This window comes from Chitinophaga silvisoli, assembly GCF_003412465.1.
Taxonomy (GTDB): Bacteria; Bacteroidota; Bacteroidia; order Chitinophagales; family Chitinophagaceae; genus Chitinophaga; species Chitinophaga silvisoli.
This window is the reverse complement of record NZ_QTJV01000003.1, coordinates 115,343-173,013: the sequence shown is the minus strand read 5'-3', so window position 1 is coordinate 173,013 and position 57,671 is coordinate 115,343. Positions and strand designations below refer to the sequence as shown.

Here is a 57,671-nt window from a genome sequence, read left to right as displayed (position 1 = left end):
CAAAGCCACCGATCAGGTCAGCATTTACAGCTGTTTCCAGTTCGATTTTCTTGTCGGAACCTGCTTCTGCTTTCTGTTTGATCACATCCAGCACTTTTGCATCTACCGGTACTGCAGTGGTGATTTTCACCTTGCTGATACCTTTCAATACATTGTACTGACGCAGATATTCAACTGCGATCTCAGGCAGATTGCCTTCCCTGCCTTTGGCTACCAGCAACTTCACGAAAGCGGAAGTGAGGGCGCTCACACGGCTGTCCAGGATGGCAGCGAGGATCTGCTGTTTTTTCTCAGGCTTGATGATGGGGCTTTTCAGCACATTCACCACATCTGGATTAGTTTTAGAAAGCTGCTGCAGGAAGAGCATATCTGCCTGTACAGCCTCCAACTGTCCTTTTTCAGAGGACAGATCTATTAAAGATTTTGCATACCTGGATGCTAAACGGGGATTCCGCATATGTATAGCGATTAGCTCTTAGTTTAATTTAATTTCTCCTGCCAGTTGCTTGATGTAGCCTTCCTGTGCACTCTTGTCAGCCAGTTCCTTACGCAGCACTTTCTCAGCTACTTCAATTACCAGTTTACCAACCTGATTCTTAACGTCAGTCAGGGCAGCCATTTTCTGGTTGTCGATTGCAGTATAGGCTTCGCTGATGATCTTCTTCGCTTCAGCCTGAGCTTGTGTCTTAGCTTCTGCAATGATGTGATCCTTCGCGTCTTTAGCTTCTTTCAGGATTTTGCTCCTTTCAGCTTTAGCTTCAGCCAGTACATGCTCGTGTTCTGCTTTCATCTGAGCCATTTCCTCTTTCACTCTTTCAGCAGCTGCGATAGAGTCAGCGATAGAGGTTTCTCTTTCCTTCAGGGTAGAGAGGATTGGTTTCCATGCAAACTTTTTCAGGATAACGAAAAGAATGAGGAATATAATTAATGAGAAGGTAAACAAGCCTAACGCGGGCTGCAACAGATCCATGATTATTAGAATTTATTTGGTTCGCATTATTTTTTCTTTGCTGATGATGCCAGTGTACCAATGCAATACACAAACATTTTTACCGGTATACTGCCAGATCAGCGAACTTTCTTCCGTGGAGAAGAGATTACTGCATCCATTGCCCTGTGCGCCGGATGCAGTAATAAGTTTTGGCCTTACAGCACTACTGCCAGCAGACCTGCGATAACGCCGAACAGGGCAACACCCTCTACCAGCGCCGCAGCCAGGATCATGTTAGCACGGATGTCATTTGCAGCTTCAGGCTGACGAGCGATAGATTCCAGCGCGCTCTTACCGATGTTACCTACACCAATACCAGCTGCGATAGCAGCGATACCAGCACCAACAGCACCACCAGCTTTAGCCAGACCAGCAGCAGAAGCAGCTGCTTCAGCGCCAGCTTGCAATAAAACAGTTAAAATAGCCATGATAAATGTGTATTTATTGTTTAATACGAATTTTGAATCTTAGTGATGTTTTGCCTCATGGTGATGATCATCATGACCACCTTCCATCGCCTGACCAATGAATACTGCAGTCAGGTTAGCAAAGATGAACGCCTGGATAAAGGCTACCAGCAATTCCAGCATCATCATTACGATATTGAAAATGATCGTAATCGGCGCAAAACCAAAACCAGCAATTGGCTGCAGTGAACCGAAGATGAATACCAGAGAAATAATGCTGAGAATGATGATGTGACCCGCCAGGATGTTCGCAAAAAGACGAATCATCAGGGATACCGGCTTTGTGAAGATACCGATGATTTCCACAGGCACCAGGATCGGCTTTACCCAACCCGGAACTGGAGGATTCAGGGTGTGTGCCCAGAAATGCTTGTTAGAACTGAACATGGTAGCCAGGAAGCTAATCAATGCCAGCGCAGCTGTTACTGCCAGGTTACCGGTTACGTTCGCACCACCTGGTAACAGACCTAACAGGTTGTTGATCAAAATAAAGAAGAAGATAGTGAGAATGAAAGGAGTATATCTTTCATATGCACCAGGAATATTTGGCTTAGCTACTTCGTCACGCATGAAGATGATCACAGGCTCCAGCAGGCTTTGCATACCCTTTGGCGCTTGTTTGGAACCTCTTACCTGGTAAGCTTTCGCTACACTTGTCATAATCCAGATCAGCAGGATAGCACCAATCAGCATAGAAGTCAGGTTCTTGGTCACAGACCAGTCATAGATCTCTTCGTTTGTAGGATTGTCTGCTGCATCTACTGCAATGACCTTACCCGGTACGTACTTGTTAGCATCCAGACCCTTTTCTTCCAGGTAGTGCTCAGTCACCAGACGATAACCATCGTGCGAAGCATGACCATGGTGGAATTGCGAGCTCGAGAAAGTGGAGAGCCCTCTTTCCTTGCTATAAATGATAACAGGTAAAGGGATCGTTACAGGAGTGCCTGCAATATCCAACAGGTGCCAATCATGAGCATCCTTAACGTGGCCAAGGATCACCTCTTTGGCATTAAACCCTTTCTTTTCATGAGGTTCGCCCTCAGTCGGGTTTGCAAACGTACTATACCCACTCATGCAGAAAACTGCAATAAGTGCTACCAGCTTAAGTTTAAACAGTTTGGAGGAAATCACCGCTTTCTGAAATTTTGCGCAAAGATAGGCAGAAATATAATTAAACAAAGAGGACGATGAAAAAAGCAAAGTGGGACAAACGATGTTATATTACAGATTATTGCAATAATACATTGTTTATCCCACTTTGGTCATACCGTTTATCCTATTTAAAGGAAATATATTTTTGTTCTGCGTTGACTATCAAGTTGAAAAAATCTTTCATCTGACCAACCTCCGATGCCGGAATGTCGTCGATGATATTCGTCAGGAAGCGCCTGTTTATGATCAGTTTGCCCGGTGCTACCCGCTGATACGTGAGCTCATACTTCATATCCCTGAAGCTCGCTTTTACATCTGATGGCACCTGGTCAAACACTTTTCCCGCCGGCAGCTCCATTTCTATCTGACTCGTATAGTGATCCGTATTCTCGTATAACCAGTACGTAAACGGATACTGCCTCGGCTCATTACTGAATACATCGCTGGTAGCTATCACATCCATATAAGGCGGCTTGATCATGTTGATGTCCCCTACCCCTATTACCTCATTCTTAACACTATACGCCGTACCGATCGAAACTGAGTCATCCAGGTTGTCTAAATTGGCCACATCAAAACTATCCAGGCTCACCGGGTTTTTAAAATGACTAGCCGCACTCTGCTGCAGCGCCTGCCTCATCTCCTCCTCATCCTTGTCCGCAAACCGGGACCTCATTCCGGAAGCCAACTCCCCGGTAACCGTCAAAATCGTTTTTACCTTCAGGTCCGTAGCCCCCACCTGGACCTTCGTCTGCCTGTTCAGACTCACATCATTCTTATTCGCCGGCTTCAGCAAACTAATGCTTTCCTTCGTATCATAGTTGAATGGAATATTCAGGATTTGCGCCCCTACATCATTCTGAGGCAATGCATTATAAGGCAGCTGATTGTCCGTCAGCTCCAGGTAGCGGTAGTTGTCCCCATCCCTGAACCGGGCTATACAGTGGTTAAACTCCATAGACGGCAATACCATACTCTGCTGCCCGTTCCGGCGGGTACTTACCAATACCAGGTTAGCATCCAAACCCACCTTGCGGGCCAGGGATACAAAGAGCGTACTCACATCCTTACAATCACCCAAACGGGTATTCAGGGTCTTACTCGCACGCTGGGGAATGTATGCCCCCTGCCTGAATGCCACTGAACTATAACTGATATTCTGCTCTATGAAATTGTAGATCTTCTTTGCCTTCTCATCATTACTCAGCTTATTCGCCTCCCCGTTAGGGAAGATCTGTTGCAACGTCTTTAGCACATCGAAGTTCTCCTTGGATTGCTGACGGGTCACATCACTATACCATTCAGCTATCACATCCCAGGATTTCACTGTTGACACATGCAATACCTTTCCGATGTCGCCCAGCGAAGGACTATAAGGTTCATCCTTGAACGCCGGTACGTTTTTCATTTCCCAGGTATACATATGGAAGTCTTCGTGGTCACTTTCCACAGGTTTTACATCATCTGCATTCTTCATCACATAGTTGATGCTGAGCGGAGCTGCTACCATCAGACTATAACGCGCCAGTTTGGATGGCACCGATGCCTGGAAGTAAAACTTATCCCAGTACTCTCGACCTAAACGGCCAATGCCATAATTGCTCACCTTGTAATTGTAGTAAATCACATCCCCCGGTTCCAGACGGGTAAACACAATATCATTGTCATATGTTTCTGCTGAGATCTTGGTACCATTCGCTTTCACTACTTCTGCTTTGATAATGGTCAGATCAGAATACGTACTGTTGTAAGGAATAGAAATCTCTTTCCACTGCTCGATTGCATCCTTCTTATTGATGTAAATCGCTGTATTCGTCACCTGCTCACTGGCACCCTCTGCATAGAGTACCACATTCTCATCATCGAAGATGTAATAGTAGCTCTTCGCCGTATCCTGTGGTGCTTTCAGATCTTTGTTGATGGCCGCGTAATAATCCATTTTAGGGAAGTAACTGAATACATCCGGTTTATTTTCCAGCTCCCGGATTTTCTCCCTGTAAGTAGTTCCGCCTGCATAGAGGGCCAGCGCCTGTTTGTAATAATCCAGGGCCTTTGCCTTATCTCCCTTCTGCAGGTAGCAGGTCGCTATCGTACCCAGCGGACTTGAATTGTATGGACTGATCGAATGCTCAATTTCCAGGTAATGAATAGCAGAATCATACTGCTGCGATGCAAAGAAATGAGAGATAAGCGGTGAATATACATACAGCTCATAAGGTGCCGTCTGAATGATATTGTGCAGTGCTGCCAGGCCTTTCTCAGGCTCATTCTGCTGGAAGTAATCTTCCGCCAGCTGTTCCTGTATTTTAGTGTTGTTATGCCCTGCTGCATACTTCTCCAGTATTCTCATCGCCTCTGCAGGATTTCTCACCATCTTCTGGTTGTATGCATACATACCCATTACAATGTCGAGTTCATCGGGGTATACCTCATATGCTTTCTTCAGCAGGGTCACCATGCTATCTACGTGTTGCAGGTTTGCATGCAGGAACATCTTTTTGGAGATCGTCCATACACTCTGCCCTTCGCGGGCTTCCAGCCTGTTCACCAGTTCCAGCGCATCTGCCCATTTCTTTTCATCTTCCAGTTCTGACTCATGTCCCTGCATCACCAGCGTATTGTCAGGATCCGTTTGTTTCAGCAATTCAACCAGTGCAGAAATATCTGTTCTGTCGTACCTGGAAGACAGGCATTCGAGGTATTGATAAGCCAGCAGCGGATCGCCGGGGTTCTTTTCAAAGAATTTGAAGAGTGCATCTTTCGATTTATCAAACTGCTGGTTGCGGTTGTATACCTTAGCCAGCAGTATAGCATAGATCGGATCGTTGGGATATTTCTCTGCCTGTTTTTTGAAGTAGGCTTCTGCAAAGTGTGGCAGCAACTCAGGCGTATCTGTGCTATTATCTACAGCATAAGTTTCTACCTTACCTGAGGTTGATATCCCTTTCAGGGGTTCGTATTTATCATCCGTCAGGCGAACAATGAAGTTCGATCCCGGATTCGTAAAACCAATCTGGATCAGCACGCGGTTATAACCTTTCTTCAGGTGTACACGTACATTGAATTTATCCAGCTCCGTCGCTAATTCATCTTCCTGTGCAATCAGCAGTTTATCGTTCACCCAGGCCTTCAGACTACCATTGCCACCCAGACACAGGATCGCATCCTGCTCTACAGGAGAATTCACAAATGTCTGCGCATAGCCCACTGAACTTGCTGCGGGAAACAAAGTACCGACGAACATCCAGCCGGCGTTGTCAGTAATGGATGGTGTGAACCAGTCGATCCTTGTGTTATTATAAGAAGTAAAGCCTTTCCCTTTATTCGGTTCTTTCAGTGGACCATAGTCTTTATTGAAACCACTGCCGCTGATATTGTCAAACGAGCCAACGAACTGCCAGTTGTTCAGTGCTCCAATCTGGCTGTAAAGACCGGCAGATGCTGTATACTGCCCGGCCCTCAGGTAATGGAGTCCTTTGTAATACTTAGCTGCAGCATGCAGTGAACCATTGAAACGTGGATCTGTAAGCACCGTGTTCAGGTTTTCCAGTTCCTTGCCCTCCTTAATGCCATAAGGGCCTAACATACCATCAGTGAACCATAAAGCGTAGGTATACGGGTTAAGGTCGGTGATTACCGAAAATGGAGACGGGTACTTGCCGAGGAAAGCATCTCCATGCCCATCGTAGCTTTCCAGCAGAACCAGGGCGGCGTAAGCGTTTTGCTTGTGGGCCGGGTCACTCTTCAGTACTTTCCGGAACAATTCATAAGCATGTACTTTGTCGTTTTTGTGCAGTGCTTCCCACGCTTTTTCGTAATCGCCTGCATGGGTTGGAGTGGTGACAGCTACGAACGCAATACAGCATAATAGCACTCTCATAGTACTTCTTCTCATAAATAGGTAGGGGAGTTTTTGTATATTAAAAATAACAAAAAAACGGGGTCAAATATTCATTCATTTAAAGCCTGCCGCGGGCAAGAGCTATTTTCACAACGGGGGCAAAAGGCATAGCGGCCAGCTAAAAATTACAATGCTTTTAAATAGTATCCGGCTGTTTAAACTGCATACTATGCAGCTTATAATAGAACCCTTCCAGCTTCAGCAACTCTTCATGCGACCCCATTTCTTTCACCACTCCCTTGTCCAGCACAATGATCTTATCTGCCTTGCTGATAGTAGACAAACGGTGTGCTATCACGATAGAGGTGCGGTCGGCTATCAACTTGTCAATCGCTCTCTGGATCAGCATTTCAGACTCTGTATCCACCGAGGAGGTTGCCTCATCCAGGATCAGAATAGCAGGGTCATATAATAAAGCTCTTACAAATGATATCAGCTGACGTTGTCCCAGCGAAAGGGTACTTCCCCTTTCCATCACCTGATAATCGTATCCTCCCGGCAACTGCATAATGAAGTCATGCATACCGATGAGACGGGCAGCCTGTTCTACCTGCTCCCTGGATATTTCGGGGTTACGAAGCGTAATATTTTCATAAATAGAACCTGCAAAGAGAAATACATCCTGCAGTACCACCCCAATCTTGCTGCGCAATGACTGCAAGGTATATTCCCGGATGTCTTTTCCGTCTATACGGATACTACCCTGCTGAATCTCGTACAGCCTGTTCAATATACTAATTATTGTCGTCTTTCCGGAACCTGTATGACCTACTATTGCAATGGTTTCCCCCGGTTCGCCATGGAAGTTGATATCCTTCAGTACATATTCCTGTTCCTTATAGGCAAAATAGACATGATCGAAAGTAATTGCACCGCGCATTTTTGCGGCGCTCTCTGTGCCATTATCAGCAATATAATCCTCACTGTCCATGATCTTGAACACCCGCTCGCTGGCCACCATGCCCATCTGCAGGGTATTGAATTTATCGGCCAGCATACGAAGTGGACGGAACAGCATATTCAGGTACATGATAAACGCAATCATTACCCCCTGCGTCACTTCGTAATTCAGTACCTTATTAGCTCCCCACCAAACCATCAGGCCCAGTGAAATGGCCAGGATTATTTCTACCACAGGGAAGAAAACAGAATACGCAAAAATCGCATCTATGTTCGCCTGCCTGTGCTCCTTATTGATTTGTTTAAAACGGGCGAATTCCCTTTTTTCGGCAGAGAATGCCTGTACTATCACAATACCCGTCAGGTGCTCCTGCACATAGGCATTCAAAGCTGCCACTGCATTACGTACCCTGAAGAACGATTTGTTTACACTCTCCTTGAAAATATAAGTAGCAATAATCAGGATCGGGAAGGGAGACAAACTGATCAATGTAAGCCGCCAGTCTTCGTAGAACATTACCCCCAGGATCGCTACGATCATGAGCATATCTGCAATGATGGAAATAAGTCCTTCGGAAAATACGTCGTTGATGGCTTCGATATCGTTGATGGTGCGGGTGGTAAGGGTGCCGATAGGGGTCTTGTCGAAGAAGGCGAGGTTAAGATGGACAATTTTTTTATAAACTGCTACACGCATATCTTTCACCACCGATTGCCCCAACCAGTTCGTCAGGTACGAAAAGTAAAAACGAAACACTGTTTCCAGCAGCAGCAAGCCAATCTGGATGATGGAAATGTAGATCAACATTTGCATCATCTGATTCGCAATGTACTTATCGACGGTGAGCTGGATCAGGTAAGGTCGCATGGGCGAGATTACTGCCAGTAATACCGTCAACACCATTGATATAATAAAGGAACGTCTGTAAGGAACTGTAAAACTGAATATGCGCCTTAATAGACTGACATCGAATACTTTCTTCTTTACCGCTGAATTTTCCAATCTAATATCGCTTTACAGTAGGCAAACCTACAACAAAAAAAAGCTCCTGCCGCTGGCAGGAGCTTTTTTTTATAACTTTTCATCCTTCATGATCTGCTTATAAGCCTTAATGAAGATCGCCCCCAGGTTCTTATGCGGCGGCACATAATCACTAAACAGCTCCTTATTTCTCGCATCCCCTGCAAACTTCTTACCCAGCACACTCCACATTTCCACCCAATCCACATTGCGGCCCACTCTCAACGTCTCATCCAGCTGACGAATAATCGGCTCATTCACGAACCTGGTACCCACCTGCTTAGACGAAATAATATGCGCTTCGGGTGACTTCTCCAACACAATCGCCAGGTTATGATAACCACCACAAGATCCTAACACCACAATCTTCGCCGTTGCCTGCAGGTTATCCAGTGTAGTATTCACATGATAACTATGGCCACGGTGGATGAACACAGTCGGATGTATATCATTCTCATCCAGGTACTCGCTCAGCTTCTCAATTGCTTCCTTATCACCAGGTTCCTCTATCGGCAGGTTCGCGTAGATCGTGATCGGCTTACCCTTGATAGACGTGATCACCGTCCAGTACTTATTCTTCGTCACTCTCCACTCGCTGGACGGGAAGTTGCCCATAAAACTTATATAGGAATCATGACCATCCTTATCACCATAGAAGAATACCTGTTGTATAATTCTGCCGCTATCATTGAGCAGGCTGTTATAAGTTACAAAATTGATCGGGGGCAACTTCAGCTTACTTGCCATTTCAGTGGCTTTGGAGCTATCACTGGTCTTTTCTGTCTCTGTATCGAACAGGCTGCCCAGCAGTTCATAGATCACCATTCCTCTTCTATCTTTCTTTTTGGACAGGTAAGCATAGTTCTTAGCCACCTCTTCACGTAAGAATGCCAGCAGCTTAGGATCCCTGATACTACCAAAAGAGTTGGCCACATCTACCGCGTCTTCCAGGTCTTCCGTCTTTTCCAGACTGCTCACATACTTTTTCATGAGGTAGTTGGCATTGGCCGGATCCATTGATTTCAGGAAGTTATCCAGGGTATTATAACCCGCTGCCATAGCGATGAATTTCTTGAAACGGTCAAATTCTACCAGCATCAGCAAACTATCGCCACGCGGAGGTTTCATACGGGCCATCATCTGGTCGTACAGACCTGCGTTGTTATGGTTGGTGTAGCTGGAGGTATAGAGCTCTTCCTGGCCATTTACAATCAGGTAATACAGCTCTTCAGGCGTAAAGTTCTTCACGATGGCAAAGCGCACATTAGCAGGCTCTTCGTGCAGGTCATCCACTTCGCGGATATAGCGGAGTGACTTGGCCTGCAGGTTTTCCATCATGGCTTTCAGGCCCAATACATGTTCACCATTATTACGACGGTGTTGCAGTGCAATCGCACTTTTCACCAGTTGTTTAAAGTAAAGGTCCTCGTTGCTCACTATTGTAGTCAGTTTATCTACTGTAGTGGTCCCTGCCATCAGTTCATCGATAAAAGGCAGGATCAGGGTAGGCTGACTCGTTCTGCCGATGGCTACGATCTGCTGTACGATTGGATCCTGGTTCTTCCTGATGCTGGCAGCTACCGGTGTGTACGAAGTAGCATAGGTCAATACCTGGTTAGGATATTTGCGTGCTACAGCTGCAATTACGGAGTCCGTAACCGGGTATTCCAGGTAATTGGCAATCTCTGCCATCACTGTTTCCAGGTGATTAAAAGCATATTTACCAAAGAGAACTTCTCTTGCATCTTTATAGCCAGGATTATCCTTGAATACTTCAATCATTTTTTCACCTGCATCGAAAGAGAGGTTCTGCAGGTAAGGCTTGATGCTCTGCCCCTTGATGTCGGCAGCCATCATATTCCTGTAAGCGTCTACCATCACCGGGGCTTCTTCAGCCTGGATCTTATGATAAGCACGTTTCACATTATAATCGTGCAGCATCACATATAGCCCTGACAGGTACTTGATCTTCAAACGATGATCGAGTGACGAATCCAGTTCTATCTGAGTTTGCATATCATCCACCTGCTTAATCAGGGCATTGGTCACCTGGAGGTTGATCGTCTGATCGTCCGACACCTTTACCAGGTCATCTGCCTTGCCATCAAATTTGAGTGCTGCCGCCTGTTCCTTGTCAATATTATCATGGAATCCGATACGTCCGATAGGGATGTCTATCTTCTGAGTACTTTGTGCATGAACCAGACTACCTTGAAAGGCAATCATTAACAGGACTATTATAATTTTTTTCATTAATACAACTATGCTTAATAATGGCTAGTATAGCAAATTTACTACCAATTTCCTACAATAAGGAGTAGCTGTGGTGAAACACCGACTGAACGGGCGTTTTGGCATCTTCGTTTATTTAGTACCTTCATCCCGGAAATCCGCTCTTTTTTATGCAAAACTTCATCAGCGATCTTTCTGGCCAGGAGTTCCCCGCCAATGAAAAGATCCACTGCCGAAATGTTCGTTCAACCGTTATGGACCTGATTCGCAAGGATCATCCAAACATCAGCAGCAAATCAAAAATATCGCTCTCTGAGCTGAACAAATACAGGCAGCACTATTTCGAGCACCTTTTTGCCAAAGAAATAGGCGAACTCACTGAAATGGAGAAAACCGTTATCGAAAAGCTCCGTGATCATGAAACATTGACGGATAAGCTGGAGGATGGGGATGGGACCAATCTCTCTTTTGGCCAGCGGGTAGCGGACAAAATTGCTGATTTTGGTGGGAGCTGGACCTTCATCATCTCTTTCCTCGTTTTTATCCTCCTCTGGATGGCCGCCAATTTCTTCTGGCTGGCCAACAAAGGATTCGACCCCTACCCCTTCATCCTGCTCAATCTCATCCTCTCCTGCCTGGCCGCCCTGCAGGCACCCGTAATCATGATGAGCCAGAACCGCCAGGAAGAAAAAGACAGGCTAAGGGCGAAAAATGACTATATGATCAACCTGAAGTCTGAACTGGAGGTAAGAATCCTGCACGAAAAGATCGATCACCTGATCATTCACCAGCAACAGGATATGATGGAAATGCAGCAAACCCAGATCGAAATGCTCTCCGAAGTGTCGCAGGCCATCAAAAAGCTCAATGGCGAAGGGAATGGCAACCACAGGGAAGGAAATGGCAATCACAAAAAAACGGAATAGGCCGCCATCCAAATCCCCTGAAAATGACGTAAATTCATATGTCATTATTTTCCCGTACACCGGCTGTGGATGAGCCATAGGTCCGAATTAACAATTAGATAATATTAACTTTTCATTAATAGCGGGGCCGGCGATATAATTTTGTGCCGTCTAAAAAATGTCAAACTATATGATGGAACAAGCGGTAGCAGGCAAGATCTTAGTGGTGGATGATGAGCTCGATATTCTTGAGATTATCAGTTATAATCTTAAGTCTGCCGGGTACGATACGGTAACTGCCAAAGACGGTATTGAGGCGATCCAGAAAGCAAAAGTGTTCCGTCCGGACCTGATTATGCTGGACATTATGATGCCGAATAAAAACGGCATCGACACTTGTCGCGAGATCAGAAAAATTCCTGAATTTAAAGATACCATGGTGCTCTTCCTGACAGCCCTCAATGATGAAAAATCGGAGGTAGATGGTCTGAATATGGGTGCCGATGACTATATCGCAAAGCCAATCAAGCCAAAATTGCTCGTAAGCCGTATCAATGCATTGTTCCGCCGTCTGCACAAGACCGAAGAAATGCAGGTACAACTGGGCGACCTGATTATAGACAGGGAGAAATTTACAGTGACCTACAAAGGACAGGAAATCATTCTCGCTAAGAAAGAATTTGAATTATTACAACTGCTGGCATCCAAACCCGGCCGCGTATTCCTCCGCAACGAGATCCTCAACCAGGTATGGGGTACGGAAGTAATCGTAGGTGACCGTACCATCGATGTACATATCCGTAAAATCCGCCAGAAAATTGGAATCGATCTCATTACCACTGTTAAAGGTGTAGGATACAAATTCGAAATGTAAAATTCAGTCTATTGTGTTGATAACGGCCGAAGGCCGAACCAGGCCGGATAGCTGCTGTAATCATGGATTGCAACTGCTATCCGGGGGTATTCCTTTGTATGGCAAGTGAAAAAAATGGATTAATTTCCCGGTATTACAATCATTACTCATTGTGGAGTATGTTCAAAGCCAAAAACCTTTCCCCGCAAAAACTAGCGGGTTTTACCGCACTGATTCTCGCAACGGTCATCACGTTGGGGACCGTTTTAATTGATAGTAACTGGAAGATCATCGCCACAGCGTTTGTACTCACCTTCCTCACGTCCTACTACTTGTACCTGTATACCCTGCAGAACTTCATCTACAGGAAGATCAAGCTGATTTATAAATTCATTTATCAGACCAAGGCCTCCAAGAGAGAAGAGTTTTTTAATAAAAACATCCTTCCCCTGAAGACCATCGAAGAAGTAAGTGAAGACGTGGAGAAGTGGGCCAGTCAGAAGAAAGAAGAACTGGATAGCCTGCGAAGGAACGAGGCCTATCGCAAGGAATTCCTGCTCAACCTGAGCCATGAGCTGAAGACACCCATCTTTGCCGTACAGGGCTATATTCATACCCTGCTGGACGGTGCCATGGATGATCCGAAAGTGAATAAGCTGTTCCTGAAAAATTCTACCAAGAACATCGAACGCCTTTGCCGCCTGATCGACGACCTGGATGAGATCTCTAAACTGGAAAGCGGAGAGATGACCATCAATGCGGAGAACTTTATAATCCAAGACCTGATCAGGGATGTATTTGATACCCTCTCCCTGAAAGCGAATACCAAAGGGATTAAGTTCAATGTAAAAAAAGGATGCGAAGCACCCATCCATGTACTGGCTGATAAAGAGAAGGTAAGACAGGTGCTGATTAACCTGATAGACAACTCTATCAAATATGGCCGTACTGACGGGCATACCGTAGCCAGCATCTATATCATGGATGATAAGCGCGTACTGATTGAGATTTCTGACGATGGTATTGGTATTGCTGAAGAACACCTGCCACGTGTGTTTGAGCGTTTCTACCGCACTGACAGGGCGCGTTCCAGGGATATCGGTGGTACAGGCCTTGGCCTGGCTATCGTAAAGCATATTGTGGAAGCACACGGCCAGACCATCAATATCCGTAGTAAACCTGAAATCGGTAGTACGTTTGGGTTTACATTAGAGAAAGGAGAGTAACACACAACTAGAAATACAATCAGGGTTTTGCCAGCTGGCAAAACCCTTTTTTATTTAGAAACGATATTGAATCCTACAGGTAAACACATTGTCTTTCACATCTTCCGTATATCCGTCCAGTGATGTCGCTTCATTCTTTACCCAGTCATAAAACAACATCAGCTTTGTATTGGCATTAAAATAATGCACATAGCCGGCCCCAAATGTATTATAACGGATATCTGCTTTTGAAAGGCCTGCATCAGCACTGCCAATTTGTTTTCCCTTTACATCGCGGTTAGGATCATACCAGTCATATTTCAGCACCAGCAGATCCTGCGGATTCCCCAGGTTCTGCAGGTAGTAAAAGTAAGCACCGTCAAAATTACGGATATACAAAGGCGCATTCACCGTACCATTCATCGGGATGGCAGCCGGCGTTTCCGTAGTGCCGGCAGTAGCTGTTTGTACCCCCCGAATGTATTCACCTCTCAGTTCTGTATAACCCCTATTTTGACCATTCGGAATCTTCAGCTGCAAATCTGTCCCATAGTAATGACGGGGCGCAATCTTACCGATATTACTCACAGATGAATCCACTTTGAAATCACCTGCATTGTTGATCCTGTAAATGTTGTTGGTAAACTGCTCCATGCCCCCGTACAGGCAGGAGATACTGCCTGACAGTCGCCAGTTGGCCGCATTCAGGCGCTGGGGTTTGATGGAAAGCCGGGCGATCAGGTCTTTATGGCTGTCAAAATCAGCTGTAGCAGTAAGGCCCTGGCCATTGAATAAACCAGCATCCAGCCGCAAAAACCGCAGTGGATGATTGGCCCGGCGTGGTTCAAATGTGACCATGGCCCCCAGATCCCTTTCTGTTTTCATCAGGATCTGTGTCATGCGCCCACGTTCAGGGGTTTCCCTGTCGCTGGAAGAAAGGTTGATTTCAAAGCCAAAAGGACGGGCAAACATCCCTGTGGTAATGGAAAATACATCCCAGCGGTTTTCAAAAAGGCGGCCAAAGAAGTCGCGGATAAATACCCCTTTTTCTGTACCGTCGAACTGGAAAGCGAACTGAACGACAGGCATATTATCTTTGTTATAATGCTGGTAATCAAGGCGAAAACGGCCACGACGAAGCATAAAACGGTTGTTCACATGATCAGCAAAATTGCCGCCGGCATAGGATTCAATTCCCTTGGCCTGTGCATACTGGAATTGTGGTTGTATGTAGCCGCTGAACCGGACTGCATCATATTTATGGTATAAGGAGATCATCCCCTTGCCAAGTTCAGTGGTGGTATCAATCATGTCCATGAGGAACTGAGCCTTTGCCAGGCTGGAAAGGAGGAGGAACACACCGACAATCGGCAGGAACTTAAGCCGCATTCAGGAAGAAATTTGCGGCAAAGAAAGTGAAAAATTTAACAATTTCTTTAAAAAAGCGAGGTCTGAGATTTGCCCTCCGGGCAAATCTCAGACCTCGCCATCGAATCGGCCGGGTCGCTGAAAGCGACCCGGCCGATTCGAAAGGATATTAAAATTGTAAATAAATCGGCAACATCGTCTGCGAACTCTTCACCTGCGCCAACAACCAAATAAACACCACCATAATCACCACATTCCCAACTACCGGCACCCTGCTCAACAAATTCTCCGTTCCCAACTCCATCTTCTTCGGCAGGAAATGCAGTACAAACGCCATCAACATCACCCAAAATACCGCCGTATACCCATTATACAGCTCCAACCACACCTCCGGCTGAAAATCATACACCACCTGGTGGATCAGGGACCACGCATCGCTGAATGTCGCAGCCTTAAAGAATACCCAACAGAAACACACAAAATTGAACGTTATCAATACCCCTATCACCTTCAGCACACCTCCCCAAAAACCAGCAGGCCCACCGCCCCTCTTCTTCAAATAATCTATCCTCACCTTATCCACCGCCAGCGCCGTTCCATGCAATCCACCCCAGAATATAAAATTCCAGCTCGCACCATGCCAGAACCCACCTATCAACATCGTCAAAAACAGGTTCACATACTGCCTCACCTTCCCCTTACGATTACCCCCCAAAGGAATATACAGGTAATCCCTCAGCCAGCTGGACAATGATATATGCCACCTGCGCCAAAACTCCGTAATACTACTACTCTGGTAAGGCGAATCAAAGTTCGGCGGGATCTTAAACCCGGTCCAGCGGGCAATACCTAACGCCATATCCGAATACCCGGAGAAGTCACAATAAATAATCAGCGCATAGCCATATACCCCCATCAAACACTCCAATCCCGTATGCTTAGCCGGATCATCGAATATATACTGTACAAAGTTCTGATTGATAAAATCCGAGATCACCACCTTCTTAAACAAACCCGCCACTATCAGGTACATCCCCTTTCCTATATCTTCTCTATCCAGCACATAAGGCTTGTAAATCTGCGGAATAAAATCCGCCGCCCTCACAATCGGTCCCATCATCAGCTTAGGGAAGAATGACAGGAAGAACAGGTAATCCATGAAATCATCCACAGGCTTGAATTCCCGCTTATACACATCCACTGTATAACTCAGGTTCTCAAATGTATAAAAGGATATACCGATCGGCAATATCAGCTTCAAAGGATGAATATTCCCGTGCGCCAGGTCATTCATCATACCGATAAAGAAGTTCGTATACTTAAAGTAAAACAGCAATCCCAGGTTCAGCACAATACTCAATATGAGCAGGCGCTTCCTGAACCCGGCCTTCTCTGACTTGTAGATCCACCTGGACAAATTGAAATCCACGACCGCCGACAACAATACCAGCCCCACATACATTCCGCAGGCCATGTAAAAGAAATACAATGAGAACACAGTGAATACCGCTACCCTGGCTCGCTTATTACTACTCGCCGCCAGGTAAAACAGCAGGAACACTGCAAAATAGTACATGAAAAAGGCACTATTAAACAGGATAGGATTCTTCTCATTATAGGTCAGTAGACTTATGATTTTATTCAGCTCTATCGTCATCTTCATTCACGTTGTAGTGTGCGGTAGCGTACTTTTTATACTTTAAATAACTCTGATGCAATGCTTCGTACAATAATTTTCCCTGCAACTGGTATCCACGTACATTGAAGTGGATATGATCCGGCGACCAACCGCCTGCGAACTCAGATTCCCTGAACCTGTTCTCCGCATTAAAGTTCCAGCATGCAATCCCTTTTTCTTTACAATAACTCATGATCTGTTGGGTCACGACCGCTATGTAAGGATTCGGGTAATAGGAAATCTTATAATAGGTTTTATATCTCTTGCCGACTTTCTTCTTGAAGGCCCGCTTACTCACTCTCTTGCATTCCGGTGGGGTCGTCAGCAGGATACTCGCTCCCGGCTGATAACGGCGGATCACCGTCACTGCACTGTCTATCTGATCCCTGAAGTTGGCAGCATTCAGCGAACTGTAAGCCTCATTTGTACCCAGGGAGATGATCACCAGTTGTGGTTTCATTACATCCATCTCGGCCACCAGGGTATTGTTCGCATCGTTGTACTGGCTGTACATCGCGCCATTGATCCCTACTGCATTGTATTGCACACCCGGCTTACCATTGAAGAGCAGCGCACCATAAAAATGAAATGGCTGGCTCCCCTTGTCATCCCAGCGGACCTGGAAGTTTTGTACCGGCTCCTCAAAATTCAGTGTGGCTACCTTCACCGTAGAACTTGCGTTTCTGAACGGCGGACCAAAAATGTTGATATCTGCTCCTGGTGCTACCACCGTCGCCTCTTCCGGACCTGCGTCATAAAAGAGTTCTGCCTGGCTGATATCATTTTCCGGGCTATCTTCCCTCCTGTTGTAAGCCAGTGCCGGTGATGACTGTGTAGAGCTGATCACGATGGCACCAGGTCCTAATACAGCAGGTTTGTACTTGTCGATAATACGATCTGCGGACCACCTGGCCGTACTATTCCAGCGGTAATCGCCAGGGCCATTGGTATTGGCCAGGTTCCAGGGAAAAACCCACCCCCTGCCGGCATCTCCGAAGTCCCGCTGTAGCAGGGAGGCCGTGGCCTCCGGGAAAAATCCGGCCTGAACATGAGAATCACCCAGGTGAAGTATAGATACCACCATACTATCTGACCTGTCCAAAGAAGCAAAGAACTTAAAGAGTGCGGAATCCTGTGCAATACGATTCGCCTGGCCAGAAGCCAGGCTGACAGTTAACGTAAGTATTCCTGCAAAGAATGTTGTTTTATTGAATTTCCAACTGCTTAAATTCATCCATCATAGCTTTATACAGCAGCGCCGCTACTTTGGCTGCCCCCTGTCTGTTAAAATGCGTATGGTCTTTCTGAGCTAACACCGGATCACCATCTACCCACTTTGCCATAGTACCTTCACCACCCATCGCAGCATACAGGTTCCAGTAAGCAGTACCATGCTGCTTAGCCAGCTCATGCTGATCTTTGAGTAATGCCATTACACCCGGCGCCGTCACCCAGTCACCACCATTTTTATATGATTTATCAGCCGTGCTTATCACCAGGAATGAAGTACCAGGCATGTCTCTTCTCAAAGAGTCGATTACCTTCTTCATCGGCTTCGCATACCAGCTGTAGTCAGTCAATTTCGGTTTGAACAATATATTAGCGCCGTACTGGAGAATCACAAGGTCATAAGGATGTTCGTTCTGCATCTCCTGTACCAGCGTTTTTGACAACTTACCCAGTTCTATCCCGCTGATACCCCGGAATGAGAAGTTGTCAACATACACACCACTATCGCCTTCAAAAGACACGCCATAAAAAGGAGTTGTGCTGCCACCCGCCCACTTGATCGTCACATTATTCTGTGCAGGATCCTGTGACCATACAAAACGGTTCACAATGTTCTGCTCTTTCAGGGTAAAGGCCTTATCGTTGATCGTAATATTCGCATTGCCCGCAGGACCATAAAAGAGAGTAACGCGCTCAAATTTGTCCAGGCGTTTTTTATGTACCGGGGTATAGCGAACATAACTGCCGCCACCTGGTATAAATGTATGCCCTGATATACCAAGCTTGATATCTGCAGGCGGTTGTTGCTTATAACTGTAATCTTTCCAGTCTTTGGAAAAAGTGTGGGTAATCGTAGTTCTGAAACCAGCTACCACCGAAGTGATGGGTACAAACCCCACCCCGCTGCCACCAAAGGTTTTTTGCAGACTATCGCGCAGGTCTTCTGTAAGCAGGTCACCTTCAATCATAGAGTCGCCAAAATAGGCAATACGTACTTTCTTCCGCTTTCCCTGCTTCAATTGTGCCAGTGCATCCAGGAAATGCTGGAGTCCGGCAGCTGCCGTATCGGCAGTCGGAGGCAGGTTATAACTTATAATACCCTTATAATCAGTAAAATCGAGATGTTTATCAGGATCCGGTACATCTGCCAGCTCAGTAGCCAGGGTAGAGTCAGCTGCCAGGTCAGCGGCTGTTTCCGTAGAATCTTCTGTGGGAATCTGGGGAATCATTGAGCTGTCTATCGGGGTATCGTCTTCCTGCTGCTGTTTCCGTAAAGAATCAGGTCGCAGATCCGCCAGCATATCCAGCGGGCGGGTTTTAAATCCTGCGTAAGATACAATGTTATCGAACTGGGATAAAGCCACCAGACACACTAAAGCCCCCGTAATGATATAAAAAGGATAGGCAGATTTGTTATTGCCAGACATGAATTACTCTGATTATTGGATTGGTCTACTAAAGCTAATAAAGATAGTGCTATTCCTTAACATAACTAAACGCATCTACCAGGGGCAGATGCGTTTAGCTTGTCATTTCTTTTGAAAAATTATTTCTTTGAATAAGCCATTTGCTCATCCAGTTTATACAGCTTGTACCGACTGATCATCCCTGCTACTCTTTTCTCCCACACCTGCCCGGCAGCAGAATACCCGCTATCGTTCATGTGTTTTAACCAGTCTTTGTATTTCGGATCCCCCTTCATTTTGGAGTAATACTTCTTTTTCTGTACCATCTTCGCGAAATACTGGAAAGATGCATCATCTGATTCAAACTCCCTGTAGCGGGACCGATAGGTCACCCCTTTCTTTTTATGGAGCTTGTTCTTACCCACAATACCAAAATGATTGTGAAGCAAGCGGGCATTTTTGCTGGTTCCCATACCTGATTCCAGCATCGCAATCCCTAAAATAATACTCGCCGGGATGCCGGTCTCATTCATAATCGCAATCGCCGTTTCCTTGTATTTCGTTACATAACGGACCTTGCTTTGGGAATACGCACTGTTGCCAAACAGTAAGATCATGCATAGCACTGCACAAAACCAACGGCTGCTGAACATCTTGTTCAATGTCATGGCAGTAATTTTTCTTGTACTGAATAATGTGTGTTTTATCAATCTCATCATTATCGGGTGCCAGAAACATTCCTTCTTACCGGCAATATAGTTTAAAAGATTCTATAATGTGATGTTTAAATGTTAAAATATTTTTAGGAATGAGGGGCCATACTTACGTAAGTCTTTGGGATTCAGTAAATAATGTGCCTCTGATAGTTTGTGAAAATCCCCCTTGAAACCGCATTTTCACAGTATCAAGGGGGATTTCAGTTGTTTAAATGCATGCTGCCATTGGCAAATACCATGCCATTACTTCAGGGCTATCTGCAATTCGTCCAGTTGTTTCTGGTCGATTGCAGATGGAGCATCCAGCATTACATCGCGCCCGGAATTGTTCTTCGGGAAGGCGATAAAGTCACGAATGCTCTCACTACCACCCAGTAAAGCACAAAGCCTGTCAAAGCCCCATGCCATACCACCATGTGGAGGTGCGCCATATTCGAAGGCCCCCAACAGGAAGCCAAACTTGTGATTAAATTCTTCTTCATCCATGCCCAGCGCAGCAAACATCTTTTCCTGCAGGTCACGCTGGAAGATACGGATGGAACCACCACCTACTTCTGTACCGTTCAGCACGATATCGTAAGCGTTGGCCTTGATATTCCCATATTTGGACAAATCGTCCATCCAGCTGATCTGTTCTGGTTTTGGAGAGGTAAACGGATGGTGCTTTGCTACCCAGCGCTTGTCTTCCTCGTCATATTCAAACAGCGGGAAGTCTACTACCCATAACGGAGCATACACATCTTTATTACGCAGGCCCAGGCGCTCACCCATTTCCAGGCGGAGCTCGCTCATCGCCTTACGGGTACGCTCTTCTTTGCCAGCAAGTACCAGGATCAGGTCTCCAGGTTGTGCCCCTGTTTTCTCTGCCCAGCCTTTCAGCTTGCTTTCGTCAAAGAACTTGTCCACAGAACTCTTGATAGATCCATCTGCGCCATAACGGGCATAGATCAATCCGGTCATTCCGATTTGCGGACGTTTCACCCACTCAGTCAGCTCATCCAGCTGCTTACGGGTATATTCAGCACAGCCTTTTGCACAGATCGCTACCACCAGTTCAGCTTCGTCAAATACTTTGAAGCCATTACCTTTTACGGTATCGTTCATGTTCACCAGTTTCATTTCGAAACGGATGTCCGGCTTGTCATTACCATAGAACTCCATCGCATGGTCGTAAGTCATACGAGGAAATGCATCTTTAAATTCAATTCCTTTGATCTCTTTGAAGATGTATTTCAGCATCTCTTCAAAGTTGTTCAGGATGTCTTCCTGTTCTACGAAACTCATTTCGCAGTCGATCTGGGTGAATTCCGGCTGACGGTCAGCTCGAAGGTCCTCATCCCTGAAGCACTTTACGATCTGGTAATACCTGTCGTAACCACTCACCATCAGCAGCTGCTTGAAGGTCTGGGGAGACTGTGGCAAAGCATAGAACTCATTAGGGTTCATACGGCTGGGCACCACGAAGTCACGCGCACCCTCCGGGGTAGACTTGATCAGGAAAGGTGTTTCAATATCCATGAATCCCTTGCTGTCCAGGAAGTTGCGTGCAGCCCTATTCACACGATAACGCAGCTCAAGGTTCTGGCGAACGATGTTTCTGCGTAAATCGAGGTAGCGATATTTCATACGCAGCTCATCTCCACCATCAGTATCATCCTGGATAGTGAAAGGAGGGGTCTGAGCCTTGTTGAGAATGGTAAATTTGCTCACGGTGATTTCAACGTCACCGGTAGGAATGTTTTTATTTTTATTAGAACGCTCTGTAACGGTACCTTCTACCTGAATCACGAACTCACGGCCCAGGGGCTGATCATCCAGTTGTGGATTGAGGGCTTCGCCAAACAACAATTGCGTGATGCCATAGCGGTCACGCAGATCTACGAAAGTAATGCTTCCGAATTTCCGGACTGTCTGTACCCAACCGGCCAGGGTTACGGGTGTGCCAATGTTTTCCAGTCGTAACTCGCCACAGGTGTGCGTTCTGTACATATACTATACCTTATGTGTTGCTCTTAAATATCTTTTCAACCGACCCGGCAGTTTTCCGGGTAGGTCGGCAAAGATAACGTTTGCCGCCAGCATTTCTAACCTTTGTACCTGTTAAAAAACCGTTTTATATCGGTTTCGGCCGACAGTGGCGCATTCCGCAGCAAATGAGCAGTCATTTGAGCCGCCATGGCAGGTGCCAGGCTGGAGCCTTTGGTGCCAAGGCCGTTGAACAGGCCCAGAGATGGCATTTCAGGGTGCATGCCCAACATAGGACGGCGATCTGTGCCACTTGGCCTCACTGCCGCCTGGTGGTCCAGCACCTCATAAGGAACTTTTAATAACTGTTGGAGTCCATTCTCGAGGAAAGCCCGCTTTTCAGCAGTTGGATTTTCATCCGGATAATCCCAGGCAAAAGTTGCACCTACCCAATAGATGTCGGTTTGACCCGGTACCGGTACCATGGATATACTTCTTTTTACAATGTCCTGCGTTTCAAAACCCGGCACCCGCACTGTCAGGACCTCTCCCTTATTCAACAGGAAAGGGACAGCACTGAACCAGGGATTGTGAGGGGTCTGGGCACCATCACAGAAAATGAGGGCCCTGGCATGAATGTCACCATAAGTGACCCCCGTTGGCTTCGCCTGGAGCTGAGCAGGCAGAAAACGCTCTTCCAGCAGGGAATGATGCTTCTTCAGATATTCTCTCCAGATCGGCAGCAATTGTTGCAATAATACCGTTCCCCCTTTGATGATGGCAGCCCCAAAAGGCTGATCCAGCCACTGGTCATAATGGGCCACAGCAGCGTCAGATGGCAGTCGCATGTAATCCAGGCCTGTCGTTCTGTCAAAGAATGCCGTTCTCAGTTGCTCTGAGGGCAATACCGTCCACAGATCCCGTTCCTTATAAACAGGTAAACCCAGCAACCCTTCCATTTCACGGTAAGTACGCAAGGCCACCGGATAAATCTCATCGTACAGCCACGCCACAGTAAAACGCCTGCCCGATACCGGGTTCACTACACCAGCTGCCACGCGGGAAGAACTATTCTCCTTGTACTCGTCTATAACGAGTACAGAAGCTCCAGCCTGCATCAGGCTGTAACTTAGCATCGTACCTGCGATGCCCTGACCTACTACCAGATAATCTACATTCATTTGATATGCAAAATAATGCGAAAATCGCTAGCCCGTTATGATAGTGGTCAATGAGTGAAATGACTTATTCTGCACGCAGACTCTTCACAGGGTTCATGAGAGCCGCTCTGATTGATTGAAAACTAATCGTAAACAAAGAGATGATCATGGCCATCGCACCCGCCAGCACAAAGACCCACCAGTGGATATCTACCCTGTATGAATACTGCTGCAACCACATACTCATGGCATACCATGCCAGCGGAAATGCCAGCACTACCGCAATACCTACCAGCTTTAAAAAGTCTTTGGACAACAAGGTCGTAATACCGGCCGTACTCGCCCCTAAAACCTTACGAATACCCACTTCCCGGGTACGGCGCTCCGCCATATAAGTAGCCAGACCAAATAATCCCATGCAGGAAATCAGGATCGCAATGATTGCAAATACGGTCGATAACCTGTTGATCAGTGTTTCACCTGAGAAAAGGTCATTGAACTGGTTCTCCATCAGGACATAATCAAACGGATATGAAGGATTATCTTTTTTCATTACTTCCGCCACTTTACCCAAAGCCCTGTCAGCTGCCACATCGCCCTTCAGGCGTAAATAAAGAATATTGGCCACCTTAGGTAAACAGAAGAATACTACAGGATCAGGTGAACCATACATATCACCATACATATAGTCCTTCACGACCCCTACTATCGGGAACTGGCGCACACCTTCTTTGCCATTTACTTCCATTGGTAAACCCACGGTTTTACCAATCACACTACCCTGCCCCACCAATTTTGCCATCGATTCCGTGATCACCACATTCATACTGTCACCAGCCCGGAAGTCACGCCCCTCCTTTATCTGCATTTTCATTGTAGACAGGTATTCAGGACTGACAAGCCGTACAGAAATCAGGACCTTTTGCGTCTCCGATTTGCCTTCCCATAAAATTTCGTCTGTATTGTTACCACCATAAATGGTAGCATGATCTGCCATTGCCACATTTTCTACCACGCCCGTATTCAGCAGATCCTGTTTGATTACAGGAAAGCTTTGCACTACATCCTTCGTGATATTCATACCCATAACATTCTTCCTGTCGAAACCCATATCACGCCCCTTGACATGACTGATCTGCTGGTAAATGATGATAGTAGAAATGATCAACACGATAGATACCGTAAACTGAAGAATCACCAGGCCCTTCCTGATCCACGCTGCACTACCGGTAGCACGCCTGCCTCCTTTCAGTACGGATACAGGATTGAAGGAAGACAGGTACAATGCAGGATAACTACCTGCCACCAAACCACACACCAGCACGATACCTAGCAGGGCTGCCAGGTGTGCAGGAGCCAGTATATTGATCGTCAGTTCTTTGTCCAGGATAAGGTTACAATAGGGTAATAATGTCCAGATCATGAACACCGCCAGCACACATGCAATCGCCGTTGTAAAGATCGCCTCTCCCATAAATCGCAGTATCAGTCCACGCTTAGAAGCACCCATGACCTTACGCACCCCCACCTCTCTTGCACGCTTTTCACTGGCGGCAGTAGCCAGGTTCATGAAATTGATACAGGCAATAAAGAGGATGATCCAGGCTATCAGGGTAAACATTCTCACATATTGAATTCTGCCACCAGCCGGTTTACCATTATCAAAATTGCTATAAAGCCGCCACCTGCTCATCGGATGCAGGAACAGGTGATTGACTGCTGAGGGCGAATGCTGCTGTACAAAGTTGCAAAGCAACTTATTGACAGCATCCGGATTCGCATTGGGAGCCAGTTCTACAATCGTTGTCAGGGAATTGGATCCCCAGCTGCTATAGACAGGATTTGATTTTTCCAGCACTTCGAATGGTGCTATCCATTCAGGTCTGAAGCTTACATTCGATGGCCAGTCTTTGATCACGCCGCTCACCACGTATGCATCCTTATTATCCATTTTCAGCGATTTCCCCACGATATTCTTTTCATCACCAAAAACCTTTTTCGCCATTTTCTCTGTAATCACAATTGAATGCAATTCACTGAAAGTACCACCCGCCACAAAAGGGATAGTAAGCATATTGAATACAGAAGGATCTGCATATCTGCCTGAAGCATACAGGGACTTATCACCATAAGTGATCAATGGGGGTGCCCAACTCTCGGTCATGCGGAAGGCATTGGCCACACCCGGAATATCCGTTTTCATAGCAGGTGCCAGCATGCCTGATGACGACCAGAATGTTTGCACATACTTATCGTAATCCCAGTTGGCTAACACTGCATACAAGCGATCTTTTTTCTGGTTAACATTATCATACTGTACTTCATCTTCTACCCACAAAAAAATCACACCTGCACAAATGATACCGATCGCTAATCCGAAGATGTTGAGAATACTGTACTTTTTAAAAAAACGCTTTATCATAATCCTGTTAATGGTGGTACAACGCGGTAGCCGGCACCGGCCCTGAGTCCGGGCCTGTAGGTGCAATCCACTCTATACCGGGCGCTGAACCTTTGTAAGAAATTTTTAATGGATAATAGCCTTTCTGCAATGGCACGACAATACTCTGCTTATCGAAAGACAGGTTGCCGAGTGATATATTTACACTGTCATTAGTATCTACAAAAAATATATAATAACCGTCTGCATCGACTTTAATGCCACCACTCAATTGTCCCTGCAAAGTATCCAGGCCACCGGGCTTCAGCTTTTTGGACAGCGGGGCTGAAGGCAATGTATTGCCTATTTTAAAACTACCTCGTATGGTATCACTGTATTCATCTCTCACACAAATTGACTTGATGATAAATTGCTCAGCAATCGCAAGATCCAGCTTACCGGTGATACGGGGAGAAGATGCTGTAGGGATAGTTCCATCAGTGGTATAATGAAAGTCTGATCTCTCGTCCGGCCAGATAAAAAGTGGAAAGGGTTTATCTTTCAGCACAACTCCCGTCATTGGATGATATCGTGGCGGATCCGTAGTATAACCTGCCCAGGTAAATTTCAAACCATCGAACACCGTTTTAAAGATCATACTGTTATGCGTTTCCCCCGCATACGGTGTTACCTTCCAGTGCAGCGATGCCGGTGCCTTGGCCTTAAAAATTGAATCCAGCTGATGCACTCCCATCTCCTCGAATGCATGCCCTTCCCTGCCGGTGATGTACAGCGATGCATGCACATTGCCCATACCCGCCAGTTTATCGCCCGTTTCTTTGAGCAGCATGCCATCGCCCCACCACATAGCCGGATCAGAGATCAGGTAAGACTGGAACAACAAGGGATCACGTAGAAAAACATACATCCCAAATAAACCAGCCAGTGAAGAGCCTACATATACCCTGTTGTCAGCACGGGCAGGATATTTTTTCTCAATGTAGGGCATCAGTTCAGTCTTCATAAACGCAAGGAAATTATCGGCTCCTCCCGAACGGGGATTGCCAGGCAAACGGCTGGGTGTAAAGTCCCGGTCGCGCAGACCCATGTTTTTCATGCTGACGACTATACAGGCAGGTACAAACTGAATCTGTACAAAACGTTGCATGTGTGCAACAATATCATTATTCCATTCGCCATCCGTCACATAAATCACTTCGTACTTTTTTCCTGAAGCAGGATCATAATCATCCGGTAGTTCCACCTCTATCTGACGTTCTTCTTTCAGGTTGTCAGAGTACAGGGAATCCCTGATAATTTTCATCTGTTGTGCGGATGCGTTGGCCGCCAGAAACATGACAAGGATAATACAGATAGTTTGCTTCATGACCGAAAAACTTGGTGTGGTCTAAAAAGATGCCACTTTGTGATAAAATTGATTTTCAACAATATAGACAATCCTAATCTTTCAATATTGTCCGATTTTGATACATGGCATGTTCACTAACGAAAAACGGCTGTCTTTATTAATAAAGACAGCCGTCAGGCAAAAAAGTTGCAATTCTTTACTCTGTTATTTTTACCCTGATGCCATTGCTGTGCGCACTGAATTCAGGTGCATACATACACTGTGCAGTACTGATGCCATTGCTAAAGTCACCATCATGTGTTACGAACATACTATATTCAAACACATAAGTACCTTTTGGCAAACGGCTGAAGAAGAAATTAGTAGAAGCATCTTTTGTGCTCTGGTAATAACTTACGCCATTCTGCCAGCCGCTCTGGCTGATTACATTGGTAGGCTCAAAGCAGGCTGCACGCATATCTTTCAGGTGCACATACTCCATATCACGGTCTACTTTCAGTACGATACGTGCTTTTACCTTATCACCTACTTTCAGCTGATTGCCATCCTGGATAGCTGTCAGTACCGGGCCATTGTCATTTGTCTTCTCAATGAAGAGCTCTTTCTGCAGGGTCATTGGCGTAGCAGCAGTTGTAATTTTGTCCAGCTGCTCAAAGTATTGCCAGTACACAGCACCCCATGATGGCTGACCATTACTGCCCTCCACTTTTACTTCAATTTTACCCATTGCAGGTTTTATTGCTTCATTGTTGAATTGCTTTTTGAAATAACCGGTACCTGCTTCTTTCTTCTCTTCCTTCACAGTTGTTTGGCCTAACTGGATGCTAATATCAGGATTTGCAGAAAGCCAGTTGCCACCACCTAAGAGCATGGCATAACAAGCATCGGCAGTTGCCTTGGTAGTATGCCAGTTATTGGTTTGTTTATTCTTCAGCAACCATGTTTTCATATCAGCTACCGCCACTGAATCATGTGCCACTCTTTCAAATGCTTCAATCAGCATCGCCTGCGTTTCAATGGGTGCCTGGTACCACCAGTAACCAGCTGTTACACTCTTCCAGTACATACCCATTTCCTGGTTGTTGGTGGCGTTTTCTTTCAATGATTTGATGATATTCTTATCATTCAGTACAATTGCCAGCATGGCCTGTGTATAGGTGCTTTGTTTCAACCAGTATTTCTTAGCCTGTGCCAGGTAGTACTGGTAAGACTCTTTGTACTTGTCTTCCACTGGCTTGTTCAGCAGGCTACGCATGTACAGGTAATGAGATTCAATATAACCGATATGCTGTGCATTCATATCAGCTTTATTACGCTTCAGCTCATGATACCAGGTGTCCATTTTCTTGTCAACGTAAGCCAGCCCTTTATTCACAATCGCATCAGCATTCGGATCATTGCTTACACCTACCTGTTGTAAGCGACCTACGCCAGCCAGAATATACTGCGTCACGAACTGATCTTCCCACATCCCATTGAACCAAGGGAAGGCACCACTCGGCAATTGTTTCTGTCGCAGTTGTTCCAATGCTTTCTGCTGTTCTGCACTCATCTTATTCAGATCGAAGAGCAGGGCAATATTGCGTTTTTGTTCTTCTTCATTTTTAGCAGCCAATACCCATGGCGTTTCCTGCAGTAATACACTCTTCAGTTCCTCATTTTTTTGCAGGTTGCTTTTCAGTGCAGCAGTATCAGTCGTCTTCCATTTTTCGAACATGCTCTTTACACCCGGCAGTTTATTCACGATGTGTGTAGCAAGTGTATTGGCATAATAACGGTTGAACACCTGTTCGGAACATTCGTAGGGGAATTCCATCAGGTACGGCAAGGCCTGTACGGCATACCAGGTAGGATTGCCGGTATATTCAACTGTCAGTGCATGTTGTTGTAAGGTTTCAGAAGTATCGCTCTTCAGTAATTTCCCGAAAGTAAATTCCTTCTTACCATCGCCACGCATATTCAGTGGCAGTGTTTCTGTCACCAGCGTAGTGTTGGTCAGCACCGGGATAGCATTTTCTTCTCCATCGCTGAACTGGCCTGCAGTGGCTATTACGCGGTACAGCAGGGTACTACTGAACTTATATGGAATCTCTAATGGGAAGCTCACAGCAGTGCTTTGTCCTTTTTCAACAGTGAAGTGCTGAGCAGGATATACATTCTGGAACCAGCCATCTACAGGTTTCATAGTAGTAGCATCCAGCAGTTCCAGGTGAGCCGCACCTGTCAATGCGCTATCAGCGAGGTTGCTGATCTTGGCAGAGAAGATGATCTTGTCGCCTTCTCTCATGAAGCGGGGTGCATTTGGCTGCACCATCAGTGGTTTCTGTGTCACCACACTGCTTTCAGCATAACCAACTGCCGCATCCCTGGTATGCGCAAGGCTCATAAAGCGCCAGCGGGTCAGGGCTTCGGGTACGGTGAAGCTGAAAGTGATGTTACCATTTTCATCCGTGTGAAGGTCAGGGAAGAAGAAAGCTGTTTCGTTGAAATTAGTACGAGGAGCCACTTTTTCAGCTGGTTTTGCCGCTCCTGCTTTATCATCCACTACACCCGCTGGCAGATTATGATCTGCAGATTCCATGGAACTTTCTTTCTTCATTCTCATTTCAGCCTGTGGCACAGCTGCATCAGCCATCACCATAGCAGCAGCCGGTGCCGGCATAGGCGCACCAGGTTTAGCCATACCTACTTTTATGCCCGGAGCACTTCTATACAGCATACGTGCAAAACGTCCCATTCCAAAGCCCGTCACTTTCACTGCCTGTACACCATTCCCCTCTCCAAAATCAATCACACTCACACCATTATCCATGGCATCAAACCAGTTCAGCGCATCATAACTAATCACACGTTCATCATATGCAGATTTGTCAACAATAAATGTATAAACCTCTGCAGCTACCTGCTTAAAGTTTGCATGACCATCCCAGGCTGCCAGCCTTGAATAGACTGGATAAAGATCCGGTACTGTCCACTGGTTTGCCCTGAATGCATCCAGCGATGCATCGTACATAGCAGCCAGCAGTTCAGCACCTACCTTATCACGTTTCTCGCCCTTGATCTGTACGCGCCATTCTTCTTTTGCACCAGGCAGGATCTTATCACGATGTGACTGGATGGTTACTTCCAGTTCTTTATTGCTCCATGGAACAGTGATGGTTCTCTCTTCTGTATAAACACGGTTATCCTTTACAAAAACATATTGCACGCTCACATTTCCCCTGTCATCTTCTTTTACATCATACTTCCTGTCGCTTACGCCGCTGTTGACTGTAAATGCACTATTTGCTGCCGCATGCAGGTTGGATCCGATCGTTTCAATCACATGCACATCAGGAGCAGATGAACCCAGCAGGAAATGTGCGGTCTCGCCCGGCTTCAGTACATTATCGTTGGAATAAGACCAGCTGTATACCGGGTATGACAGGTTCTTTGCATTCGCATCTACCAGTTCAACAATTTTCTTTTGAATCACTTTCTCACCGAATTTATCAGTCGTACTTACTTCCAGTTCATACCATCCGGCAGCCAGTGATTTAGAATCTAACTGCACCTGTGTAAAGGCATCAGTTTTGAGTTGTTTGCTTACAACAGCATTGCCTCTTTTCCAGGTATTCTGGTCATCTTCATCATTGTAAATATCATGAGGAAATGCTTTTTCATATTCCTCACGGGAAAGGATAAACTCATCCGGCTTATCCCAGAAGCGTTCGCGCATTAAGCGACCCGGATGTTGCAATGGTTTCAATGTAACAGCTACATCTGCCGCTTCGAACACACCATTCAGGTTCTTTGTAGCAATGTTTACTTTTTGCAGCTCCTGTGGCAGCACACGATCATTCAGACCAATAGTGATTTCCATTGCCTGGTAACCTACGCTCACATTTTGGCTGCCGCTACGGGTTTCACCATTCACATCCGTAATATCTGCTTCGATAGAATATGTAAAGATGGGTTTTTGAGAAGCGGCAATACTCAGGTCGGGCAAGGCCGGGAAGTTTACTTTGAAACTACCATCGGCAGCAGTTTCAGTCGTACCTGTTGCGATCTGGCGTGCAGGGCTATAAGCAGGTGCTTTCCTGGACCACCACCAGTAAGGGAAACGGGCCTGTCTCATGACACGGTAAGTCACCTTAGCACCATCGATATTATTACCGGCATAGGCCAGTGCTTTACCTTTTACGGTAATCGTATCATTCAGGCGATAAGTGCCTTTCAGGGTATCGAAATCCACGTAGAATTTAGGACGCTTGTATTCTTCCACACTGAATGATACACTGCCACCATTATTATTTTCATCGATCCGGAATACACCATTCAACTGGTTTTCCGGCAGTCGGAATTTTCCGGAATAGGAACCATATTCATTGGTCGTCAATTGCATGGAATCTGCTATCTGACCATTATGATCTATGAGGCGTACGCTTACTTTATAATTGCCCAAAACGTTCCTGTCTGTTCCTGATTTTTGTGCACGGCCTACTACGATACCCTTGAAGTATACGAGCTGACCGGGGCGGTAAATACCTCTGTCAGTAAAGAGGAATGTCTGGTGATCTGCTGTACCTGCATTGTTGTTATAATAATCGTACCTGTACACATAGTTTTCTTCATCAGGAGCGAGGGTATCAGCATTCAGGATCAGCTCATACTTATTGTTGCTGTATTGCGCTTCACTCTTCAGGTCTACGCCACCATCCTTTTGAGAGGTAGCGGACTGTGTTAATTTATATTTACCATTGTTTTGCTGGGTATATACATTGAATTTTACTTCCTGCAGTGGTGCACCTGTTTTCCTGTGCAATACATACAGTTCCTTTCCATTTTTGATATCAAATGAAGAACGGGCGATGAAACTCAGATTTGATACATGAATAAACTGGATCGCGATGATATTTTCTTCCTTTGTAAAAGTGGGATTAGTGCTGGCCACTAACATGTACAAACCTAATGGCAGGGCATCTATTTTTGCTTCTGCGGCATGTTCACGATAGTCATCTGTGCCGGGCAATGCCACATCCCATGAACGGTCAGCTTTCTTACTCAGGATCAGGTTCCAGTATTTCTTATTCCGGCTTTCGTATCCTTCATTTGATTCCAGCTGCTCTCTTAATTTAGTGCGGTAGGCTGCATCAATTTTAGCAATGCGGAAGTAGAGTTTATTGACGTTTTTATAGTTGATCAGTGCACGGAAAGGTTCATCCGGCAGGTTTACCTGTTCGGTGCTTACCTGCATAGATTTGGTCTTGATTGAGTTGAGCAGAGACTTGCAGTAGCTGGTACCAATCGCATCCGGCAGTTGTTTGATCGCCTGTTCACAGAGGGCGACCGCTTTCTTCATAGCAGCAGCAGGTGTCAGGTCACCCTCATTTTCCTTTCCGTTACCTATTTCGCGGTAATAGCTGGCTACCAGGTACATCACCTGTGCACTCCCTTGTTCGCCTGCATAGGTATTCAGCAATTGCTCCAGTTGTCTGATATACAGCGTCTGTTTGTCGGGCATTACCGCTACGCTGTTCATGTACTGAAGGCGTTCCTGGTCTACATCCAGCAGGGCTGCTTTGTTATCCCGGGCATGGAAGCGGATCAGGTCCTGCAGCAGTAAGAGTGCTTTATACTGGTAAGAGCTGGTATCGGCTGTTGCAAATTTGTGAGCAGCGAAAGTGGCAGCAGGTGCAAAAGCAGCAGGATCCAGCAGTTCAAACTGTTTGGCTGCCTGCCTGAAATTGTACTCACCTGATTTGAAATAATCTAATGCGCGGTGTGCCAGCAGGTCGTATAGCGTAGGACGCAGGTTGGCGTTGTACTGCCCTTTGCTGATGATGACCTCATAGTCTTTTACGTTCACTTTTTTGAGTAGTTCAGCATCTTCCAGGGAAGCCGTGTAGGCGGCGGCAATTTCTTTATTGAGCCGGTCTGAGGTCCAGGTGCTGATATCGGAAGAGGTGTCTGTTTCTAAAGCGGTACGGCTATAGAGCTGGCTCCTGTTATTTTCCAGGTAGTGATAGAGGAGTTCTGCCCGCATGCTTTGCAGGATGGCGCGGATGGCGGGGGTAAATACGACATTTTGTTGATCTACTACCTTGAGGTTATCGTCAGTAGCGGGATTCTCGTTTTTAACGTTTACGTACTTGATGCGGAAGATCAGCGTTTTCAGGAGCTGACCCTCATTCTTTTGTTGCAGTGCATTCTTGTAGATTACATTGACTTCTTCCAGGGCTGATTTGGGGAGGCCTTTGTTATCTAACTCCTGGACTTTTTTCCAGTGGTTGTCATAGTTAAACTGAGCCATGGTACTTGTTGTACTAATGAAAAATAGAATAAAAATAGCTACGATCAGGCGCATATGTGGATAGCGTTTATATGAATAACTGGTGTATTTCTGGTTTAAACTCATTATAAAACTCCTTAGCTGCCGGATATGTTACTCTTCCGGAAAGAAAATGATAAATGAGTTATGACCGTGTTTCCGTCACAAATAGGATGCAGATAAGGGGTCCTATTCCATAAAGGTAAATATAAAAATATAGGTTCTTCTTGCCGGCGGCAGGCCCTCCGGCTATGCTTCCATTTCAGGAGCCGAAGGTAACTGAAATGGAATAAGCAAAAAAAATCCTCCTGCTGGCAACAGCCCGACAGGAGGATAATTATTATACAGTTAGTTTATTATTAAGCTTTTGCAGCTTTCAGTACAGATGCCATTGTTTTTCCAATGTCAGCCGGACTTGCTACTACATGGATACCACATTCAGCCATGATTTTCATCTTAGCAGCAGCAGTATCGTCAGCACCACCGATGATAGCACCGGCGTGACCCATACGGCGGCCCGGAGGCGCTGTCTGGCCAGCGATGAAACCAACTACTGGTTTAGTACCGTTTTCTTTGATCCATTTTGCAGCGTCAGCTTCCATACTACCACCGATTTCACCAATCATGATGATACCTACGGTTTCAGGATCGTTCATCAGCAGTTCAACCGCTTCTTTGGTTGGTGTACCAATGATAGGGTCGCCACCGATACCGATAGCTGTAGATACGCCCAGACCAGCTTTAACTACCTGGTCAGCAGCTTCGTATGTCAGGGTACCGGATTTGGATACGATACCAATGTTACCTTTCTTGAAGATAAAACCTGGCATGATGCCTACTTTAGCTTCTTCAGCAGTGATTACACCAGGGCAGTTAGGACCGATCAGGCGGGAAGAACGACCTACCAGGAAGTTTTTCGCACGGATCATATCCTGTACAGGGATACCTTCGGTAATACAAACTATCAGTTCGATACCTGCTTCAGCAGCTTCCATGATTGCATCTGCAGCGAAGCCCGGTGGTACAAAAATGATGGATACATTAGCGCCGGTTGCTTTTACGGCATCATCTACCGTATTGAAAACCGGACGTTCCAGGTGCTTGGTGCCGCCTTTACCCGGCGTAACGCCGCCTACTACCTGCGTGCCATACTCTATCATCTGTGTGGCATGGAATGTGCCTTCTGTACCGGTGAAACCCTGTACAATCACTTTGCTGTTCTTATTAACTAAAACACTCATCGCGCTTGGTTTATGTGTTTGTAATGTTATTGGCAAAAATAACCCCCTAATCCCATATTCCCAATCAATAATTTACTGATTGTGGTCCTGTTCACGTTTTTTTAATGTCCGTGGTCATGTTTTGGGCGTTTTTTTCCCAGGTAAATGCTTAGGGAGTCAAAATAGACCGGCCCGCTATCAGGCATTTGGGTATGCCGGCACCAGTCTTAATTACCGTTTCCGGTACTAACTTTTCTTTAGCTTATTCCGCCAGTCCTTCTCCTGGAACATTTCCATCTGCCTCATTTCCTTTGCATCCCGCAGGAAGTCTGACGCGAAAATGAAGTCATTCAACTTCTCATCCTTACTGAAAATGATATCCTTGTTGGAGCCTTCCCATTGCTTTTTACCCTGGTACATGTATACGATATGATCTCCACTCTCCATCACCGTATTCATATCGTGTGTATTAATGACCGTGGTCATGTTGAATTCATGCGTGATTTCCTTAATCAGCTTATCAATCAGCAGGGAAGTCTGCGGATCCAGGCCAGAGTTTGGCTCATCACAAAATAAGTATTTGGGATTCAAAACGATAGCACGTGCAATACCGACCCTTTTCTTCATCCCCCCACTAATCTCTGCCGGGAACTTCTTAGCGGCATCTTTCAGCTGTACCCTTTCCAGGCATTCCATCACACGGGCCTTCTTTTCTTTCAGAGTGCCTGTAGAAAACATATCCAGGGGAAACATCACGTTTTGTTCTACCGTCATACTATCGAATAGTGCAGATCCCTGGAAAAGCATCCCGATCTGGCGGCGTATATTCTTACGATCCTGCTCAGGCATATTGGTAAAATCCTGGCCATCGTACAGGATCTTGCCACCGTCTATTTCCATCAGGCCTACCATGCACTTCATCATTACCGTCTTACCACTACCACTGGAGCCAATGATCAGGTTCACCTTGCCTGTCTCCATTACCGCCGACACATCTGGCAGAATTACCTTTTCCCCGAAGCCTTTCTTTATATTAACTAATTCGATCATGTAGTCTATGTTAATTTTGCAGCAGTATCGCCGCCAGTATGTAGTCCATGAATAATATCAATACACAGGTCACCACCACGGCACGGGTACTTGCTTTACCGATTTCCAGCGCACCACCCTGTACATAGTATCCGTAATATGAGGGTACACTGGATATAATGAACGCGAATACGAATGATTTGAAGAGTGCGAAGAAGATGTTATATGGTTTCCATTCCTGCCTTAAACCCTGCCAGAATTGTTCCGCGGAGAGAATACCGCCCAATTCACCGGCTTTGAGACCACCCCAGATACCAAGAAAACCAGCGATGCAGATCAGGCATGGGATCATGATCAGGGATGCCATAATTTTTGGTGCAATCAGGTAGCCCCGGGTATTGATACCCATGATTTCCTGAGCATCAATCTGTTCGGATACACGCATATTACCCAGCTCAGATGCAATCTTGGAACCAACTACACCTGCCAGTACGATACAGGTCAGTGTAGGGGCAAACTCGAGTATGATGGTATCACGTACTACCTGGGCTATCGTAGCTTTGGGGATGATCGGGCTTACCAGCTGATAAGCAATCTGTACGGTGGTTACAGCTCCCATGAACAGGGAGATGATGAATACGATACCCAGTGAACCGATACCGATATCCACACACTGCCGCATGAACTCTTTCCAATACATCCTCATGTTTTCCGGGCGGGAAAACATTCCTTTTAGCATAAGCAGGTAGCTTCCGAAATGATGAAAGAATCTAAACTCCATAACGGGCCAAAGATAGTGTATCCATTTAAATAAAAGTTAAATCATTACCTGCCGGAAAAACAGCGACAAAACCGCTTTCATCTTCGGCAGCAGCGGTTTTATTGTCTATCTCAAACTTTTTACCAGCAACCTTTTCAAACTCCGCTCTATGATTTCCCCCATCGTCTTACACCTGGCAAACACCGGATCATCATAATACTGAGCCAGCTCTTCCCCCAGCTGCGTAATTTTTTCAGGAAACGATACGCGGTCCGTCATAATCACATCCCTGAGGTCCTTAATCCTATGCCTGTGCGCCTTGATTCTGCGGGCTATGAGCGAGCGCTCTTCCTGCTGATACTGCTTTACTACTTCCGCGTTCAAATGCTTGATGGCCAGATCTACAAAAATCTTATTCTCCTTGAAAAACTGGGGCATGTACAAGGTGCGCTTTCCCTCGTAGAACTGCTGGTCAAAGTCGATTGCCCTGATCCTGAACTGCACGTCATCGAAATCAGGCGTGATGTCAAATACAAAATTGTACGATCGCATATCTCCCAGCAGGCGAACAAAACAACGCTCGTTGAACTTCACAAACTCCTTGGCTATACGCTTTGGGTTAAACTCCGGCCGCTGCAAATAATGGTCTATAAACTGATCTCCCGGCACACCCGCAATATGCTCCTCCACCAGCGTGTTCCCATCCACAATATAACTCATCCAGTATGGAGACAAAATGTGTTCCAGCTCTAAACCATAAATGCGGGAAGCATCGGCCGTCTTGATATAAAAATAATCGTAAACTTCGTTGTAAGTATTGACAATCCTGATACGGAAAGGATGTGAATTCCCAAAAGTGCAGTAATCAATCCGCTCCACCTGCAAATGCTCTTCCGCAGCCTGGTCACCACCAGCCTTGAGAATGGAGTAGATTCTTTTCAATCCCGCCTTCAGCGGGCCATACATACTATCAGGATAAAATACAGATTCCCAGAGTGTGTCATTCCCGTTCTTGTCATATACAGGAATGCTGGAATCATAATAGCGGAGCTCCTCGTAAGATACCGGCAGCCGAATCTCCCGCTCATATAGTTTGAGGTACCCGCGAAATGCAGGATTCAGTGGAAAGAAGGTCTTTTTCCGGGAGATGTACTGCATGCTTTTTTTATATAAAGATACTGATCTCTGCCCGTGGACAGAGACCAGTAAATTATATTATTTGCAGCACTTGTGCTGTGCTTCTACCACAGCGATATTCACCATGTTCACGATCTGTCTTACAGTACTACCCAATTGCAGGATGTGTACTGGTTTTTTGATACCCAGCAGGATAGGCCCGATTGCGTCAAAGCCCGCTACTTCCTGCAACAGGTTGTAGGCTACGTTGCCCGCAGTGAGGTTCGGGAAGATCAGGGTATTAACTTCCTGGTCTATCAGCTCACTGAAAGGATAGCTATCCTTCAGGATCTCTTTATTGAATGCCATCGCCGCCTGAATTTCACCATCTACAATCAGTGAGGGTTCTCTCATCTTTACGATCTCTCTTGCCCTGGCTACCAGCTGTGCCTCAGGGGTCGGGCTGGAACCAAAGTTGGAATAAGACACCATTGCGATGCGCGGCGTGATATTAAATTGCTTTACTTCCTCCGCTACCAGCAGTGTGATCTCGGCCAGTTCTTCGGCAGTAGGATTGAAGTTCACCGTAGTATCTGCCAGGAACAGCGGACCGCGCTTGGTATTGATGATATACATACCCGCCACCCGCTTTACATTGGGCGCGGTACCTATCACATGCAATGCCGGACGGATCGTGTCAGGATAATTACGCGTCAGGCCGGAAATCAAGGCATCTGCCTCACCGGTTTCCACCATCATACAACCAAAGTAGTTACGTTCACGCATTACCTTCTTCGCTTCGTACTGGTTAAAGCCTTTGCGCTGGCGTTTCCGGAAGAACAGCTCTCCAAACTGATGCCGCTTTTCTGTCATCTCATCACTCTTAGGATCGATGATCACAGTATCTTCCAGCTCTATACCATTTTCTGCAGCCAGGTTCCTGATCCTTTGCTCATTGCCCAGCAGGATCGGGTAGGCAATACCTTCGTCTCTTACTACCTGGGAAGCTTTTAATACCTTCAGGTTGTCTGCCTCAGCAAACACCACCTTGCGTGGATCCTGACGGGCTTTGGTACCAATCACGCGGAAGAGCTGGTTGTCCAGTCCCAGGCGCTTATTCAGGATATTCGTATACTCTTCCCAGTTGGTGATCGGCTGCTGTGCCACACCACTTTCCATTGCTGCTTTTGCCACTGCTGGTGCTACATGACTGAGCAGGCGCGGATCCAGCGGTTTTGGAATGATATAGCGGGGACCGAAATAAATATTCTTTTCGTTGTAAGCCAGGTTCACGATATCAGGTACCGGTTCCTTGGCCAGTTCTGCCAGTGCATTCACAGCAGCTAGTTTCATCGCCTCATTGATCTGTGTAGCTCGTACATCCAGCGCACCACGGAAGATGTAAGGGAAACCCAATACATTGTTCACCTGGTTAGGATGATCGGAACGGCCTGTAGCCATAATCACATCAGGACGTGAAGCGATAGCAAGATCATAAGCGATTTCAGGATCAGGATTCGCCATCGCAAATACTACCGGATTAGCAGCCATCGATTTGATCATCTCTGGTGTCACCACATTCCCTACTGATAATCCAACAAATACATCGGCACCATTCAGCGCTTCTGCCAGCGTAGTTACGCCGGAGCTTGTTGCGAACTGGCTGTGCAGTTCTGACAATCCGGCACGGCTGGTATTGATCACGCCATCCTTGTCAAACATCACGATGTTTTCCTTTTTTGCACCCAGGGCTACGTACAGTTTTACGCAGGCCATAGCAGCGGCACCGGCACCGTTGAATACGATTCTCACCTGCGTGATATCTTTCTTCACCAGGTCCATTGCATTCAGCAGGGCAGCACTGGAAATGATAGCCGTACCATGCTGGTCATCGTGCATGATAGGGATCTTCAGTTCCTTTTTCAGGCGATCTTCTATTTCAAAACACTCGGGACTCTTGATATCTTCCAGGTTGATACCCCCAAAGGTTGGCTCCATGGCTTTTACCACGTTCACAAACTCATCTACATTCTTGGTATTCAGTTCAATATCAAACACATCAATATCTGCGAAGATCTTGAACAATACCGCCTTTCCTTCCATTACAGGTTTACCGGCTTCAGGACCGATATCACCCAGGCCCAGTACCGCGGTACCATTGCTGATAACCGCTACCAGGTTGCCCTTGGCAGTGTATTTATAAACATTTTCTACGTCTTTGTGAATTTCCTTGCAGGGCTCAGCTACTCCGGGAGAATAAGCGAGGGAGAGATCCCATTGTGTTTTGGTGTTTTTAGTAGGTATTACTTCGATCTTTCCAGGCCGGCCTAAAGCATGATAGTCTAAAGCATCCTGCTTGTTCTGTTTTCTTGCCATAATTCAATAAGAGATTGTTCTTGGGCGTGCAATATACAAAGTATTGCAGGAAAGGATGCTCTAATATGTCAGTATTATATGTTTGGATGACACTTTTAACACTACTATTATACCGCCTGGTATTTTTTATAATAGCCTCAGGCACAGGCACCTTGAAGCTATACCCGAATCAGGCTAAACCATCGCTCCGTGTAAAGCTAATTCTGCATACAATACGTCAACTGTAAGGTTTTTCTGTACTAAGACAAGCTGTAGCCTACCTTCTAAGGGAGATATTCCGCAGATAACCCGCAGATAACCCGCATATAAGCCGCCTGTGACCCGCATTCTAAAAGAGGCGGGATATTTGCGGGTTATGAGCGGATTAAGTACGGCTCAGGCATAAGATTGCGGTACTTTTCACTGCGAAGGCAGTACCTGCAGCCGGCATAAATGAAATATTTACTTATTTTTACCGCGTATTAATTTGCCTGAATAACATGATACAACGCATTCAAAGTCTTTACCTTCTGTTAGCTGCCGGGGCTTCTGTAGGAACATGGTTTCTGGATATTTTCAAAGTGACCCTGAGCGATGACCAGGTTCCCAAGTATTTCAATGCCCAGTCTAATTTTATGGTCTTTGTAGTCTACATGCTGATTGTAGCTCTTTCCCTGTTCTGTATTTTCCTGTTCAAAAACCGGAAACTGCAATTCAGACTGACTGTGTTGGACATTTTTCTGGCAATAGCGGCGATCGCTTTGCAGTACTTCAAAGTGCAGGATTTTGTGAATGCATTTGAGCGCACAGGCAAGACCATTGCTTCATCTACTTACCTGCCGGGTGCATTTCTGCCGGTGCTGATCCTGATCTTCCTGATCATGGCAGCCAGGGGGATCTATAAAGATGAAAAACTGATTAAATCTCTCGACAGACTGAGATAGCAATAAAAAAGGCGGACCAGATGGTCCGCCTTTTTTTGTTTATATATCTTTCCTGCTTACAGGTACTGCCCTGTGTAGCTTTCTTTTACTTTTTTGAGTCCTTCAGGCAGGCCTGCATATAGCAGTTGTCCGCCACCAGCACCACCTTCAGGCCCCAGGTCTATTACCCAGTCAGCACTCTTGATTACATCCGTGTTATGCTCAATCACCAACACAGAATGCCCCTGATCAATCAATGCATTGAAGGACCCCAGCAATTTCTTAATATCATGGAAGTGCAGGCCGGTCGTTGGTTCATCGAAGATAAAGAGGATGTGGCCCTGCGCCTTGCCCTTGCCCAGGAAGGAAGCCAGCTTTACACGCTGTGCCTCACCACCACTCAGGGTATCGCTGCTCTGACCCAGTTTTACATAACCTAAACCTACATCGCTGAGCGGACGGATTTTGTTCACCACATCCTTCTCATCTTTAAAGAAATCCAGGGCTTCATCCACCCCCATTTCCAGCACATCGTAGATGTTCTTACCCTTGTAGGTCACTTCCAGTACCTCATCCTTGAACTTACGGCCACCACAGCTTTCGCATTGCAGGTGCACGTCTGCCAGGAACTGCATTTCCACTATTACTTCGCCTTCACCCTTACAGGCATCGCAACGGCCACCATCTACGTTGAAGGAGAAGTGCTTTGGCTGGAAACCACGCATCTTACTCAGGGGCTGACGGGAGAAGAGGTCACGGATCTCGTCGTATGCTTTGATGTAGGTAACAGGATTGGAACGGGATGACTTACCGATTGGATTCTGGTCGATCATTTCTATCTGGGTAATGTCGTCCAGCGCGCCTTTCAGGGCACGGTGCTGTCCGACCCTTTCGGCAAACTCGCCTTTCAGTTTCATGAGGGACGGGTACAGGATCTGCTTTACCAGCGTGGTCTTACCGGATCCACTCACACCACTTACCACACATAGTACTTCCAGGGGAAAATCCACATCGATATTCTTCAGGTTGTTTTGTTTACAGCCTTCCAGGGTGATGGACTTCTTCCATTTGCGGGTACGTACAGGTGGTTCTATCGTGAGCTGACCACTCAGGTATTTGCCGGTCAGGCTCTTGGAATCTGTGAGGATGGATGGATAGTCGCCTGCGAAGATTACTTCTCCTCCCAGGTGGCTGGCCAGTGGTCCCATATCTATGATATAGTCGGCTTCTTCCATCATTTGTTCGTCGTGTTCTACCACCACAACAGTATTGCCCAGGTCGCGCAGTTCCTTGAGTACACCGATCAGGCGGTGGGTATCGCGGGCATGCAGTCCAATGCTGGGCTCATCCAGGATGTACATGGAGTTTGTGAGGTTACTACCCAGGGAGCGGGTCAGCTGTATACGCTGGCTTTCGCCACCACTGAGGGTATTGGCTACACGATTCAGGGTAAGGTAGCCCAGACCTACGTCCAGCAAGGTCTTTACACGATGATGAATTTCCAGCAGGATGCGTTTACCCACCTGTTGGTCGTATTCATTCAGCTGCAACTGGTTGAACCAGCCATACAGGTTTTCCACCGGCATTTCTACCAGCTGGGCGATATTGTAGCCATTTATTTTGATGTACAGCGCTTCTTTACGGAGGCGGCCACCACCACATTCAGGGCAGGTAGTCCGGCCACGGTAGCGGGATTGCAGTACACGGTATTGCACTTTGTACAGGTTCTGCTCCACCATTTTGAAGAACTCATTGAGCCCGTAGAAGTGCTCATTACCTGTCCAGAGCAGGTTGTATTGGTCTTCGGTTAGGTCTGTGACCGGCTTATGAATGGGGAAGTTGAACTTGCGGGCAGCCTTGATGAGGGCTTCTTTATATTCACCCATCTTTTCACCTCTCCAGGGAGCGATTGCACCTTCGAATACACTGAGACGCTTGTCAGGAATCACCAAATCTGCATCGATGCCTAAAGTCTGACCGAAACCTTCGCAGACCGGGCAGGCACCATATGGATTGTTGAAAGAGAAGAGGTTGGGTACAGGCTCTTCGAATTGCAGTCCATCCAGTTCGAATCGATTGGAAAAGTGCTGTATGTCGCTACCATCGGTCTCTACCAGGCAATCGCCTTCGCTTTCATAAAAGGCGGTCTGCACAGAATCGGCGATGCGGTGCAGGTCGTCTTCTTCGAAATCCTTGGCTACGAGGCGGTCTATAAGCAGGTATGTTTCCTTGGGTAAGGCCGGCTTTTTCTCTTCCAGCAGTTCTTCGATGCGGAGGAGCTTGCCCCCCTCTTTTTCTTTGCCATAGAGACGGGAAAAACCTTTCTGCATCAGGATCTGCAGCTCTTCTTTTACCTCTCTCTTAGCGTGACGGCGAAAGGCGACCAGGATCTGGATCCTGGTACCTGCAGGAAGGTTTTTAATATAATCAGTAACGTCGCTTACTTCATGTTTCTTTACCAATTCACCTGAAATAGGAGAATAGGTTTTACCGATGCGGGCGAAGAGCAGACGGAGATAATCATAGAGTTCTGTCATGGAGCCAACGGTAGAACGGGGGGTACGGGTGATGACCTTTTGTTCTATAGCGATGGCGGGGCAGATCCCTTTTATATAGTCTACGTCCGGTTTGTTCATACGCATGAGGAACTGGCGGGCGTATGCAGAAAGGCTTTCCGCATAGCGGCGCTGGCCTTCGGCATAGAGGGTATCCATGGTCAGGGAGGATTTACCTGAGCCGGAAACACCGGTTACGACAACTAGTTTATTGCGGGGAATTCCTACACTAACGTTTTTGAGGTTGTGAACCCTGGCTCCTTTTATATATATCTGATCCTGCGTGTTGATGGGTGCATCGTCAGCGATAATTTCCGGTTTCTTTGATTTTGTAGCCATATTCCAGCGTTTGTTATTTTGCCAAAAATTTTAGCATTACGAAGGTAAGGGATTTGAAACAAATGATAATCTTCAGCTTGTCAGGCGGAGCAGATCAATTTTTTTCTTCTTGCAAGAATCATCTGAAGCTGGCACTGGGAGTGCCGTATATTCTTTTTTTATAAATACTCTTTTTTTCTCATTGATAGTCAATATTAAATCTTAAGAAGATGACAAATCACTGATGTCAGGGGGTTGTTTAATTCAACTTTAACATTATATTTGCATAGAACCAGAATCGTGGGCATAGAACAGATTCTTATCACACTTAAAACTTCCTATTATAGCATAAACTCTACACTATTTTACCTACAACAGACTTGAATTAAGTCGGTTTCTTTATTATAAACCCGCTATTGTAGACGTTTATGCAAATAATGTACAAACTCAGCGACGAGCAATTAATTACCCTCTTCAAAAAAGGGCATTCCTCTGCATTGGAAGAACTGGTGCAAAGGCATAAAGACAAGCTCTATACCTCTATCGTATTATTAGTCAAGGACTCATTCCTGGCTGAAGATATTTTTCAAGACACTTTCATTAAGATCATCGATACTATCCGGGCAGAGCGTTACACGGAGAAAGGGAAATTCCTTCCCTGGGCAATGCGCATCGCGCATAACCTGTGTGTAGATTATTTCCGTAAAATCAAGCGTACCCCGATCATCAAAACCAGCGATGACAAGGACATCTTCAATGTACTGAGTTTCAGTGAAAGCAGTGCAGAGGAGAAGCTGATTACACGTCAGAGCCATGACCGTGTGCGTCGTATGCTTGATATGCTGCCGGAAGAGCAACGCGAAGTGATCATTCTTCGTCATTACGCTGATCTGAGCTTCAAAGAAATTGCTGATCTCACGCAGGTGAGTATCAATACCGCATTGGGTCGTATGCGTTATGGCCTGATCAATCTCCGGAAGATGATGACGGATAAGCAAATTTGTTTGTAATCCTTTCTTGCTTGCCATACAACGGGCGACCGGTTTTTATGATCGATCGCCCGTTATTTTACAATGGCTGCGGAGAGAATAAAGTAATAGTTGGGGTAAAATCACCTACCCTATGAAAACCTAAGTAGCGACCGTAGTCAATGAACTACGGGGATTTTTACTATTGCTACTACCTCTTACATATTTTCGAAGATCATAGCGGCTCCCTGTCCTACTCCCACACACATGGTGGTAAGACCATACTTTACCCCCTGCCGGCGTTTCATTTCATGGCCCAGGGTGCCTACGATCCTTGCTCCTGTGCATCCCAGCGGATGCCCCATGGCAATGGATCCACCATTTACATTGATCTTAGCCTGGTCCAGTCCTAAGTCCCGGATACAAGCCAATGCCTGTACAGCAAAGGCTTCATTTAGTTCTATCAGGTCCAGCTGACTGGCACTGATCCCTGCTCTCTTCAATGCTTTTTCTGTAGCCGGTACGGGGCCTATACCCATTATGGCCGGATCTACTCCTGCTACTGCCATAGATTTCACCTGCATGAGCGGTGTCAGGTTATATTGCTTCAATGCTTTTTCAGATACGACAAGTACCAGGGCCGCACCATCGTTGATACCGGCGCTGTTACCTGCAGTTACGCTACCCTCTTTAGCAAATGCCGGGCGCAGGCCTGCCAGTTTTTCCAGCGAAGTCTCACGGGGGTGTTCATCATTAGTAATAACTACCTGTTCCTGTTTGTTGGGCGTAATGGGTACGGGAATGATCTCCCTTGGCCAGATGCCCGCATCCAGGGCAGCCTTATATTTTAACTGGCTGGCGAGGGCGAATTCGTCCTGGGCCTCGCGGGAGATCTGCCAGCGGGTAGCGATATTTTCCGCTGTTTCGCCCATGGAATAGGGGTAGTACATGTCGGCCAGCTTCTTGTTGGTAAAGCGCCAGCCTATGGTAGAGTCTACAATTTCCGTTTTTCGGCTGTATGCGGCATCGGGTTTGGGCATCACAAGGGGGGCGCGGGTCATACTTTCTACTCCGCCGGCCAGGTATACATCTCCTTCCCCACACATAATTGCCCTGGCAGCATCCATCACCGCCTGCATACCGGAGGCACAAAGCCGGTTTACGGTATTGCCCGCTACAGACACTGGCAATCCTGCCAGTAAAGCCGCCATCCGGGCCACATCCCTGTTATCTTCCCCTGCCTGGTTGGTGGCCCCGGCTATTACATCTTCAATGTCTGCCGGGTCTACAGTGGGATTTCTTTCCATGATCGATCGGATAAGGAGGGCCAGCATATCGTCAGGCCTGATAGTGCTCAGCACCCCGCCATAACGGCCGATTGGGGTACGCACTGCGTCTACTATATAAGCAGCTTGCATTGCTTGGAGGATTGCTTTGGTTATAAAAGGTTGTAAATGTAGGGGATTTTTGGAGGATTAAATTTACGTACCTTTGTACATTAATACCGACTGCCGTAAGGCAGACATTATCTCAAATAAAGGGTCAGGAATGAAATCGGGCAAAACGAATATCCGGCAGCTGAGTCTGTCGGAGTTACAGGAATACTTCGGGTCTATAGGGGAAAAGCCCTTCCGGGCCAAACAGGTGTATGAGTGGCTGTGGCTCAAACATGCAACCAGTTTTGACGGAATGACCAACCTTTCCAGGGAGCTACGGGCCAAGCTGGAAGAATACTTCACTTTACCTGCCGTACAGGTGGACACCACCCAACATAGCAATGACGGCACCATCAAAAGTCGCTTCAAATTACATGACGGTCACCTTGTAGAAGGAGTACTTATACCTACTGATACCAGACAAACTGCCTGCGTATCATCACAGGTAGGCTGCAGCCTGAGCTGTAAATTTTGTGCTACCGGGTACATGGACCGTAAACGCAACCTCGAATTCGATGAGATTTTCGATGAGGTAGCCCTGTTGAACGACCAGGCGATGGGTGCTTATGGCAAGAAACTGAGCAATATCGTATTTATGGGTATGGGTGAACCCCTGCTGAACTATAAAAACGTGTTGGCGAGTATCGAGCGCATCACCAGTCCGGATGGTTTGGGGATGTCTCCCAAAAGAATTACTGTATCTACAGCAGGTGTAGCCAAAATGATCCGCCAGTTGGGCGACGACAAGGTGAAATTCAACCTCGCCCTGTCCCTGCATGCTGCCAATGATGAAAAACGCAGCCAGATCATGCCTATCAATGAGACAAATAACCTCAAAGTATTGATAGAGGCACTTAATTATTTCTACAAACAAACACAGAACCAGATCTCATTTGAATATATACTGTTCAAAGACTTCAACGACTCCTTAAAGGATGCCGATGAGCTGATCCGCATCTACAGACAGGTGCCGGCCGATCTGGTTAACATTATTGAATACAATCCTATCTCCAATGCCCGCTTCCAGAAACCGGAAGAAGAAGTGGCAGATGCTTTTATGGATTACCTGGCTAAACACCGGGTCAATGCCCGTCTCCGCCGCAGCCGTGGTAAAGATATAGATGCGGCTTGTGGTCAGCTGGCAAATAAAGGCTGATCTCCTCTTCTTAAATTTTAAAAACTGACAGATGAAGAAAAAAACACCTGCTAAAAAAGGATTCGCTCCTTTTAAGGAAAATAAATCAAGGGCAAAGGGAGATGATTCCCGCCCGGGAAAACGTAGTGCGGCTAGTGGTCGTCCTCCACGCAAAGACAATGATGGCGAAGGTTTCCGTGGTCGTAAGAGCGATGGCGAAGGTTTCCGCCCGCGTAAAGATGATAGTGAAGGATTCCGTGCTCGTAAGAGTGATGGAGAGGGTTTCCGCCCGCGTAAGGATGATGGTGAAGGATTCCGTGCTCGTAAGAGCGATAGCGAGGGTTTCCGCCCGCGTAAAGATGATGGTGAAGGATTCCGTGGCCGGAAAAGCGATGGAGAGGGTTTCCGCCCGCGTAAAACCGAGCGTCGCCCTGTAGGGAAAGACGAAAACGGTGATCCACTGCCTGCATTCAAAAAGAAAGAACATACAGACGGCGAAGAATCAAAAAGCCGCAACAGGATAAAAGCAGTTCAAAAAACGGCGAATGGCAGAACGCCATTTAAGCCTAAACCAGGTGGCGATCGGGATGGCAAACCATCTTTCAAATCGAAGTTCGGTGCTGACCGTGATAATGAAAGGCCTTCTTTTAAATCAAAGTTCGGTGCGGATCGTGACAATGACAGGCCTTCTTCCAAATCAAAGTTTGGTGCAGACCGTGATAATGAAAGGCTGTCTTTCAAATCAAAGTTTGGTGCTGACAGTGACAATGAAAGGCCTTCTTTCAAATCCCGGAGCAATGCAGACCGCGATGACAGCGCCTTCCATGGCACTGAGCGCAGTGGCAAAAGAGGCAAAGACGAGCGCGACACACCTAGTGGCTTCAACCGTAAAAAATATTTCGATAGCGCTAACGAACGCTTTGCTGCTAAACAGGATCGTAAAACTGCTGCCAGAAAAGCACGCAATAGCGATTCTTTCAGCAAGAAAAGCGACAAAGACGAAAATACCGTCTCTATCGAAGGCGAAATGCCGCTGAACAAGTACATCGCCCATTGTGGCCTGTGCTCCCGTCGTAAAGCGGTAGACTATGTAAAAGAAGGTAAGATCACTGTAAATGGTAAAGTGATCACCGAACCGGCTTTCAAAGTAACCAGGAAAGACGAAGTGAGCATCCTCGGTAAGAAGATGCACATCCAGAAAAACCTGGTGTACATCCTCCTGAACAAACCAAAAGGTTACATCACCACCACTGACGACCCCGAAGGCCGTAAGACCGTGATGGAACTGATCCAGGATGCTACCGAAGAAGAAAGAGTATACCCTGTAGGTCGCCTGGACCGCAACACCTCTGGCCTGCTGCTGCTGACCAATGATGGTGAACTGGCTCAGAAACTCTCCCATCCTAAGCACAACATCCGCAAGATCTATCATGTAGGTCTGAACAAACCATTGACCAAAGCACACTTTGAAGCGATCCTCGCTGGTGTGGAACTGGAAGATGGTATTGCACATGTAGATGTACTGGGTTATGTGGACAATGCGGATAAAACTCAGATTGGTATCGAGATCCATAGCGGTAAGAACCGTATCGTTCGCCGTATTTTCGAACACCTGGAATATGAGGTGGAGAAGCTGGACCGTGTGACCTATGCCGGATTGACTAAAAAGAATATCAACAGGGGCAGCTGGCGCTACCTGACAGAAAAGGAAATCATCCTGCTTAAGCATTTTAAATAATTCAGGGTAGCCTGCCGGGCAGGTGGGATCAGCTCTGTCAGTTCCGATTCCAGCACTAAAAGCCCCTGGCAAACAGTGTAACCTGGTAATGTGAGAATGAAATTATTCAGCTTAAGCATTTTAAATAAACTATGCGCATTAACGACCTGATTATAAAAGAAACGCCGGACTATGTGATCATCAATAAACCGGCAGGCGTGCTGACCATTCCGGACAGGCACGACAACCAGCTGTCCTCTGTACAGGGGCTGCTGAAAAAGCATTTTGGCAACATCTTTACCGTGCACAGACTGGATAAGGATACCAGTGGGGTGATCCTCTTCGCTAAAAACGAAGCCGCCCACAAGTATTACTCCCAGGCATTCGAAGGCAGGAATGTACAGAAGTTCTACCTGGGCCTGGTGAACGGACAGCTGATACCAGCTACCGGTACCATTGAGGAAGCCATTGCAGAGCACCCGATTACAAAAGGTAAGATGGTGACTGCTAAAAAAGGAAAACATGCCCATACGGACTATGAAGTACTGGAAGCATTTGGCCTGTACAGCCTTGTAAAACTCCAGATCCATACCGGCCGTACCCACCAGATCAGGGTTCACATGAAGCATATAGGCCACCCGATTGCGGTAGATGAAATGTATGGTACTAATACCCCTATTATGCTGTCTGCTATCAAGAAAGGCTATAAGCTGGGTAAGCATGATGTGGAAGAACGCCCATTGCTGAGCCGCCTGGCCTTACATTCCTTCCAGCTGCATTTTACTGATCAGCAGGGACAGCCGCAGGTAGCAGAAGCGCCGCTGGCGAAAGATATTCAGGCGGTGGTAACGCAGTTGCGGAAGAATAGCGGGATTGTGCCGAAGTTGACGCTGTAAGTGTTTTGATTTTTTGAAATATCGGGGCTGCTCTGACAAGGGCAGCCTTTTTTTGTTTGGGTGAATGGGTGGATGGAATCGGGGATTGGGAAATTAGAAGGGAATGCCTTTCCTGCTTTTAAAATATGGACAGGCATAAAAAAAACGGGGAGAAATCCCCGTTTCGTAAAAATCAAAAACCAACCATTAAAAATTCTTATCAATAAAAACCTGACCCACTGGGTGGGCAGGTTTTAAAAGTTTCTTCTGTAAATATCGCCTTATTTATTGGGCTGAGGTGTTGTTCTCAGATAAGGCTTAATAATCTTGTGGCCTTTAGGGAAGCGGGCAGGAATATCCTCCGTTTTCACAGCGGCTGTTACGATCACATCTTCACCATCCTGCCAGTTTGCCGGGGTAGCTACCTGATAGTTAGCTGTCAGCTGCAGGGAGTCAATTACGCGCAGTACTTCGTGGAAGTTTCTTCCTGTAGAAGCCGGGTAAGTGATGATGAGTTTTACTTTTTTGTCCGGGCCAATGATGAACAGTGACCTGACAGTGAAAGTTTCAGAAGCATTTGGGTGGATCATATCGTACAGATCAGCCACTTTTCTGTCTTCATCTGCGATGATAGGGAACTCCACTTTGGTGTTCTGAGTTTCGTTGATATCATTGATCCAGCCGAGGTGTTTATCCACGGGGTCAACACTGAGTGCAAGCACTTTAACGTTACGTTTGGCGAATTCATCTTTCAACGCCGCTGTCCTACCTAATTCGGTAGTACAAACCGGGGTATAATCAGCAGGGTGAGAGAATAATACTCCCCAGCTATCACCCAGGAACTCATAAAAATCTATATCTCCGATCGATGTTTTTGCCTGAAAGTTTGGTGCTATATCTCCGAGTCTTAAGCTCATATCTATTCTTTTTACGGTTACGCTACCAAAAATAGTTATTTCCTACAAATATTATAGACTTTGCTGTTAAATTTTTGAAAATAAAGGGCTGCGGAACTTTTTTAGAGGATAAATGGTAGCTGCAAGGGGAATATCAGCCAGCTGCAGGCAAATTTCCAAAGCACTGTCTGCCGTTTCCACCCGCAAAAATCCCTGCCTGAGAAACAGGCAGGGCTGAGGTCATAACAAACAACTGAGAACAAAGGTATTAGGGATAACACGCTTGAACGTTTGCAACAAAAATCATAGGGGTCGGGATTCGGGTTTTTCGAGGGTAGTTTGAGAATATGTTACATCACTCTTTGAGAATAGGTCTTTGAGAAAAGATCTGTCGGAAAAAGCCTTTCGGGAAAGCTTTTCGGAAGATCTTTCGGAAAAGGTTTAAACCGCTCTGGCTGGCAATATGCTTATATCGTTCTTTCTTTCCATGCGTAATAGGCAAGGGTATACTTAAGATCATCTACCAGATCCGCTTTCTGACGGGCACCATCCTCGTCGAAATCCAGCTCCAGATAGCCCAGATACAGTTCATAGCTCATATAAAGCATGTCCATGCACTGTCCTATCTTCTTATCATACTGGGTATTCTTAACGGGGATGGCCGGGGTCACCTGCTCAATATAGTAGCATTCGCCGTCAGTATATTCGATCCACGTTCCCTGGTCACGGAAGCCAGGGCGGGATAATAAAAAGTTCATATTGTCAAACACAACCGCACTGCCCAGTTCCGCCTCCAGGTCGATGATTTCCGGTATCTGCTGCATATCTTCCAGCTTCTTCACAATGGTCATCTGCACGGCATCATTCCTGTCCTGCACATAGCGCAGCATCGTGTTAAGCACTTCGTAAGTGGTCACAAAGTCGCAACGGGTCCAGTTATCACCCTGCTGCAGATTACCCCACATAGTGATATAGTTGGAATCATCGAGGATGATCTGGCCTATTGATATCGCAGGGCATGTATTTACTGAAGACGTTGTTTTTAACTGTTTCATATACATCTCGTGTTATTGACAATACAAAAGTAGCAGCACCACGCGCAGAGGATTTGCGTACCGATAAAATCAATTTCATTAATTTTAGCACCTAAATAATTTTGCATGCCGAAGAATAAGGATGCTGTTTCTCGTTATCGCTGGATTGATGAGCGGTTGCGAAATAAACGTCTGAAAAAACCCACCCTCGATGATCTTATAGAGTTTGTCTCCCGAAAAATGGACAAAAGCATTTCCGTACGTACTATTCAAAAAGATATACAGGATATGCGCCATGATCCGGAACTGAACTACAATGCCCCTATTGTTTACGACAGGGCAAGTGGTACATATGCATATGAAGATGAGACCTACTCTATAAACAATATTCCCATCGAAGAAGCAGACCTGGAAGGCCTGGAGATCGCTATTGGTATACTGGAGCAGTTCCGTAGCCTGCCCGTGATTGAGCAGTTTGAAGATGCGATCCTGAAGATAGCCGCCAGCCTGAAACAAAACCGTGAAGTGTTAGAGCACAAAGGCCTGATCCGCTTCTCGCGTGCCACTCAGTATAAAGGTGCATCGCATATACCTTCGATTGTAGACGCTATCAAAAACCTGGATGTGATCAGGATCTCCTACCAGAGCTTTGACCGCAATGAGCCAAAAGAGCACTGGGTAGAGCCTTATCACGTCAGGGAATATCAATCCCGTTTCTACCTGGTAGGTAAAAGTCAGAAAGCGAAAGGTGGTACCCTGCTGACCTTTGCACTGGATCGGATATTGGATCTGTGGCCGACTGACAAGAAATTTGACGAGAAGAACTTTGATGATGCCAGCTATTTCCAGCATGCTATTGGTGTGACAGTGCCGCAGGGTGAACCAGAGAAAGTAGTCCTTTCTTTTACACCGCATCAGGGTAAGTATATCAAGACACAGGCTATCCATCCTTCACAACAGGTGGAATCTGATACGGCTGATGAATGCCGTATCTCTATCAATGTGGTGATCAATCATGAGCTGACGATGCTACTGCTGAGTTACGGCGCAAATGTAAAGGTGGTTCAACCTGCACAGCTGGCGGAGAAGATAGCAGCAGAAGCAAAAGCAATGTTAGAACGTTATTAAATTAAAATCATGGCACAGCACTTCCAGATCTCTGGCAATATCATAGACATTCCTGCACAACGCATTTACCCCGGCACCATACAGGTCACCGATGGAAAGATCAGCAGTATCAGCGAAGACCAGGGTACTTATCAGCAGTATATTTTACCAGGCTTTGTAGATGCACATGTGCATGTGGAAAGCGCGATGCTCACGCCTTCGGAATTTGCACGGCTGGCCGTGGTGCATGGTACAATAGCTACAGTATCTGATCCGCATGAAATTGCAAACGTATGTGGCGTGGAAGGTGTGAAATACATGCTGGATAATGGAAAGACAGTGCCGTTCAAATTCTGCTTCGGCGCACCTTCCTGTGTACCTGCTACCATCTTTGAAACAGCCGGGGCGACTGTTACTGTGAGCGATGTGGAAGCCTTACTTGCATTGCCTGAAGTATTATATCTCACAGAGATGATGAACTTTCCCGGCGTGCTGCATAATGATCCGGATGTAATGGCTAAGATTGCTGCTGCAAAGAAAGTAAACAAGCCCGTAGATGGCCACGCACCAGGCCTGAGAGGCGATGCAGCAAAACAATATATCGACGCAGGCATTAGTACGGATCATGAATGTTTTACTGCCGAAGAAGCGCTGGATAAACTGAAGTATGGCATGAAGATCCTCATCAGGGAAGGTAGTGCTGCCAGGAACTTCGAAGCATTGGTGCACCTGTTGCATGCGCATTCTGATAACATGATGTTCTGTAGTGACGACAAGCATCCTGACAACCTGGTGGAAGGACATATCAATGTGCTGGTGCGGAGAGCATTGGCACATGGTGTAGATCTCTTCAAAGTATTGCGTGCAGCATGTATCAACCCTGTAGAGCATTATAAGATCCCGGCGGGATTACTGAGAGTAGGTGATGCAGCAGATTTTATTGTTACCAACGATCTTCAGCAATTCAACATCCAGGCGACTTATGTAAACGGTATCCTGGTAGCCAAAGACGGGAAAACGCTGATAACAGCACCTGTAGCACCGGTGATCAATAATTTTGACTGCAAGCCGGTCTCTATAGAAGACTTACGTATAGTGGTTGAAGGTAGTACTGCAAAAGTAAAGGTCATCGAAGCATTAGATGGTCAGCTGATCACGAATACATTGATAGAAGAATTGCCGGTCCTTGATGGTGCACTGTACAGCAATGTAGAAAAAGATGTATTGAAACTGGTGGTGGTGAACAGGTATAATCCTGCTCCTGTGGCACTGGCGTTTATTAAGCGATTTGGATTTAAACGTGGTGCCATTGCATCTTCTGTGGCACACGACAGTCATAATATTATTGCGGTAGGTGTGGATGATGAAAGCATTGTGCAGGCTATCAATTCAGTGATTGCATCACAGGGTGGTGTGAGTGTGGCCGATAATGGCGAAGTGCGTGTATTACCTTTGCCTGTAGCCGGATTGATGAGTAACCTGGATGGGTATACTGTGGCAGAGCAGTATAGTCAGCTGGATAAGGCAGCGAAGGGATTGGGGAGTGAGCTGGGCGCACCGTTTATGACATTGTCATTTATGGCACTGCTGGTGATCCCACATTTGAAATTGAGTGACAAAGGATTGTTTGATGGAGATGTATTTGCCTTTACGCCATTAGTGCAATAAAAAAACAACCCGATTGACTTTCACCTTCGGTAAAAGTCAATCGGGTTGCCAGGGCCTGCGCCTGCGGCAGGCTAAAAAGAAATTTCAACTACCCCGTTAGTTGCTCCAGAGCGCTCCACCCACGCTATCGCGGTCTGCACCCGTTACAGATGCAAATGCATTTGTTTCCTGTCTCCATCTCAAAGTCCCCAGCAATGCAATCATTAACCCTGTTCTGAATGTCAGCGTCTGCTCGTCAGGCTGTGTTACTTTCAAACCTGATGCTTTGATTGCCTCTACCAGGTAGCTGTTATGTGCACCCCCGCCTGTGAGCAGCACCTCTCCTCCTTCTCCGCCAATCAGATTCACCGCCTTCGCTATCTGGGCAGCAATATGTTTCGTATAGGTATTCAACTTACCCTGTGTTGACAGCTGATGCCCCTGAATCAGGGGCAACACGGTAGTGGTACCAAACTTATTTGTCAGTGTTTTTGGATAAGGCTGTGCATAATATGACAAGCCGTTCAGCGCATCCAGCAGTTGCTGATCGGTAACTCCGCCAGCAGCCAGCTTTCCATCTTCATCATACGCACGACCCAATGTTTCCGCCAGTGCATCCAGCACATAATTGCAGGGACATACATCAAATGCTACCAGTTCTCCATCTTTCTGCGCGGAAATAGTGGCATTCTCTCCCAGGTTCACCCTGTAAGCCAGGTTAGGGAACAACAATTGCTCTGCTACCGGCAATAAAGGTGCACCTTTACCACCCAGCGCAACATCCATCGCCCGGAGGTCGCTGATCACGGAGAGACCTGTCACCGCCGTAATAGCCGCACCATCGCCCAGCTGTGCCGTCATCTTCTGAGAAGGCATGTGGAATACAGTATGACCATGCGTGGTGATAAAATGTACCTGGTGATCAAAACCATGGGTAGCTATAAAATCATTTACCGCTTGCCCGATATAATGCCCGTATTCACTATGCAGCAGAAAATAATCTCTTGCAGGCAGGTTCGCTGCATTTGACAGTTTTTCCTTCCAGTCTTCTGTATATGCTTTACGCTCAGCGGCTTTGATTTCATACGTCCACTTGCCTCTCACCTCTGTCAAACCTACAAACACCAGGTCCAAGCCATCAAGTGAGCTACCTGAAGTAACTCCAATTACATTGTATACCATGCCCTAAAATTTGTGCAAATCTATACGATATTTTTTTCCCGGGGATTATGGAATCTATACCCTGACCAGCATCATGAAGCAGATTAAACCATTTGACTATGCTAAAGTACCTATTCCTGTTGCTGGCAGGGCTTATTAATATCCAGGCGCAGGCCCAGCGGATCCTGACCGGAATTGTCAGCGATACCGACAGCCACCAGCCACTACCCAGTGTATCCGTTAGGATAAAAGGTACTGCACTTGGCACCATTACGAATGCGAAGGGTGAATACCACCTCAGTGCCCCAAAAGGGAATATTACTTTAGTAGCCAGTCTGATTGGTTATACCACTAAAGAAATCCCGGTTGCTGAAAAACAATCCAATATTTCAATATCCCTGGAGCCTTCAAAGTCACAGTTAAGCGAGGTGTTAGTGGTAGGATATGGCGTTACTTCCAAAAGGTATAGTACTTCCGGTTGCGTGTCCACTATCTCCGGAAAAGATCCTGACCATGAAGAATATGACCCTATTGCCGGCAACCGCTTCATGAATGCAGAAGCCCATCCGCTCAGCACTTTCGCTGTGGATGTAGACAGAGCCGCCTACTCCAACGTACGCCGTTTTCTCAACAATGGCGAGCTCCCTCCTGCCGATGCTGTCAGGGTGGAAGAAATGATCAATTATTTTGACTACCAATATAGGCCGCCTGGCGGTAATGACCCGGTAGCTATCTATACAGACATGATGAAATGCCCCTGGGAACCCAGGCACCAGCTGCTAAGAATCGGTGTGAAAGCCATGGAAGTATCGAATGAGAAACTCCCTCCTGCCAACCTGGTTTTCCTCATCGATGTATCAGGCTCCATGGGTGCCCCCAACAAGCTGCCACTGGTGATTCAGTCACTAAAAGCACTCACACAGCAGCTCCGCCCCATCGACCATGTAGCGATCGTCGTATATGCAGGGGCAGCAGGCATCGTATTGCCGTCTACACCTGGTAGTGAAAAGATCACCATCATGGATGCATTGGATAAACTGGAAGCTGGCGGATCCACTGCCGGTGGAGCAGGCATTCAACTGGCATACAACACTGCCGCAGCCGGTTACCTGGAGAATGGCAATAACCGCGTCATCCTCGCTACCGATGGTGATTTTAATGTGGGAATCTCCAGCGAAAGCGAGCTGGAAAACCTCATCTCCGGGAAGAAAGAAAAAGGCATTTTCCTCTCTGTACTGGGCTTCGGTATGGGCAACCTGAAAGACAACAAACTGGAAACCCTGGCAGACAAGGGCAACGGCAACTATGCCTATATCGACACCTACGAAGAAGCCCGCCGTACATTGGTATCGGAGTTTGGCGGCACCCTCTTTACGGTGGCCAAAGATGTAAAACTGCAGGTCGAATTTAACCCTCATTATGTGGGTTCTTATCGCCTGATCGGGTATGAAGACAGAATGCTGAATACTGAAGACTTTGACGATGATAAAAAAGACGGTGGTGAAATGGGTGCAGGCCATACTGTGACTGCATTGTACGAGATCGCAGCTCCTGAAGATGATCACCTGCCCTATGGACTAAAACCCGACCAGGGAGACAGGATGATGACCTACTGGAATGAAGATGCACTAACGGTAAATGTGCGTTATAAGAAGCCAAAATCCAACAGCAGCAGGGTGTTTTCACAGAGAATGCGCTGGAATGTGGTACCTATGAGCAGGGTGACGGACGACTTTAAAATGGCCACTGCTGTCGCTGCATTCGGGATGCTGCTGAGGAACTCAGAATTCAAGGGAAATGCAAGCTACGCGCAGGTCTTAAGCCTTGCTGAGAGTGCCAAAGGACCTGATAAGGAAGGCTACCGGGCAGAATTCATACAGTTGGTCAAAAAAGCCCGGTTACTGAACAATGGTACACCGGCCTATTCCAATGTCATGGCGGATACTGACGATAATTAGCCGGCCTTTCATTCCATTGTTAACCAAAGTATTGCTGAAGGGGGACATTTTTATTAAGCTCGAAAGTGCGCCTTATAGCTTCCGGGGCCGGTGTTTTTCCATCGGCCCCTTCTTTTTTGGATTGAAAAAAGTGGTAATTTGCAGCCATGATAGTAAATCTGAGTAGTACCAATTCACTAGTAGGAGAATGGCTGAGTGAGATCAGGAGCATGGAAATTCAAACTGACAGAATGCGTTTCAGAAGGAACA

Annotated in this window: 39 protein-coding genes (2 of these 39 running past the window's edge); 12 read left to right on the top strand and 27 right to left on the bottom strand. The window is 46.5% G+C overall.

Annotated elements, in window-relative coordinates; genetic code table 11:
* From atpH to DXN04_RS11645, 7 genes are all read right to left on the bottom strand, one after another.
* Window positions 1-457 carry the 5' portion of an ATP synthase F1 subunit delta gene (atpH, locus tag DXN04_RS11675; RefSeq protein WP_116853537.1) on the bottom strand. It extends 104 nt beyond the left edge of the window, so 457 of the gene's 561 nt are visible here — the first part of the coding sequence; its start codon is at window positions 455-457; its stop codon lies beyond the left edge, outside the window.
* Window positions 458-475: 18 nt separating this feature from the next.
* The gene (gene atpF / locus DXN04_RS11670; RefSeq protein ID WP_116853536.1) at window positions 476-970 is read right to left on the bottom strand and encodes a F0F1 ATP synthase subunit B; all 495 of its coding nucleotides are present in this window, start codon (window positions 968-970) and stop codon (window positions 476-478) included.
* Window positions 971-1,146: 176 nt separating this feature from the next.
* Complete coding sequence (gene atpE, locus DXN04_RS11665; RefSeq protein ID WP_072364032.1) at window positions 1,147-1,419, bottom strand: ATP synthase F0 subunit C; 273 nt, start codon at window positions 1,417-1,419, stop codon at window positions 1,147-1,149.
* A 39-nt stretch (window positions 1,420-1,458) separates the two neighbouring features.
* Complete coding sequence (atpB, locus tag DXN04_RS11660) at window positions 1,459-2,592, bottom strand: F0F1 ATP synthase subunit A (RefSeq protein ID WP_116853608.1); 1,134 nt, start codon at window positions 2,590-2,592, stop codon at window positions 1,459-1,461.
* A gap of 145 nt (window positions 2,593-2,737) precedes the next feature.
* A complete protein-coding gene (locus DXN04_RS11655) occupies window positions 2,738-6,508 on the bottom strand; it encodes a DUF3857 domain-containing protein (RefSeq protein WP_116853535.1) in 3,771 nt (1,256 codons plus the stop codon).
* Window positions 6,509-6,650: 142 nt separating this feature from the next.
* Window positions 6,651-8,417 carry an ABC transporter ATP-binding protein gene (locus DXN04_RS11650; protein WP_116853534.1) on the bottom strand — a complete coding sequence of 589 codons (1,767 nt, stop codon included), beginning with the start codon at window positions 8,415-8,417 and terminating at the stop codon, window positions 6,651-6,653.
* Window positions 8,418-8,486: 69 nt separating this feature from the next.
* The gene (locus DXN04_RS11645; RefSeq protein ID WP_147319902.1) at window positions 8,487-10,661 is read right to left on the bottom strand and encodes a hypothetical protein; all 2,175 of its coding nucleotides are present in this window, start codon (window positions 10,659-10,661) and stop codon (window positions 8,487-8,489) included.
* Between the two features lie 176 nt (window positions 10,662-10,837).
* Between DXN04_RS11645 and DXN04_RS11640 the strand changes: the two genes are divergently transcribed.
* From DXN04_RS11640 to DXN04_RS11630, 3 genes are all read left to right on the top strand, one after another.
* Window positions 10,838-11,593 carry a DUF1003 domain-containing protein gene (locus DXN04_RS11640; RefSeq protein WP_116853532.1) on the top strand — a complete coding sequence of 252 codons (756 nt, stop codon included), beginning with the start codon at window positions 10,838-10,840 and terminating at the stop codon, window positions 11,591-11,593.
* Window positions 11,594-11,762: 169 nt separating this feature from the next.
* A complete protein-coding gene (locus tag DXN04_RS11635) occupies window positions 11,763-12,446 on the top strand; it encodes a response regulator transcription factor (RefSeq protein ID WP_116853531.1) in 684 nt (227 codons plus the stop codon).
* A 158-nt stretch (window positions 12,447-12,604) separates the two neighbouring features.
* Window positions 12,605-13,651: a sensor histidine kinase gene (locus DXN04_RS11630; RefSeq protein WP_233525570.1), complete on the top strand. Its 1,047-nt coding sequence runs from the start codon at window positions 12,605-12,607 to the stop codon at window positions 13,649-13,651.
* Window positions 13,652-13,705: 54 nt separating this feature from the next.
* On the opposite strand, the gene DXN04_RS11625 is transcribed toward DXN04_RS11630, so the two are convergent.
* The 15 genes from DXN04_RS11625 to DXN04_RS11555 all read right to left on the bottom strand — a co-directional run bounded on the left by DXN04_RS11625 (window position 13,706) and on the right by DXN04_RS11555 (window position 39,713).
* Window positions 13,706-15,019, bottom strand: coding sequence for a porin (locus DXN04_RS11625; RefSeq protein WP_233525569.1), 1,314 nt, complete (start codon window positions 15,017-15,019; stop codon window positions 13,706-13,708).
* A 148-nt stretch (window positions 15,020-15,167) separates the two neighbouring features.
* Complete coding sequence (locus DXN04_RS11620) at window positions 15,168-16,661, bottom strand: MBOAT family O-acyltransferase (protein WP_233525568.1); 1,494 nt, start codon at window positions 16,659-16,661, stop codon at window positions 15,168-15,170.
* On the bottom strand, window positions 16,636-17,910 hold the full coding sequence (locus DXN04_RS11615) for a GDSL-type esterase/lipase family protein (protein WP_116853529.1): 1,275 nt from the start codon (window positions 17,908-17,910) through the stop codon (window positions 16,636-16,638). Before DXN04_RS11615 ends, DXN04_RS11620 begins: the two co-directional genes overlap by 26 nt.
* Window positions 17,882-19,333, bottom strand: coding sequence for an SGNH/GDSL hydrolase family protein (locus DXN04_RS11610; RefSeq protein WP_116853528.1), 1,452 nt, complete (start codon window positions 19,331-19,333; stop codon window positions 17,882-17,884). Before DXN04_RS11610 ends, DXN04_RS11615 begins: the two co-directional genes overlap by 29 nt.
* A gap of 119 nt (window positions 19,334-19,452) precedes the next feature.
* Window positions 19,453-19,980 (bottom strand): glucosaminidase domain-containing protein, encoded by a 528-nt coding sequence (locus tag DXN04_RS11605; protein ID WP_158568979.1) that lies wholly within the window; start codon window positions 19,978-19,980, stop codon window positions 19,453-19,455.
* Between the two features lie 291 nt (window positions 19,981-20,271).
* Window positions 20,272-22,017 carry an aspartate--tRNA ligase gene (aspS, locus tag DXN04_RS11600; RefSeq protein WP_116853526.1) on the bottom strand — a complete coding sequence of 582 codons (1,746 nt, stop codon included), beginning with the start codon at window positions 22,015-22,017 and terminating at the stop codon, window positions 20,272-20,274.
* Window positions 22,018-22,112: 95 nt separating this feature from the next.
* Window positions 22,113-23,174, bottom strand: a complete 1,062-nt coding sequence (locus DXN04_RS11595; RefSeq protein WP_116853525.1) for an NAD(P)/FAD-dependent oxidoreductase — start codon at window positions 23,172-23,174, stop codon at window positions 22,113-22,115.
* Between the two features lie 64 nt (window positions 23,175-23,238).
* A complete protein-coding gene (locus DXN04_RS11590; RefSeq protein WP_116853524.1) occupies window positions 23,239-25,575 on the bottom strand; it encodes an ABC transporter permease in 2,337 nt (778 codons plus the stop codon).
* Window positions 25,576-25,582: 7 nt separating this feature from the next.
* Window positions 25,583-26,920, bottom strand: a complete 1,338-nt coding sequence (locus DXN04_RS11585; protein WP_116853523.1) for an alpha/beta hydrolase-fold protein — start codon at window positions 26,918-26,920, stop codon at window positions 25,583-25,585.
* Between the two features lie 178 nt (window positions 26,921-27,098).
* Window positions 27,099-33,194 (bottom strand): alpha-2-macroglobulin family protein, encoded by a 6,096-nt coding sequence (locus tag DXN04_RS11580; RefSeq protein ID WP_158568977.1) that lies wholly within the window; start codon window positions 33,192-33,194, stop codon window positions 27,099-27,101.
* Window positions 33,195-33,571: 377 nt separating this feature from the next.
* On the bottom strand, window positions 33,572-34,453 hold the full coding sequence (gene sucD / locus DXN04_RS11575; RefSeq protein WP_116853521.1) for a succinate--CoA ligase subunit alpha: 882 nt from the start codon (window positions 34,451-34,453) through the stop codon (window positions 33,572-33,574).
* Between the two features lie 225 nt (window positions 34,454-34,678).
* Complete coding sequence (locus DXN04_RS11570) at window positions 34,679-35,482, bottom strand: ABC transporter ATP-binding protein (protein ID WP_116853520.1); 804 nt, start codon at window positions 35,480-35,482, stop codon at window positions 34,679-34,681.
* Window positions 35,483-35,492: 10 nt separating this feature from the next.
* Window positions 35,493-36,242 carry an MlaE family ABC transporter permease gene (locus DXN04_RS11565; RefSeq protein WP_116853519.1) on the bottom strand — a complete coding sequence of 250 codons (750 nt, stop codon included), beginning with the start codon at window positions 36,240-36,242 and terminating at the stop codon, window positions 35,493-35,495.
* Between the two features lie 105 nt (window positions 36,243-36,347).
* Window positions 36,348-37,379 (bottom strand): hypothetical protein, encoded by a 1,032-nt coding sequence (locus tag DXN04_RS11560; RefSeq protein ID WP_116853518.1) that lies wholly within the window; start codon window positions 37,377-37,379, stop codon window positions 36,348-36,350.
* 57 nt (window positions 37,380-37,436) lie between these two features.
* Window positions 37,437-39,713: an NADP-dependent malic enzyme gene (locus tag DXN04_RS11555; protein ID WP_116853517.1), complete on the bottom strand. Its 2,277-nt coding sequence runs from the start codon at window positions 39,711-39,713 to the stop codon at window positions 37,437-37,439.
* A 479-nt stretch (window positions 39,714-40,192) separates the two neighbouring features.
* On the opposite strand from DXN04_RS11555, the gene DXN04_RS11550 reads away from it, so the two are divergent.
* A complete protein-coding gene (locus DXN04_RS11550) occupies window positions 40,193-40,636 on the top strand; it encodes a DUF4293 domain-containing protein (RefSeq protein WP_116853516.1) in 444 nt (147 codons plus the stop codon).
* A gap of 56 nt (window positions 40,637-40,692) precedes the next feature.
* Here the strand turns inward: DXN04_RS11550 and uvrA are convergent, their stop codons facing one another.
* Window positions 40,693-43,509, bottom strand: a complete 2,817-nt coding sequence (gene uvrA, locus DXN04_RS11545; RefSeq protein WP_116853515.1) for an excinuclease ABC subunit UvrA — start codon at window positions 43,507-43,509, stop codon at window positions 40,693-40,695.
* A gap of 416 nt (window positions 43,510-43,925) precedes the next feature.
* On the opposite strand from uvrA, the gene DXN04_RS11540 reads away from it, so the two are divergent.
* Window positions 43,926-44,498: an RNA polymerase sigma factor gene (locus tag DXN04_RS11540; protein WP_116853514.1), complete on the top strand. Its 573-nt coding sequence runs from the start codon at window positions 43,926-43,928 to the stop codon at window positions 44,496-44,498.
* 176 nt (window positions 44,499-44,674) lie between these two features.
* On the opposite strand, the gene DXN04_RS11535 is transcribed toward DXN04_RS11540, so the two are convergent.
* Entirely contained in the window at window positions 44,675-45,874 is a 1,200-nt protein-coding gene (locus DXN04_RS11535) for a thiolase family protein (RefSeq protein WP_116853513.1), read from the bottom strand.
* Between the two features lie 130 nt (window positions 45,875-46,004).
* Here DXN04_RS11535 and rlmN point away from each other — a divergent pair, with 130 nt between their 5' ends.
* From rlmN to DXN04_RS11520, 3 genes are all read left to right on the top strand, one after another.
* Entirely contained in the window at window positions 46,005-47,048 is a 1,044-nt protein-coding gene (gene rlmN / locus DXN04_RS11530) for a 23S rRNA (adenine(2503)-C(2))-methyltransferase RlmN (protein WP_116853512.1), read from the top strand.
* Window positions 47,049-47,079: 31 nt separating this feature from the next.
* Window positions 47,080-48,765 (top strand): pseudouridine synthase, encoded by a 1,686-nt coding sequence (locus DXN04_RS11525; protein WP_116853511.1) that lies wholly within the window; start codon window positions 47,080-47,082, stop codon window positions 48,763-48,765.
* A 131-nt stretch (window positions 48,766-48,896) separates the two neighbouring features.
* A complete protein-coding gene (locus DXN04_RS11520; RefSeq protein WP_116853510.1) occupies window positions 48,897-49,640 on the top strand; it encodes an RluA family pseudouridine synthase in 744 nt (247 codons plus the stop codon).
* A 260-nt stretch (window positions 49,641-49,900) separates the two neighbouring features.
* On the opposite strand, the gene DXN04_RS11515 is transcribed toward DXN04_RS11520, so the two are convergent.
* Together DXN04_RS11515 and DXN04_RS11510 are read right to left on the bottom strand one after the other, a co-directional pair.
* Window positions 49,901-50,536, bottom strand: a complete 636-nt coding sequence (locus tag DXN04_RS11515) for a peroxiredoxin (protein WP_116853509.1) — start codon at window positions 50,534-50,536, stop codon at window positions 49,901-49,903.
* A 446-nt stretch (window positions 50,537-50,982) separates the two neighbouring features.
* A complete protein-coding gene (locus DXN04_RS11510) occupies window positions 50,983-51,570 on the bottom strand; it encodes a hypothetical protein (RefSeq protein WP_147319901.1) in 588 nt (195 codons plus the stop codon).
* Between the two features lie 105 nt (window positions 51,571-51,675).
* On the opposite strand from DXN04_RS11510, the gene DXN04_RS11505 reads away from it, so the two are divergent.
* Both DXN04_RS11505 and ade read left to right on the top strand, forming a co-directional pair.
* Window positions 51,676-52,677 (top strand): helix-turn-helix transcriptional regulator, encoded by a 1,002-nt coding sequence (locus DXN04_RS11505; RefSeq protein WP_116853507.1) that lies wholly within the window; start codon window positions 51,676-51,678, stop codon window positions 52,675-52,677.
* A 9-nt stretch (window positions 52,678-52,686) separates the two neighbouring features.
* Window positions 52,687-54,324, top strand: a complete 1,638-nt coding sequence (gene ade / locus DXN04_RS11500) for an adenine deaminase (RefSeq protein WP_116853506.1) — start codon at window positions 52,687-52,689, stop codon at window positions 54,322-54,324.
* A gap of 96 nt (window positions 54,325-54,420) precedes the next feature.
* Here ade and DXN04_RS11495 read toward each other — a convergent pair whose 3' ends face one another.
* Window positions 54,421-55,485: an anhydro-N-acetylmuramic acid kinase gene (locus tag DXN04_RS11495; protein WP_116853505.1), complete on the bottom strand. Its 1,065-nt coding sequence runs from the start codon at window positions 55,483-55,485 to the stop codon at window positions 54,421-54,423.
* Window positions 55,486-55,583: 98 nt separating this feature from the next.
* Here DXN04_RS11495 and DXN04_RS11490 point away from each other — a divergent pair, with 98 nt between their 5' ends.
* Window positions 55,584-57,422 carry a YfbK domain-containing protein gene (locus DXN04_RS11490; protein WP_116853504.1) on the top strand — a complete coding sequence of 613 codons (1,839 nt, stop codon included), beginning with the start codon at window positions 55,584-55,586 and terminating at the stop codon, window positions 57,420-57,422.
* A gap of 146 nt (window positions 57,423-57,568) precedes the next feature.
* Window positions 57,569-57,671 carry the start of a uracil phosphoribosyltransferase gene (upp, locus tag DXN04_RS11485; protein ID WP_116853503.1) on the top strand. 551 nt of this gene lie beyond the right edge of the window, so 103 of the gene's 654 nt are visible here — the first part of the coding sequence; it begins with the start codon at window positions 57,569-57,571; the stop codon falls past the right edge of the window.

Coding starts and splice junctions, on each gene's coding strand:
- DXN04_RS11630 (WP_233525570.1), top strand. CDS start 12,605: ATGTTCAAAGCCAAAAACCTTTCCCCGCAAAAACTAGCGGGTTTTACC.
- DXN04_RS11520 (WP_116853510.1), top strand. CDS start 48,897: ATGCGCATTAACGACCTGATTATAAAAGAAACGCCGGACTATGTGATC.
- ade (WP_116853506.1), top strand. CDS start 52,687: ATGGCACAGCACTTCCAGATCTCTGGCAATATCATAGACATTCCTGCA.
- DXN04_RS11495 (WP_116853505.1), bottom strand. CDS start 55,485: ATGGTATACAATGTAATTGGAGTTACTTCAGGTAGCTCACTTGATGGC.
- DXN04_RS11515 (WP_116853509.1), bottom strand. CDS start 50,536: ATGAGCTTAAGACTCGGAGATATAGCACCAAACTTTCAGGCAAAAACA.
- uvrA (WP_116853515.1), bottom strand. CDS start 43,509: ATGGCTACAAAATCAAAGAAACCGGAAATTATCGCTGACGATGCACCC.
- aspS (WP_116853526.1), bottom strand. CDS start 22,017: ATGTACAGAACGCACACCTGTGGCGAGTTACGACTGGAAAACATTGGC.
- DXN04_RS11505 (WP_116853507.1), top strand. CDS start 51,676: ATGCCGAAGAATAAGGATGCTGTTTCTCGTTATCGCTGGATTGATGAG.
- DXN04_RS11560 (WP_116853518.1), bottom strand. CDS start 37,379: ATGCAGTACATCTCCCGGAAAAAGACCTTCTTTCCACTGAATCCTGCA.
- DXN04_RS11605 (WP_158568979.1), bottom strand. CDS start 19,980: ATGACATTGAACAAGATGTTCAGCAGCCGTTGGTTTTGTGCAGTGCTA.
- atpE (WP_072364032.1), bottom strand. CDS start 1,419: ATGGCTATTTTAACTGTTTTATTGCAAGCTGGCGCTGAAGCAGCTGCT.
- DXN04_RS11565 (WP_116853519.1), bottom strand. CDS start 36,242: ATGGAGTTTAGATTCTTTCATCATTTCGGAAGCTACCTGCTTATGCTA.
- DXN04_RS11525 (WP_116853511.1), top strand. CDS start 47,080: ATGAAGAAAAAAACACCTGCTAAAAAAGGATTCGCTCCTTTTAAGGAA.
- atpF (WP_116853536.1), bottom strand. CDS start 970: ATGGATCTGTTGCAGCCCGCGTTAGGCTTGTTTACCTTCTCATTAATT.
- DXN04_RS11625 (WP_233525569.1), bottom strand. CDS start 15,019: ATGCGGCTTAAGTTCCTGCCGATTGTCGGTGTGTTCCTCCTCCTTTCC.
- DXN04_RS11540 (WP_116853514.1), top strand. CDS start 43,926: ATGTACAAACTCAGCGACGAGCAATTAATTACCCTCTTCAAAAAAGGG.
- DXN04_RS11590 (WP_116853524.1), bottom strand. CDS start 25,575: ATGATAAAGCGTTTTTTTAAAAAGTACAGTATTCTCAACATCTTCGGA.
- DXN04_RS11635 (WP_116853531.1), top strand. CDS start 11,763: ATGATGGAACAAGCGGTAGCAGGCAAGATCTTAGTGGTGGATGATGAG.
- sucD (WP_116853521.1), bottom strand. CDS start 34,453: ATGAGTGTTTTAGTTAATAAGAACAGCAAAGTGATTGTACAGGGTTTC.
- DXN04_RS11595 (WP_116853525.1), bottom strand. CDS start 23,174: ATGAATGTAGATTATCTGGTAGTAGGTCAGGGCATCGCAGGTACGATG.
- DXN04_RS11645 (WP_147319902.1), bottom strand. CDS start 10,661: ATGATTGCCTTTCAAGGTAGTCTGGTTCATGCACAAAGTACTCAGAAG.
- DXN04_RS11580 (WP_158568977.1), bottom strand. CDS start 33,194: ATGGCTCAGTTTAACTATGACAACCACTGGAAAAAAGTCCAGGAGTTA.
- DXN04_RS11555 (WP_116853517.1), bottom strand. CDS start 39,713: ATGGCAAGAAAACAGAACAAGCAGGATGCTTTAGACTATCATGCTTTA.
- DXN04_RS11585 (WP_116853523.1), bottom strand. CDS start 26,920: ATGAAGCAAACTATCTGTATTATCCTTGTCATGTTTCTGGCGGCCAAC.
- DXN04_RS11550 (WP_116853516.1), top strand. CDS start 40,193: ATGATACAACGCATTCAAAGTCTTTACCTTCTGTTAGCTGCCGGGGCT.
- DXN04_RS11570 (WP_116853520.1), bottom strand. CDS start 35,482: ATGATCGAATTAGTTAATATAAAGAAAGGCTTCGGGGAAAAGGTAATT.
- DXN04_RS11620 (WP_233525568.1), bottom strand. CDS start 16,661: ATGAAGATGACGATAGAGCTGAATAAAATCATAAGTCTACTGACCTAT.
- DXN04_RS11640 (WP_116853532.1), top strand. CDS start 10,838: ATGCAAAACTTCATCAGCGATCTTTCTGGCCAGGAGTTCCCCGCCAAT.
- DXN04_RS11615 (WP_116853529.1), bottom strand. CDS start 17,910: ATGAATTTAAGCAGTTGGAAATTCAATAAAACAACATTCTTTGCAGGA.
- DXN04_RS11610 (WP_116853528.1), bottom strand. CDS start 19,333: ATGTCTGGCAATAACAAATCTGCCTATCCTTTTTATATCATTACGGGG.
- DXN04_RS11490 (WP_116853504.1), top strand. CDS start 55,584: ATGCTAAAGTACCTATTCCTGTTGCTGGCAGGGCTTATTAATATCCAG.
- DXN04_RS11535 (WP_116853513.1), bottom strand. CDS start 45,874: ATGCAAGCTGCTTATATAGTAGACGCAGTGCGTACCCCAATCGGCCGT.
- rlmN (WP_116853512.1), top strand. CDS start 46,005: ATGAAATCGGGCAAAACGAATATCCGGCAGCTGAGTCTGTCGGAGTTA.
- DXN04_RS11655 (WP_116853535.1), bottom strand. CDS start 6,508: ATGAGAAGAAGTACTATGAGAGTGCTATTATGCTGTATTGCGTTCGTA.
- DXN04_RS11510 (WP_147319901.1), bottom strand. CDS start 51,570: ATGAAACAGTTAAAAACAACGTCTTCAGTAAATACATGCCCTGCGATA.